This is a genomic window from Mesorhizobium sp. B2-3-13, from assembly GCF_006442195.1.
Lineage (GTDB): Bacteria > Pseudomonadota > Alphaproteobacteria > Rhizobiales > Rhizobiaceae > Mesorhizobium > Mesorhizobium salmacidum.
In genome coordinates, this window is sequence record NZ_VFVQ01000014.1 from 1 (window position 1) to 57,003 (window position 57,003).

At 63.0% G+C, this 57,003-nt stretch carries 52 protein-coding genes, 1 tRNA gene, 2 pseudogenes and 1 riboswitch (1 of these 56 only partly in view); of the genes and pseudogenes, 26 read left to right on the plus strand and 29 right to left on the minus strand.

Annotation, left to right across the window (positions count from 1 at the left end; translation table 11 throughout):
* Positions 1-150, plus strand: a pseudogene (locus tag FJ941_RS29460) (5-aminolevulinate synthase); the annotation flags it as partial.
* A 13-nt stretch (positions 151-163) separates the two neighbouring features.
* Here FJ941_RS29460 and FJ941_RS17605 read toward each other — a convergent pair.
* Positions 164-1,330 carry a pyridoxal phosphate-dependent aminotransferase gene (locus FJ941_RS17605; protein ID WP_140507515.1) on the minus strand — a complete coding sequence of 389 codons (1,167 nt, stop codon included), beginning with the start codon at positions 1,328-1,330 and terminating at the stop codon, positions 164-166.
* A gap of 109 nt (positions 1,331-1,439) precedes the next feature.
* Entirely contained in the window at positions 1,440-1,862 is a 423-nt protein-coding gene (gene mscL / locus FJ941_RS17610) for a large conductance mechanosensitive channel protein MscL (RefSeq protein ID WP_027145683.1), read from the minus strand.
* Between the two features lie 249 nt (positions 1,863-2,111).
* On the opposite strand from mscL, the gene FJ941_RS17615 reads away from it, so the two are divergent.
* Positions 2,112-5,621 carry a PAS domain-containing hybrid sensor histidine kinase/response regulator gene (locus tag FJ941_RS17615; protein ID WP_140507516.1) on the plus strand — a complete coding sequence of 1,170 codons (3,510 nt, stop codon included), beginning with the start codon at positions 2,112-2,114 and terminating at the stop codon, positions 5,619-5,621.
* Between the two features lie 16 nt (positions 5,622-5,637).
* On the opposite strand, the gene FJ941_RS17620 is transcribed toward FJ941_RS17615, so the two are convergent.
* The gene (locus FJ941_RS17620; RefSeq protein WP_140507734.1) at positions 5,638-6,273 is read right to left on the minus strand and encodes a TetR family transcriptional regulator; all 636 of its coding nucleotides are present in this window, start codon (positions 6,271-6,273) and stop codon (positions 5,638-5,640) included.
* A 94-nt stretch (positions 6,274-6,367) separates the two neighbouring features.
* Here FJ941_RS17620 and FJ941_RS17625 point away from each other — a divergent pair, with 94 nt between their 5' ends.
* A complete protein-coding gene (locus FJ941_RS17625; protein WP_140507518.1) occupies positions 6,368-7,021 on the plus strand; it encodes an O-methyltransferase in 654 nt (217 codons plus the stop codon).
* A 117-nt stretch (positions 7,022-7,138) separates the two neighbouring features.
* Positions 7,139-8,446 (plus strand): MFS transporter, encoded by a 1,308-nt coding sequence (locus FJ941_RS17630; RefSeq protein ID WP_246673866.1) that lies wholly within the window; start codon positions 7,139-7,141, stop codon positions 8,444-8,446.
* Between the two features lie 23 nt (positions 8,447-8,469).
* Here the strand turns inward: FJ941_RS17630 and FJ941_RS17635 are convergent, their stop codons facing one another.
* Both FJ941_RS17635 and FJ941_RS17640 read right to left on the minus strand, forming a co-directional pair.
* Positions 8,470-9,129, minus strand: a complete 660-nt coding sequence (locus tag FJ941_RS17635) for a response regulator transcription factor (RefSeq protein WP_140507520.1) — start codon at positions 9,127-9,129, stop codon at positions 8,470-8,472.
* Between the two features lie 123 nt (positions 9,130-9,252).
* The gene (locus FJ941_RS17640) at positions 9,253-9,687 is read right to left on the minus strand and encodes a hypothetical protein (RefSeq protein WP_140507521.1); all 435 of its coding nucleotides are present in this window, start codon (positions 9,685-9,687) and stop codon (positions 9,253-9,255) included.
* Positions 9,688-9,793: 106 nt separating this feature from the next.
* Here FJ941_RS17640 and FJ941_RS17645 point away from each other — a divergent pair, with 106 nt between their 5' ends.
* Both FJ941_RS17645 and FJ941_RS17650 read left to right on the plus strand, forming a co-directional pair.
* On the plus strand, positions 9,794-10,144 hold the full coding sequence (locus FJ941_RS17645) for a DUF952 domain-containing protein (RefSeq protein ID WP_140507523.1): 351 nt from the start codon (positions 9,794-9,796) through the stop codon (positions 10,142-10,144).
* Positions 10,141-11,220: a quinone-dependent dihydroorotate dehydrogenase gene (locus tag FJ941_RS17650; protein WP_140507525.1), complete on the plus strand. Its 1,080-nt coding sequence runs from the start codon at positions 10,141-10,143 to the stop codon at positions 11,218-11,220. Before FJ941_RS17645 ends, FJ941_RS17650 begins: the two co-directional genes overlap by 4 nt.
* Here FJ941_RS17650 and FJ941_RS17655 read toward each other — a convergent pair.
* Positions 11,213-12,553, minus strand: a complete 1,341-nt coding sequence (locus tag FJ941_RS17655) for an MATE family efflux transporter (protein WP_140507526.1) — start codon at positions 12,551-12,553, stop codon at positions 11,213-11,215. The two genes, FJ941_RS17650 and FJ941_RS17655, sit on opposite strands and share 8 nt — an antisense overlap.
* Before the next feature lie 130 nt (positions 12,554-12,683).
* Between FJ941_RS17655 and FJ941_RS17660 the strand changes: the two genes are divergently transcribed.
* Complete coding sequence (locus FJ941_RS17660) at positions 12,684-13,586, plus strand: histone deacetylase (protein ID WP_140507528.1); 903 nt, start codon at positions 12,684-12,686, stop codon at positions 13,584-13,586.
* Between the two features lie 3 nt (positions 13,587-13,589).
* On the opposite strand, the gene FJ941_RS17665 is transcribed toward FJ941_RS17660, so the two are convergent.
* The gene (locus tag FJ941_RS17665) at positions 13,590-13,853 is read right to left on the minus strand and encodes a DUF6460 domain-containing protein (RefSeq protein WP_027145674.1); all 264 of its coding nucleotides are present in this window, start codon (positions 13,851-13,853) and stop codon (positions 13,590-13,592) included.
* Positions 13,854-14,290: 437 nt separating this feature from the next.
* On the opposite strand from FJ941_RS17665, the gene FJ941_RS17670 reads away from it, so the two are divergent.
* The 8 genes from FJ941_RS17670 (at position 14,291) to FJ941_RS17705 (ending at position 22,604) form a co-directional block, all read left to right on the plus strand.
* On the plus strand, positions 14,291-14,908 hold the full coding sequence (locus FJ941_RS17670) for an outer membrane protein (protein WP_140507530.1): 618 nt from the start codon (positions 14,291-14,293) through the stop codon (positions 14,906-14,908).
* A gap of 190 nt (positions 14,909-15,098) precedes the next feature.
* Positions 15,099-15,485, plus strand: coding sequence for a hypothetical protein (locus tag FJ941_RS17675; RefSeq protein ID WP_140507532.1), 387 nt, complete (start codon positions 15,099-15,101; stop codon positions 15,483-15,485).
* A 46-nt stretch (positions 15,486-15,531) separates the two neighbouring features.
* On the plus strand, positions 15,532-16,206 hold the full coding sequence (locus tag FJ941_RS17680) for a response regulator transcription factor (protein ID WP_140507534.1): 675 nt from the start codon (positions 15,532-15,534) through the stop codon (positions 16,204-16,206).
* A complete protein-coding gene (locus FJ941_RS17685) occupies positions 16,203-17,633 on the plus strand; it encodes a HAMP domain-containing sensor histidine kinase (protein ID WP_140507535.1) in 1,431 nt (476 codons plus the stop codon). The genes FJ941_RS17680 and FJ941_RS17685 overlap by 4 nt, the downstream gene beginning before the upstream one ends.
* A gap of 120 nt (positions 17,634-17,753) precedes the next feature.
* The gene (locus FJ941_RS17690) at positions 17,754-18,782 is read left to right on the plus strand and encodes a glycosyltransferase family 2 protein (protein WP_140507537.1); all 1,029 of its coding nucleotides are present in this window, start codon (positions 17,754-17,756) and stop codon (positions 18,780-18,782) included.
* Positions 18,783-18,845: 63 nt separating this feature from the next.
* On the plus strand, positions 18,846-20,336 hold the full coding sequence (locus FJ941_RS17695; RefSeq protein ID WP_140507539.1) for a hypothetical protein: 1,491 nt from the start codon (positions 18,846-18,848) through the stop codon (positions 20,334-20,336).
* Between the two features lie 210 nt (positions 20,337-20,546).
* A complete protein-coding gene (locus tag FJ941_RS17700) occupies positions 20,547-22,478 on the plus strand; it encodes an acyltransferase family protein (protein WP_140507540.1) in 1,932 nt (643 codons plus the stop codon).
* Between the two features lie 52 nt (positions 22,479-22,530).
* A tRNA-Gly gene (locus FJ941_RS17705) sits at positions 22,531-22,604 on the plus strand.
* 64 nt (positions 22,605-22,668) lie between these two features.
* Here the strand turns inward: FJ941_RS17705 and FJ941_RS17710 are convergent.
* A complete protein-coding gene (locus tag FJ941_RS17710; RefSeq protein ID WP_140507542.1) occupies positions 22,669-23,430 on the minus strand; it encodes a Stf0 family sulfotransferase in 762 nt (253 codons plus the stop codon).
* Between the two features lie 380 nt (positions 23,431-23,810).
* Here FJ941_RS17710 and FJ941_RS29020 point away from each other — a divergent pair, with 380 nt between their 5' ends.
* Positions 23,811-24,077 carry a hypothetical protein gene (locus FJ941_RS29020; RefSeq protein ID WP_181169856.1) on the plus strand — a complete coding sequence of 89 codons (267 nt, stop codon included), beginning with the start codon at positions 23,811-23,813 and terminating at the stop codon, positions 24,075-24,077.
* Positions 24,078-24,163: 86 nt separating this feature from the next.
* Here the strand turns inward: FJ941_RS29020 and FJ941_RS17720 are convergent, their stop codons facing one another.
* The gene (locus tag FJ941_RS17720; protein WP_140507545.1) at positions 24,164-25,153 is read right to left on the minus strand and encodes a LysR family transcriptional regulator; all 990 of its coding nucleotides are present in this window, start codon (positions 25,151-25,153) and stop codon (positions 24,164-24,166) included.
* A 291-nt stretch (positions 25,154-25,444) separates the two neighbouring features.
* Between FJ941_RS17720 and chvE the strand changes: the two genes are divergently transcribed.
* The 4 genes from chvE to araD1 all read left to right on the plus strand — a co-directional run bounded on the left by chvE (position 25,445) and on the right by araD1 (position 30,631).
* Complete coding sequence (gene chvE / locus FJ941_RS17725) at positions 25,445-26,515, plus strand: multiple monosaccharide ABC transporter substrate-binding protein (RefSeq protein ID WP_140507547.1); 1,071 nt, start codon at positions 25,445-25,447, stop codon at positions 26,513-26,515.
* A gap of 99 nt (positions 26,516-26,614) precedes the next feature.
* Positions 26,615-28,147, plus strand: coding sequence for a multiple monosaccharide ABC transporter ATP-binding protein (gene mmsA / locus FJ941_RS17730; protein WP_027145662.1), 1,533 nt, complete (start codon positions 26,615-26,617; stop codon positions 28,145-28,147).
* Positions 28,144-29,436, plus strand: coding sequence for a multiple monosaccharide ABC transporter permease (mmsB, locus tag FJ941_RS17735; protein WP_027145661.1), 1,293 nt, complete (start codon positions 28,144-28,146; stop codon positions 29,434-29,436). The genes mmsA and mmsB overlap by 4 nt, the downstream gene beginning before the upstream one ends.
* A 202-nt stretch (positions 29,437-29,638) precedes the next feature.
* Entirely contained in the window at positions 29,639-30,631 is a 993-nt protein-coding gene (gene araD1 / locus FJ941_RS17740; protein ID WP_140507549.1) for an AraD1 family protein, read from the plus strand.
* A gap of 111 nt (positions 30,632-30,742) precedes the next feature.
* Here araD1 and FJ941_RS17745 read toward each other — a convergent pair whose 3' ends face one another.
* Positions 30,743-31,834 carry a 2'-deoxycytidine 5'-triphosphate deaminase gene (locus FJ941_RS17745; RefSeq protein WP_140507736.1) on the minus strand — a complete coding sequence of 364 codons (1,092 nt, stop codon included), beginning with the start codon at positions 31,832-31,834 and terminating at the stop codon, positions 30,743-30,745.
* A 140-nt stretch (positions 31,835-31,974) separates the two neighbouring features.
* Positions 31,975-32,052: riboswitch (SAM riboswitch) on the plus strand.
* A 56-nt stretch (positions 32,053-32,108) separates the two neighbouring features.
* Here FJ941_RS17745 and FJ941_RS17750 point away from each other — a divergent pair.
* Entirely contained in the window at positions 32,109-33,299 is a 1,191-nt protein-coding gene (locus FJ941_RS17750; RefSeq protein WP_140507551.1) for an O-succinylhomoserine sulfhydrylase, read from the plus strand.
* A 27-nt stretch (positions 33,300-33,326) separates the two neighbouring features.
* Here the strand turns inward: FJ941_RS17750 and FJ941_RS17755 are convergent, their stop codons facing one another.
* Positions 33,327-34,478, minus strand: a complete 1,152-nt coding sequence (locus tag FJ941_RS17755) for a ceramide glucosyltransferase (RefSeq protein ID WP_140507553.1) — start codon at positions 34,476-34,478, stop codon at positions 33,327-33,329.
* 219 nt (positions 34,479-34,697) lie between these two features.
* On the opposite strand from FJ941_RS17755, the gene apaG reads away from it, so the two are divergent.
* Positions 34,698-35,090, plus strand: coding sequence for a Co2+/Mg2+ efflux protein ApaG (gene apaG / locus FJ941_RS17760; protein ID WP_027146773.1), 393 nt, complete (start codon positions 34,698-34,700; stop codon positions 35,088-35,090).
* A gap of 74 nt (positions 35,091-35,164) precedes the next feature.
* Here apaG and FJ941_RS17765 read toward each other — a convergent pair whose 3' ends face one another.
* The 3 genes from FJ941_RS17765 to FJ941_RS17775 form a co-directional block, all read right to left on the minus strand.
* Positions 35,165-36,196, minus strand: coding sequence for an Hsp33 family molecular chaperone (locus FJ941_RS17765; RefSeq protein WP_140507555.1), 1,032 nt, complete (start codon positions 36,194-36,196; stop codon positions 35,165-35,167).
* Positions 36,197-36,344: 148 nt separating this feature from the next.
* A complete protein-coding gene (gene argF, locus FJ941_RS17770; RefSeq protein WP_140507557.1) occupies positions 36,345-37,256 on the minus strand; it encodes an ornithine carbamoyltransferase in 912 nt (303 codons plus the stop codon).
* Between the two features lie 16 nt (positions 37,257-37,272).
* Positions 37,273-38,472: an aspartate aminotransferase family protein gene (locus FJ941_RS17775; RefSeq protein ID WP_140507558.1), complete on the minus strand. Its 1,200-nt coding sequence runs from the start codon at positions 38,470-38,472 to the stop codon at positions 37,273-37,275.
* Positions 38,473-38,829: 357 nt separating this feature from the next.
* On the opposite strand from FJ941_RS17775, the gene FJ941_RS17780 reads away from it, so the two are divergent.
* Complete coding sequence (locus FJ941_RS17780; protein ID WP_140507560.1) at positions 38,830-39,348, plus strand: GcrA family cell cycle regulator; 519 nt, start codon at positions 38,830-38,832, stop codon at positions 39,346-39,348.
* A 95-nt stretch (positions 39,349-39,443) separates the two neighbouring features.
* On the opposite strand, the gene FJ941_RS17785 is transcribed toward FJ941_RS17780, so the two are convergent.
* The 3 genes from FJ941_RS17785 to FJ941_RS17795 all read right to left on the minus strand — a co-directional run bounded on the left by FJ941_RS17785 (position 39,444) and on the right by FJ941_RS17795 (position 42,656).
* Entirely contained in the window at positions 39,444-40,451 is a 1,008-nt protein-coding gene (locus FJ941_RS17785; protein ID WP_140507562.1) for a magnesium and cobalt transport protein CorA, read from the minus strand.
* A 97-nt stretch (positions 40,452-40,548) separates the two neighbouring features.
* Positions 40,549-41,274 (minus strand): phosphate signaling complex protein PhoU, encoded by a 726-nt coding sequence (phoU, locus tag FJ941_RS17790; protein WP_140507564.1) that lies wholly within the window; start codon positions 41,272-41,274, stop codon positions 40,549-40,551.
* 116 nt (positions 41,275-41,390) lie between these two features.
* Positions 41,391-42,656, minus strand: a complete 1,266-nt coding sequence (locus tag FJ941_RS17795) for an ATP-binding protein (protein WP_140507565.1) — start codon at positions 42,654-42,656, stop codon at positions 41,391-41,393.
* A gap of 156 nt (positions 42,657-42,812) precedes the next feature.
* On the opposite strand from FJ941_RS17795, the gene ppk2 reads away from it, so the two are divergent.
* Positions 42,813-43,721: a polyphosphate kinase 2 gene (gene ppk2 / locus FJ941_RS17800; protein WP_140507567.1), complete on the plus strand. Its 909-nt coding sequence runs from the start codon at positions 42,813-42,815 to the stop codon at positions 43,719-43,721.
* A gap of 168 nt (positions 43,722-43,889) precedes the next feature.
* On the opposite strand, the gene FJ941_RS17805 is transcribed toward ppk2, so the two are convergent.
* From FJ941_RS17805 to FJ941_RS17815, 3 genes are all read right to left on the minus strand, one after another.
* Complete coding sequence (locus FJ941_RS17805) at positions 43,890-44,639, minus strand: enoyl-CoA hydratase-related protein (protein WP_140507568.1); 750 nt, start codon at positions 44,637-44,639, stop codon at positions 43,890-43,892.
* Positions 44,636-45,274 (minus strand): acyl-homoserine-lactone synthase, encoded by a 639-nt coding sequence (locus FJ941_RS17810; RefSeq protein WP_140507570.1) that lies wholly within the window; start codon positions 45,272-45,274, stop codon positions 44,636-44,638. Before FJ941_RS17810 ends, FJ941_RS17805 begins: the two co-directional genes overlap by 4 nt.
* 98 nt (positions 45,275-45,372) lie before the next feature.
* Complete coding sequence (locus tag FJ941_RS17815; RefSeq protein ID WP_140507572.1) at positions 45,373-46,104, minus strand: LuxR family transcriptional regulator; 732 nt, start codon at positions 46,102-46,104, stop codon at positions 45,373-45,375.
* A 285-nt stretch (positions 46,105-46,389) separates the two neighbouring features.
* Between FJ941_RS17815 and FJ941_RS17820 the strand changes: the two genes are divergently transcribed.
* On the plus strand, positions 46,390-47,214 hold the full coding sequence (locus FJ941_RS17820; protein ID WP_246673872.1) for a transporter substrate-binding domain-containing protein: 825 nt from the start codon (positions 46,390-46,392) through the stop codon (positions 47,212-47,214).
* Between the two features lie 78 nt (positions 47,215-47,292).
* On the opposite strand, the gene FJ941_RS17825 is transcribed toward FJ941_RS17820, so the two are convergent.
* Positions 47,293-47,706 (minus strand): tellurite resistance TerB family protein, encoded by a 414-nt coding sequence (locus FJ941_RS17825; protein WP_140507575.1) that lies wholly within the window; start codon positions 47,704-47,706, stop codon positions 47,293-47,295.
* Between the two features lie 158 nt (positions 47,707-47,864).
* On the opposite strand from FJ941_RS17825, the gene FJ941_RS17830 reads away from it, so the two are divergent.
* Positions 47,865-49,511 carry a lysine--tRNA ligase gene (locus FJ941_RS17830; RefSeq protein WP_140507577.1) on the plus strand — a complete coding sequence of 549 codons (1,647 nt, stop codon included), beginning with the start codon at positions 47,865-47,867 and terminating at the stop codon, positions 49,509-49,511.
* On the opposite strand, the gene FJ941_RS17835 is transcribed toward FJ941_RS17830, so the two are convergent.
* From FJ941_RS17835 to FJ941_RS17870, 8 genes and pseudogenes are all read right to left on the minus strand, one after another.
* Positions 49,477-50,328, minus strand: a complete 852-nt coding sequence (locus FJ941_RS17835; protein WP_348640750.1) for a thermonuclease family protein — start codon at positions 50,326-50,328, stop codon at positions 49,477-49,479. The genes FJ941_RS17830 and FJ941_RS17835 overlap by 35 nt on opposite strands.
* Positions 50,329-50,337: 9 nt before the next feature.
* Positions 50,338-50,973 (minus strand): helix-turn-helix transcriptional regulator, encoded by a 636-nt coding sequence (locus FJ941_RS17840; protein WP_140507580.1) that lies wholly within the window; start codon positions 50,971-50,973, stop codon positions 50,338-50,340.
* A gap of 138 nt (positions 50,974-51,111) precedes the next feature.
* Complete coding sequence (locus tag FJ941_RS17845) at positions 51,112-51,417, minus strand: hypothetical protein (RefSeq protein ID WP_140507581.1); 306 nt, start codon at positions 51,415-51,417, stop codon at positions 51,112-51,114.
* A 99-nt stretch (positions 51,418-51,516) separates the two neighbouring features.
* Positions 51,517-52,060 (minus strand): annotated as a pseudogene (locus FJ941_RS17850) (thioesterase family protein).
* Positions 52,061-52,069: 9 nt separating this feature from the next.
* Entirely contained in the window at positions 52,070-54,289 is a 2,220-nt protein-coding gene (locus FJ941_RS17855; RefSeq protein ID WP_140507583.1) for a 3-hydroxyacyl-CoA dehydrogenase NAD-binding domain-containing protein, read from the minus strand.
* A gap of 13 nt (positions 54,290-54,302) precedes the next feature.
* Positions 54,303-55,511, minus strand: coding sequence for an acetyl-CoA C-acetyltransferase (locus FJ941_RS17860; RefSeq protein WP_140507584.1), 1,209 nt, complete (start codon positions 55,509-55,511; stop codon positions 54,303-54,305).
* A gap of 34 nt (positions 55,512-55,545) precedes the next feature.
* Positions 55,546-56,718 (minus strand): acyl-CoA dehydrogenase family protein, encoded by a 1,173-nt coding sequence (locus FJ941_RS17865; RefSeq protein WP_140507586.1) that lies wholly within the window; start codon positions 56,716-56,718, stop codon positions 55,546-55,548.
* Positions 56,719-56,764: 46 nt separating this feature from the next.
* On the minus strand, positions 56,765-57,003 hold the 3' portion of the coding sequence (locus tag FJ941_RS17870; protein WP_140507587.1) for an acyl-CoA dehydrogenase. Its footprint extends 1,573 nt past the window's final position; 239 of the gene's 1,812 nt are visible here — the last part of the coding sequence; the start codon falls outside the window, past its right edge; it ends in the stop codon at positions 56,765-56,767.

The window sequence follows — 57,003 nt, forward strand, 5'->3', positions numbered from 1 at the left end:
TTCCATTCCGACGCGCTGATCGCCGAACTGCAGGACGCGCTGGTCGAGACATGGGACGCGCTCGGCATTCCTTACGGGTCTGCGGGACGGCCAGCCGTCGCGAAAAGTGACCGCATTATTCCGCTTCTGGTGCCGAAGTCAGGCGGCTAAGGCCGCCACCTGTTCAAACAGTGTTCATCCAGCTAGCCAGCCGGTTTGCCGCTTCCTCGAGCTGATCGAGGCGGCGGTGGAAGCACAGCCGCAGGAACGCTTCGCCACCGGGGCCGAAGGCGGTGCCGGGCGCCAGGCCGACATTGGCCCTGTCGACGATTTCGAAAGCGGCTGCCCGCGAATCCGTGATGCCATCGACGGTGAAGAACAGGTAGAAGGCGCCCTGCGGCACGGTGAAGCGCGCCTTGCCGGTTTCGCCGAGAATGCCGCAGACCAGGTCGCGGGCTTTCCTCGCCCGCTCCACCTGTTCGGCGACGAAGGCATCGCCCTCGTCGAGCGCCGCGACCGCGCCGCGCTGCATGAACTGGGCGACACCCGAGTTCGAATACTGGATCAGGTTTTCGAACACCTGCTGCAGGCTTGGATGGGTCTTGATCCAGCCGACGCGCCAGCCGGTCATGGCCCAGTTCTTGGAAAAACTGTTGACGAACAGGATGCGGTCTTCCGCCTCCGCGATGTCGAGGAAGGATGGCGCGCGGCCATGACCATAGTGGAACAGCGAATAGATCTCGTCGGCGATGATCCACAGACCCCTGGCGCGGGCGAGATCGAGGATCGCCCGCAGGGTCTCATGGTCGGCGGTCCAGCCGGTCGGATTGGACGGCGTGTTGATGAACAGCGCCTTCGTGCGCGGCGTGACCGCCGCCGCGATCTTCTCGACGTCGCAGGACCAGCCATTTCCGGAATGGTCGAGCGTGACCGGCACCGGCACGGCACCCGCGATCGCGGCGGCGGCGTCGAAATTCGGCCAGGCGGGCGACAGGTAGATCACTTCGTCGCCAGCTCCCGCAAGCGCATCGAGCGCCAGCTGGATGGCATGCATGCCTGAGCCGGTGACGATGAATTGCTCCTCGGGGAAGGTCTTGGCGAAATGCCTGGAATAGTAGCGGGCCAGCGCTTGCCTGAGATCGGGGATGCCCCTCTGCCAGGTGTAGAACGTCTCGCCGCCGGCCAGCGCCTTCGACGCGGCATCGGTAATGAAGGCAGGCGTCGGCAGGTCGCCCTCGCCGGCCCAGAGCGGGATCAGGCCTTCGCGCAATCTGCCGTAGTTGACGACGGCGACGATACCACTTTCAGGTGCGGCCAGGGCCTCGGGGCGCAGGGTCTGGATCAGGGTCATTGGGCAGGTCCGTTGTCTCGGGCGTTCGTAAGCGCTGCTTACCAGATACGAAAACAGAAAACCCCGGCCGCGAACGACCGGGGTTTTGGTCCAGAAGAACTCTATCCGTCTACCGCCTGGCCAGCAGATCGCGGATTTCGGTCAAAAGCTGTACATCGGCCGGCGGAGGAGCTGCCGCTGCGGCGGGCTTTTCCTTTTCCAGGCGCCTGCGCATGTTGTTCACGGCCTTGACCATGAGGAAGATGATGAAGGCGAGGATGAGGAAGTTCAGCACCACGGTGATGAAGCTGCCATAGGCAAAAACGGCGCCTTGCTTTTTGGCGTCCGCCAATGAGGTGGCGTTGACGGCCGAGGAAAGCCCAAAGAAGTAATTGTTGAAGTCCAACCCGCCGAAGATGGCTCCGACGATCGGCATGATGATGTCGTTGACCAGCGAATCGACAATCTTGCCGAAGGCAGCGCCGATGATGACGCCGACGGCCAAGTCCATCACGTTGCCCTTGGAAATGAATTCCTGGAATTCTTTCAGCATTCGACCCTCCTTGTCATGGCGGGTCGCGCAGCCGTCCCATCCCCGCGGCACCGACCCGACGACACCATAACAAAAACCTTGGGTTGCACCATCGGCTAAAAAAGAAAACAACCGCTTTCTCCTTACCTTGGGGCAGCCGCCGGAAATCATCGCCCGCATGCGCCGAAAGCCGCGATGGACTTGGCGCCCAAGCTGTGATTGCGTCTGACCCGGCCAGGTGAAAATCGGCACAGGGAGGATCTTGCCGGCGTGCAGGGCTTGTTCATCGTCATCATCGCGATCGCCTATGTGACGCTGCTGTTCGCCATCGCCAGCCTGGGCGACCGCCGCTCGGCCTTGTCAGGCCCCGGTCGGGCGCGGCCCTTCATCTATGCGCTCAGCCTTGCCATTTACTGCACGTCCTGGACCTTCTTCGGCTCTGTCGGCCTTTCCTCCGAACGCGGCCTCGAATTCCTCGGCATCTATACCGGCCCGGTGCTGGTGTTCGTGTTCGGCTTTCCCTTGCTCAACCGCATCGTGCGGCTGGCCAAGACCGAGAAGATCACCTCGGTCGCCGACTTTCTCGGCGCGCGTTACGGCAAGAGTTTCACCGTGGCCGCGATCGCCACGCTGATCGCCACGATCGGCGCCGTGCCCTATATCGCGCTGCAATTGAAGGCGATCTCCGGCTCGGTCAGCCTGATGGTCGAGCACTATACGGGCTCGCCGCCCTCGTTCGATCCCTTCGTCAGCGACATCTCGCTGGTCGTCGCCATGCTGCTTGCCCTGTTCGCGGTCCTGTTCGGCACACGCCATGCCGACGCCACCGAACACCAGGACGGGCTGGTGCTGGCGGTGGCGGTCGAGACCGTGGTCAAGCTTGCCGCCTTCCTGGCCATCGGCCTGATGGTCATCTTCCTGATCTTCGGCGGCCCCGGCGACATGTTCGACCGGCTGGCCGAGAATGGCCAGGTACGGCAGGCAATGGGCTATTCGACGTCGCTCGCCACCTGGCTGGTGCTGACATGTCTGAGCGGTTTCGCCATCATCCTCCTGCCGCGGCAGTTCTACGTCACCATCGTCGAGAACCGCAGCGAGGCCGAACTGCGCACCGCGACATGGGTGTTCCCGCTCTACCTGGTGGCGATCAACCTGTTCGTGCTGCCGATCGCCTTTGCCGGCCTGACGCTGGTCGGCACAAGGACGAGCAGCGACCTCTATGTGCTGTCGCTGCCGCTGTTCAGCGGCCATGATTTCCTGGCCATGGCCGCCTTCATCGGCGGCCTGTCGGCGGCAACCGCCATGGTCATCGTCGAGAGCGTGGCGCTGTCGATCATGATCTCCAACGACCTGATCATCCCGCTGTTCGTGCGCCGGCTGTTGCGCACGACCACCTCCGAGAACGAGGATTGGTCGACGCTTATCCTCAATGTGCGGCGTGGAGCGATCTTCATCCTTCTGTTCATCGCCTTTCTCTACTATCGCGAGAGCACCAACAGCGCCCGGCTGTCGTCGATCGGCCTGATGTCCTTCGCGGCGATCGGGCAATTCGCGCCGGCCCTGATCGGCGGATTGATCTGGCGCGGCGCCAACGGCCGGGGCGCGGCACTCGGCATGGTCGCCGGCATCCTGGTCTGGGGCTACACGCTGCTGGTGCCGTCGCTCGTCGCGCAAGATGCCGGCATCATCGTGCATGGACTGTTCGGCTTCGAGGCGTTGCGGCCGCAGGCACTGTTCGGCACCGTCGCCGAACCGCTGAACCACGGCGTGCTGTGGAGCCTGTCGGTCAACGCGCTGTTCTTCGTCTTCGGGTCGCTGTCGCGCGCGTCGGTGCCACTGGAGCGCATCCAGGCATCGATCTTCGTGCCGCGCGAAGCCGGCCCGATGCCGAGCCTGCGCCGCTTCCGCACCGCCATCACCGTCAACGACCTCAAGGATACGATCGCACGTTATCTCGGTGTCGAACGCACCGAGCGGTCCTTTCAATCCTTCGAGAAGAGCAACGGCACCTCGCTGCACGGCAACGAGCAGGCCAGCATGGACGTCATCCGCTTTTCCGAGCAGCTGTTGGCAAGCGCCGTCGGCTCTTCCTCGGCGCGTCTGATCCTGTCGCTGCTGTTTCGCCGCCACGACCGAGAATCCCGCGACGCCTTCCGCCTGCTCGACGACGCCACGGAAGCGCTGCAGCACAACCGCGACCTGCTGCAGATCGCGCTCGACCAGATGGAACAAGGCATCACCGTTTTCGACCGCGATTTCCGGCTGATCTGCTGGAACCGCCAGTACCGGGCGCTGTTCGACCTGCCCGACGAGATGGGCCAGGTCGGCGTTTCGCTCGACCAGATCCTTCGCCATCTGACCGAGCGCGGCGACATTCCCGCCGACCAGCGCGTGACGATGCTCAACCGGCTGACCAGCTTCGTCAGCCCGTGGCAGATGGAGTTGAAGACCAGCGGCCGCATCGTGGAACTGCGCTCCAACCCGATGCCCGACGGCGGCATCGTCGCCACCTATGCCGACATCTCGGGGCGCGTCGAGCAGGACCTGGCGTTGAAGCGCGCCAATGAATCGCTGGAGCAGCGCGTCAAGACCCGCACCGTCGAACTGACCAGGGTCAACGAGGAATTGACCCGGGTCAACGAGGAACTGGCACAGGCACAGATGCTCGCCGAGGAGGCCAATCTCGGCAAGACACGCTTCCTTGCCGCCGCCGGTCACGACATCCTGCAACCTTTGAATGCCGCCCGGCTCTATTGTTCTTCGCTGATCGAGAAGGCCGGCAAGGGTCCAGCAGGCAAGGCGGCCATCAACATCGAATCCTCGCTGGAATCGGTCGAGACCATTCTCGGCGCCGTGCTTGACATCTCGCGCCTCGATGCCGGCGCCATGAAACCTGACGACACCGCCTTCAACCTGGATGGCCTGCTGCGCCAGATCGGTAATGATTTTCGGCCACTGGCCGCGGAGAAAAAGCTTGGCCTGACGATCATGCCGTCGTCGCTGACGGTGATGACGGACCGTAACCTGTTGCGCCGCCTGATCCAGAATCTTGTCTCCAACGCCATCAAATACACCCGCCAGGGCCGCATCCTTGTCGGTGTGCGGCGCCGTGGCGATCTGGCCGAGATCCAGGTGATCGATACCGGTATCGGCATCGCAGGTGACAAACTCAACACTGTTTTCCACGAGTTCACCCGGCTGGACGAAGGCGCACGCGAAGCCGAAGGTCTTGGTCTCGGCCTCTCAATCGTCGACCGCATCGCCAGGGTGTTGCGGCTCGAGATCCGCATCTTCTCCAACCCTGGCAAGGGCACGCGCTTTTCCGTCATCCTGCCGGTGGCGGCCGCGCAGGAGCCGCGACGCGAGGTCGAGACCAGGGCGCCGGCCCGCGCGGCGGCTTCGCTGTCCGGGCTGTATGTGCTGTGCATCGACAATGACATCCGTATCCTCGAAGGCATGCGGCTGCTGCTCGAAGGCTGGGGCTGCAACGTCGCCACGGTGACCGGCTCGGGGGATCTCGACAGGGTCGCGGTCCAACGTCCGGACATCGTGCTTGCCGACTACCATCTCGACCGCGAAACCGGTCTCGACATTATCATCCGGCTGCGGGCGACGCATGGTGACGACCTGCCGGCCGTGCTGGTCACGGCCGACCGCTCCAACGAGGTGCGAGCAGCCGCGGCAGGCCTCGATATCCCGATGATCAACAAGCCGTTGAAGCCGGCGGTCCTGCGTTCGATGATGGCCAGGTTCAGGCCGATGGTACGGGCGGCGGAGTGACGTCTAAGCGCCTGGATCAGGCCTGGTGCCCCAGGCATTTGAGATAGGCGCAGACCATGTCGGCGAGGGCGTCGGAATAGGCTTCGATTTCCGCCGACGTTCGCGGCTTTTCCGAAAACTCCGCCCCCACCGAGCTCAGCGTCGTTCGGATCAGGTCGCCGGCCATGACGCATACGGCATCGGGCGCATCGGGCAGCGTCTCGCGGATGAACGACTGGACCGCGCGATTGGCCACGGCCCTCGATTCGTCGGCCTCAGGCGCGTCCCGGTAGAGCGGAGCGGCATCGTTCAGGGCCCCGCGCACCGCTGCCTCCTCGCATTCCGAACGGATGAAGGCGTGCACCAGGGTGCGCGTCCGCTCAAGCGGCGGACTTTCGGCGTTCTCCAGGATGCCGCACAAGAGCTCCGTCGTCTGCCGCCATTCATCGCTCTGTAGCCGGAACAGCAGAGCCGTCTTGTTGGGGAAGTACTGGTAGAGCGAGCCGACGCTGACGCCGGCCTTTTCGGCCACGCGCGTGGTGGTGAAACGCCGTGCGCCTTCACTCGCCAGAACCTGAACAGCAGCCTCTAAAATCGCCGCGACGAGTTCCGTGGCGCGCGCCTGCTTAGGCTGTTTTCGGGTGGAAACTGAAGGGGTTGGGCGTTGGATCATGGCGGCACCCGGGAATGCGAATTGGAAACCTGAAGGATTATTCGTATTTTCGAGACAACACAACGACGCATGCATTTCCGACTGGAGAACTGCCATGACCACGCTCACCGGAACCCCGCTGGCTCCCCTGCTCGCGCGCCTGTTCGAAGCCAATGCCGCGACAAGCCCGGCCATGGCGCGATATTCGCATGAAGAACGGGCCCGCCTGCTCAACAGCAAGACCGAATATCGCGAGTTCTATGGCAGCATAAAGGATCTCTGGCTCGCGGTTTCGCCGGAAACCGGCACATTGCTCTACATGCTGGCGCGCAGCACGGGCGCGCGCATCATCGTCGAATTCGGCACCTCGTTCGGCATCTCGACGCTCTACCTCGCCGCCGCGCTGCGGGACAATGGCGGCGGCCGTCTGATCACGACCGAGTTCGAGAGTTCCAAGGTGATGCGGGCCAAGGCCAATCTCAGGGAAGGCGGCCTCATCGACCTGGTCGAAATCCGCGAGGGTGACGCGCTGGAGACGCTGAGCGCCGACTTGCCCGAGACGATCGACCTGCTGCTGCTCGACGGCGCCAAGGCGCTCTATCCGGAGATTCTCGGTTTGGTCGAGAGCCGGTTGAGGCCCGGCGCTTTGGTCATTGCCGACAACGCCGATTTCGCCCCGGACTATCTCGAGCGCATGCGCTCGCCGGCGGAAGGCTACATGTCGACGCCGTTCGGCGACAAGGTGGAGTTGTCGATGCGGCTCGGCTGAACACTCCGGCATAGACGACGATCAGATCAGCTGCTGCTCCTCGAGCGGCCGTAGGCGTTAACGTCAGACAACGCGCAATCCGGCCCTTCAGGCCTCCGACGCGTAGGTGACATCATCATGACCACAATTCCCTCCTGGCGCAGGCTGCCGCGCCCGGCGACGCTTGGACTTTTTCTGTTCTTCTGCGCCGGTTTCGCCGATGGCGCGCTGGTGCCTTTCTTTCCACTCTGGGCAAGCAGCGAAGCCGGCATCCCTGTCGGCGCGATCGGCCTGCTGTTCGGCTGCTATGCCGGCGGCGAGCTGCTGGCGGCGCCGCTCATCGGCGGCATCGCCGACCGCATCGGCCGGCGGCCGGTGCTGATTGCCTCGTCGCTCGGCGTCGGGGCCGGCTTTCTGGCCCTGTTCTTCGTACACGGCGTCGTCGCCACCGCGCTCGTGCTGCTTTTGACCGGCATCTGCGAATCGGTGCTTCACCCGACAATACTGACCGCGATCGCCGATGTGACAGAGCCATCCGCGCATCCGCGCTGGTTCAGCATGGCACGGGTGAGTTCGAGCGCGGGACAGATACTCGGGCCGGCCTGTGGTGCCTTGCTTGCGCTTATGTCACTGCGCTGCGTGTTTCTCGCCGGCGGCACGATGCTTATGCTGGGCGGAATCGTGATGCTGCTGGCCCTGGAAGAGACGATCAGCGCCGGCCGCGCCGGCCGCGCCACCGGCGACGGCGATGAAGAGTACGAAGAGGAAGAAGGCTTGTCCGCGCTGCTGCCGGCGTTCCGCGACGGCCGGTTGGCGAAGCTCCTGCTCTGGGTCGTCCTGTTCGAGGTCGCCGGCAACTGGATCGAGGCGGTTATCCCGCTCTATGCGCATGACGCCGGCACGCTGACACCATCCGGCGTCGGCGCGCTGTTCGCCTACGCGGCCGCCCTGACGGTCGGCCTGCAGATGCTGGTAAGCCGTATGGTCGAGGCACGGTCCGCCTTGTGGCTGACGGTCGGTGCCGGCCTGGCAACGATACTCGCCTTCGCCCTGTTGGCCGCCTCGCCTGCAATGTTGGCGCTGATCGGCGCGGTCAGCCTGTGCTCGATCGCCCAGATGCTGGTCGGCCCGCTGGTACCGACCGCCGTCAATGCGCTGGCGCCTCAGGCACGACGGGCTTCCTACATGGCGGCGTCGTCGGTGGCGGTCGACCTCAAGGATTCGCTCGGCCCGTCCATCGGCACGGCGCTCTACGCACTGGCGCCGCGCCTGCCCTGGATCGCCGGCATTCCGCTGGTGGCAATCGCCTCGCTCGGTCTTGGCGCCGCGATCGGCCGCGCACGGCGGCCTTCAAACGAATCCAAATCGAACCCGAGCGCCAGGCCGGAAGCGGTCAATCCACCGGAGTTGCCGGTACCATGGTCGCCAAGTCCGGCAACCGAATAGTCGCGACCCGCTGCAGCCGGCACTCAGCCCGCCGACTGCAGCGGGTCGCTGCCGATCTTGGACAGCAGGATCACCGCCTGGGTGCGGCTGTCGACGCCGAGTTTTTGCAATATGGCGGAGACATGCGCCTTGATCGTCGCCTCGGAAACGCCGAGCTCATAAGCGATCTGCTTGTTGAGCAGGCCTTCAGCCAGCATGCCGAGCACGCGGGTCTGCTGCGGGGTCAACGCCTGCAGCCGTTTGATCAGGTCCGATATTTCGGGATCGCGTTCGACACCGAGATCGACGCCGACGGGTGCCGCGATATCGCCGGCAAGCACCGACTGCACGGCGCCGCGGATTTCCTCCATGCTGGCCGACTTGGAGATGAAACCGGAGGCGCCGAGATCGAGAGCGCGCCGGATGGTCGCTGGATCATCATGCGCCGACACCACGACCAGCGGCACCGCCGGATGGATGCCGCGCAGGGAGATCAGGCCGGAGAGGCCGCTGGCGCCAGGCATCGACAGGTCCAGCAGCACGAGATCGACATCTTCATTGGCAACGACCAGCGCCTTGGCGCTTTCGAAATCGCCCGCCTCATGAATGGCGGTGACATTGCCGATGCCGGCAAGCGCCTCGCGCAGGGCGCCGCGAAACAGCGGGTGGTCGTCGGCGATGACGAAAGTATAGCCTGACGGCAAGATGTCCCTCCCCGAATCCCCGATTTACTGCTTTTTGCGGGATCAGTCGGACGATTATGAGGGGCCGCGCGCTGTTTTCAAGCGGCAAAGCCAGCGCGCCGCGTATTCCCTCGTCACTAGCGCTCAGGTCTTCTGCGAGTTGAGCTGGGCGCCGCCGCCGCTGTCCTTGTCCATATCCTTGACGATGCCCATGAAGCTCTTCAGGAAGCGCTCCATATAGCTCATCGTCGTGTTGAAATCCTCCTCGCTCGGCAGTTTCGATTCGAGGCGGGCGGAGAGCGAATTCTCCAGCTTGGTGACACGCTCGTCCATCGCCTTCATCGAGGTCTGCAGGCGATCGACCTCATCCTGGTAAGCGGCGCGTTCATCGGCCGCCATCTTGCAGACGAGCTGGCCCGAATGCTCCTCGCAGATCGACATCGCGCCGGTCTGCGTATCCATGCGGACATAGCCGTTATCAGACTTTTCCAGCCGGTAGCGGTCGGCTTCTTCCGAATAAGCTGAGGCCGCGACCAGTGAGACGAGCGCGGCGGGGATCAAGATGTGCTGCAGACGCATGTTGTCCTCCATGGCCAAGCCTGAAATATCGCATGTTTGCGCCGGAAATGGGGAAGACCCTTGGCGTGGCCTTCCCCGCGCGACTGGTTCGGACTATAGCGCAACCATGTCACAGATTATCTACAAGATAACTCCGCAAGCGCTTTGGCGCGAGGCCGAAGCCAATGGCCGCTTCACCGGAGCGCCAATCGACGTCGCCGACGGCTTCATCCATTTTTCGACGGCAGCGCAGGTTGCGGAAACCGCGGCAAAGCATTTTTCCGGCCAGACCGACCTTCTGCTGGTCGCCATCGACGGGATCGGCCTGGGCGATGCGCTGAAATACGAAGTCTCGCGCGGCGGCGCGCTGTTTCCGCATCTCTACGGCGTGCTCGACCTGAAAGCCGTGCTGTGGATCAAGCCGCTGCCGCTCGGTGCCGACGGTACTCACCAATTCCCACCCCTGGAGGGCCAATGAGCGTGCTCGACCGGATCGGCCAGAAGCTGCTGTTCAGCTTTGATCCGGAAACCGCGCACGGCCTGTCGATCGCGGCGCTGCGCTGCGGCCTGCCGGTTGGCGCGCGGACGGTACGCGATACAAAGCTGAAGGTCAGCCTTTGCGGTCTCGATTTCCCGAACCCACTTGGCATGGCGGCTGGCTACGACAAGAACGCCGAAGTACCCGATGCGCTGCTTGGCCTCGGTTTCGGCTTCGCCGAGGTCGGTACCATCACGCCCCTGCCGCAATCCGGCAACCCGAAGCCACGCATCTTCCGGCTGATATCGGATGAAGCCGTCATCAACCGGCTGGGCTTCAACAATGAAGGCCACGCGACGGCCGAAAAACGCCTTGCCGCGCGCAAGGAGCGCGGCGGCATCGTCGGCGTCAACATCGGCGCGAACAAGGACAGCGCCGACCGCGCCGGCGACTATGAACGCGGCGTCGCCCGCTTCGCGCCCCACGCCAGCTATCTCACCGTCAACATTTCCTCACCCAACACGCCTGGCCTGCGCACCATGCAGGCGCGCGAACAGCTCGGCGAGCTCCTGTGGCGCGTCATGGCCGCGCGTGCCGCGGCAATCGCGCAGCCGCCGATCTTTCTCAAGATCGCCCCAGACCTGGTCGAGGCCGAGTTGGAGGATATCGCCGCCGAAGTCATGGAAAAGTGGATCGACGGCGTCATCGTCTCCAACACCACCATTTCCCGCCCGGCGCTGCGTAGCGGCGACGCTGCGCGGGAGACAGGCGGGCTTTCGGGAAAACCACTGTTCGAGCGCTCGACCATCGTGCTGGCCAAGATGCGCAAGCTGCTCGGGCCCGAAATGGCCATCATCGGTGTCGGCGGTGTCGATTCAGCGGAGACGGCGCTGGAAAAGGTCCGCGCCGGCGCGGATCTGGTGCAGCTCTACACCGCCATGATCTATGCCGGGCCGGCGCTGCCGGGCCGGATCGTCGCGGGGATGGCCCGCTTTGCCGAGACAGAGAAACTCGGCTCGATGCGCGAGCTGCGCGACAGCCATCTCGACCGATGGGCGTCGAAGCCGCTCAGCTGAATGCGGTTTGCATCCGCAGCCGCAAGATCGTCAGCAGGCTCAATCCCCGCACCAGCAAGAAGACGTGCAAGGCCGCCCACAGGCCGTGATTGCCGAAGGCGGGCGCCAGCGTGATCAGCGCGGCGGCAAAGACGAGGAATGACAGGAGCATCATGTTGCGCATGTCGCGCGACCATGTCGCGCCGATGAAGACCCCGTCCATCTGGAAGGCAAGGACGCCGCTCAGCGCGGTGAACGCCGCCCAGGGCAGGTAGGTATCGGCTACGGCGCGGACATCCTGCGACGTCGTCACGACGGCGACCAGGTTGGTGCCGGCCACGAGCAGCACCAGCGTCGCGGCACCGGCCAGACCAAGGCCCCAGAGCAGGGTCAGCCGCACCGCCTGCCTGAAGGGCTGCTCGGCACGCGCGCCGACGGCGCGGCCGGCGAGTTGCTCGGCAGCGGTGGCGAAACCGTCGAGGAAATAGCCGGCGACGAGGAAGAAATTCATCAGCACCGCATTGGCGGCGAGCGTCACCGTTCCGAACTGCGCGCCTTGGCGGGTGAACAGCGCGAAGGCGGCGAGCAGCGAGAACGAACGGATCATGATGTCGCGGTTGAGCGACAGCATGCGCAGGAAGGCGCTCATGTCGAGCAGGCGGTGGCGAGGCAAGGGCGGGCTGGATCGGAACCGGCGCACCACGATCGCGAGACCAAGCAGCATGGCGAGGAATTCGCCTGTGACGGTTGCCCAGGCAACGCCGGAAACGCCCCAGCCAAGTTCAAGGCCGAGCAGGAAGCAGAGCGCGATGTTGATGCCATTGAGCACCAGTTGCAGGACAAGCCCGAGCCCGCCCTCGCCGCGCCCCAGCACGTAACCGAGGACGGCGTAGTTGATCAGCGAGAACGGAGCGGCGAGCAGCCTGATCCTGATATAAACGGCCATCGCCTCGCTGACGCGTGGTCCGGCATCCATGAACCACTGGCCGCCGACGGCGATGAGCGGCGAAAGCGCCGCCAGCACGACGCCGGCAACGACCGCGATCAGCACGGCGCGCCAGAACACCGCCTGTTCCTCGAGGGCGTCTCCACGCCCGAAAGCCTGGGCGACCAGGCCGGTCGTGCCCGAACGCAGAAAATTGAAGGTGGTGAAAACGACGTCGAAAGCCAGTGCGCCGGCCGCCAGGCCGCCAAGCAAGGCGGCATCGCCGAACTGGCCGACAACGGCCGTATCGACCAGGCCGAGCAGCGGCGTCGTCAGATAGGCGAGCGTCATCGGCACGGCGATGGCAAGCACCGAGCGGTTGGTGACGGAAAAGGCTCTGGCGTCGGTTAGGATTGCACCCTTGTCCAAGGATCCTGCCTTGCTGATTGCGGCTTGATCGGAGAGCCGATGTGCCGCATTTTCCGTCCACCGCGCAATCATTCTTCCTGCGACGGCCAACCGAAATCCCGGTCTGGCGCGAAGCCGGCGGACCACTCTCATGCCCCTGCAGATCGTCCATCACCCCGACTACGACGCCGGCTTCGCGACCAACCATCGCTTTCCGATGAGCAAGTATCCGCTGCTGATGGAGGCCTTGCGCGCACGCGGCCTGGCCGGACCCGGCGCGCTCAACACAGCCGAACCCGCGCCGGCGCCGTGGCTGAAGCTTGCCCATGCGGCCACCTATGTCGACCAGGTCGTCTCCTGCTCCGTGCCGGAAAAAATCGAACGCGAGATCGGCTTTCCGGTCGGCCCCCGCGTCTCGCTGCGCGCGCAGCTTGCCACCGGCGGCACGGTGCTGGCAGCCCGGCTTGCCTTGCGTCACGGCATTGCCTGCAACACCGCCGGCGGCAGCCATCATGCGCGACGCGCGCAAGGCGCCGGCTTCTGCACCTTCAACGACGTCGCCGTCGCCTCACTGGTTCTGCTGGAAGAGGGTGCGGTGCAGAAGGTCCTGGTCGTCGATCTCGACGTGCATCAGGGCGACGGCACGGCGGATATTCTAGGCGATGAGCCACGCGTGTTCACCTTCTCCATGCATGGCGAGCGCAACTACCCCACACGCAAGATCGCCTCGGACCTCGACGTCGCACTGCCCGACGGCACGGGCGACGCCGCTTATGTCGAAAGGCTTGATACCATCCTGCCGGAGCTCTCCACCCGCGCCCATTGGGACATCGTCTTCTACAATGCAGGCGTCGACGTCCATGCCGGGGACCGGCTCGGCAGGCTGGCGCTTTCCGACAATGGGCTGCGCGCCCGCGACGAGATGGTCATCGGCCATTTTCGGGCGCTCGGCATTCCTGTCTGCGGTGTCATCGGCGGCGGCTACTCCACCGATGTGCCGGCACTTGCCGCGCGCCACGCCATCCTGTTCGAGGCCGCTTCGGGCTTCGCCTGAACGTCACTTCCGGTAGTTGGCGATCCTGAGCAGGATGAAGGCCGGCACGACGATCGCGGCGCCAAGCAGGATATAGCCGAGGAAGCGGTCGATGGCGTGGAAGCCGAGATTCCAGAGATCGATGAAGAATTTCCGGATGCCGTAGAACACATCCATGGGCGACCAGCCGAAGGCGTTCATGACCAGGCCGACGAGAAAGGATACCACCAGCAGCTTCAGGACAACCCTGAGCGGCGAGTCGCCGAGAAAGCGCGTCAGTGCGGACAAAGCCGTCTCCCGATTGAGATGCCCGGACTCATGGGCACGGCCCAGAGATACGTGCTTGGCGGCCATCCATCAAGCCAGCACGGTCTGTACGGGGAAACTGATAAGCCGCAGCCAGATATCGAGCGCCATCGAAAGCCCGCAAGTCTTAAATATCGGTAAACAATTTCACTTTAATTTATTGAAAATAAAGCACAAAATCGTCATTTTCAAATTTTGCGCAATGTGCGTGCAATTTTCACTTGCGAGATACCAGGCGTCTTTCAGGTGACGGACCGCGCGGCGCTCTGCCCCCTACCACAGCCGGCGAAAGCCGGTCCCCAGAACCGCGCAGCCATCCCTGAAAGACACCGATCGGAGCCTACCGCCTCAACGGCCAGGGTCCTCAGCAATTAACCAGCGTATCGGGTGTCGGATGCGCGTTGTGTTGGAGTAATGCAGTGTCCCCTCAAGCAAAGATCATCCTGACGGCGAGTGCCCTCGCCATGTGCCTTCTCGGGCCGGCGATGGCCGCCGACCTCTCGCCTGCTTACAACGATCCCCCCGCCTTCCAGTGGAGCGGCGCCTATGTCGGCGTCCATGGCGGCACGGCGTTCACGGGTATGCCGAACCCGTTCGCCGGTCGAAACGGCTTCAGCGGCGGCGTCCAGGCCGGCTACAACCAGCAGATGGGCCCGGCGGTCCTCGGCGCCGAGATCGAAGGTTCCTATCTGGGCGGCGCCGAACACGATGTCCGGGGCGGCAAGATCAAGGAAAAATGGCGCGGCGCGGCCAAGGCGAAGGCCGGCGTGAGCTTCGACCAGACGTTGCTGTTCGGAACCGGTGGCGTCGCCATGACCAGGTTCGACAAGGGCGACGGCGTGAGGAGCAGCGACGGATGGAAGGTCGGCTACCTCGTCGGCGCCGGCATCGAGCAGGGCTTCGCCGGCGGCCTGTCGGCCAAGGTCGAGTACGACTATGTCCGCACCCCCGGCGTTGAAACGACATCGGCCCTTGGGAGGTCCAAGGAGACGATCGGCAGTCATGAGCTGAAAGCTGGCCTCAACTACCGGTTCTAGATACCAGAACAGCAAGTGGCCGACCTTAATGGCGCGATGGCCGCAACGGCATCGCGCGATCTTGTTGTTGATGCGTCGATGCCGGACACGGACGTCCGCTCGAGGCAAGGAACATTCCATGCTTTCGCAATGTCGATGTAATCTTCGCAACCTAGGTCCCCTGCGTGAATTGTCACCATGGGAATCAGCAATGTCCACGCATCACCCCAGCCGACCGTCGTCCAAGCTATTGTTCATTGCGATCGCAGTCGCGTTGGCGGGCTGCGCCTCCGACATCATGAAGAACTATGTCGGACAACCGGTCGAATCGGTCGTTCTGGATTACGGTCCGCCAACGGCGATCGTCGACCTCGGCCAGGGAGAGCGCGCCTACCAGTGGCGCAAGATATCTACGTCAGCGGTTTCCGGGACATCGAGTGGCGAGGTCCGCCAAACAAAACACGGAACTGTCTATGAAGAGACCGAAACGCCCGGCTATATCGAGCGTCAGGAATGCTTCTACACTTTTTATGCCCGAGCTTCCGGCGGCCGCTGGTTCATCACCAATTTCCGCCGGCCAAAGCTGGAATGCGAATGAACCGCCGCGCCGCAAATCCTGCGGCGGCGCGTGAAGGAGAACGCCAATGCGCGTCCTGCTGATCGAGGACGAACCGGAAATGGCCTCCGTGCTGAAGGCCGCCCTGGAGCGCCTGGACATCATCGTCGACCACGCCGCGACCCTAGCCGACGCGGAGGCGGTGGCCCGTCTGGGCCATCACGACGCCGTGGTGCTGGATCGCCGGCTGCCAGATGGCGACGGTCTTAGCCTGATCCCTCGCCTGCGCGCCTTGCATCTGGATGTGCCGGTGATCGCGCTGACGGCGATGAGCGGGTTGGAGGACCGGGTTGCCGGGCTCGATGCCGGCGCCGACGATTACATGGTCAAGCCTTTCGCCACGGTGGAACTCGTCGCGCGGCTCCACGCCCTGCACCGCCGCTCGTTCACTTCGCGCGCCAACCAGACGATGGTCGGTCGCCTCACCTATGATTTCCGCCATCGCGAGGCGCTGATCGAGGATCAGGCGCTCGATTTGCCGCGGCGTGAAAGGCTGGTGCTTGAAACACTCATCCGCCGGCCGGGCCGGACCATCATGCGCAGCGCTCTCGAGGAGGCCGTCTACGCCCTGGACGACGAGATCGGCTCGAATGCGCTCGACGCGCATGTCTCGCGGCTGCGCCGCAAACTCGACGATGTCGCCGCCGGCATCGAGATACGAGCGATCCGCAATCTTGGCTATCTCCTGCGGGCAGCCTCGTGAAGAAGGTGCGCGCGCGCTCGCTGCAATGGATCCTGGTCCGCCGGCTGATCCTGCTGCAGGCGGCGACGCTGCTCCTCTTCATCGTGCTGTGCGCGGCAGCCCTTTGGATCGCCAATCCGAGGCTGCTTATCGACAACGAGGCTGCCGTCGCGGCCGTCAAGGACGCCGTCGACCGTGACAAGGACGGCAGGCTGATTGTCCGTGAAACGGAAGACCTCGCCGCGTTTCGCCAGAGCTTCCCCAATGTCTGGTACATCGTGCGCGACGACAGCGGGCAGAGCGTCCGTTCCGGCACGATACCGGATGTCTACACCAAAGAGATCGGTGGCCTGCTCGGCCAAGCAGACCACGCCACGATCGGATTCTCCGACAAGGACATGCGGCCGGAAGCCTATATCGAGAACGCTTCGACCAAAGCCGGCGCGGTACAGATCATTGCCGCGACGCAGTCGTCGCGCCAGGAGACCGACGGGCTCGAGATCAACATTTCGGCCACGGTGGAGGTCGCCCGCTATCCGGACGGCAGCAGGAATTGGGAGCGCGCTCTGCCGGCGCTTGCGCTCGTCATCGCGATCCTGCTGCTGCCCATCATCCTCGTCATGGGCGCCACCACGCTGGTGACGACGCCGGCCGTGGTCCGCCGCTCCTTTGCCGGCCTTGTCGAAACCGTCCGCCAGGCTGCCCGCATCGATATCGGCACCCGCGCGATGCAGTTGCCGGTCAAACACGTGCCGCAGGAAATCGCGCCGCTGGTGCATGCTTTCAACGAGGCTTTGGCCCGCCTCGCGCAGGGATACGACCGACACGACCGTTTCCTCACCGACGCGGCGCACGAATTGCGCACGCCGATCGCCATCCTGCGCACACGCGCCGAGTTGCTGCGGCAGGAGCCGCAAAGCACGCGGCTGCTGCATGATATCGAGCGCCTGTCGCACCTCGCACAACAACTGCTCGACCACCAATTGCTCGACCGCCCATCCGACCAGCGCGAGATCGTCGATCTCGACGATCTCGTCAGCCGGGTGGCGGCCGACTTCGCGCCGCTCGCCATCGAGGCCGGCTACGACCTTGCCTTCGAGCCTTCGCCCGACAAGACACGCGTCGAAGTCAACGTGCTGCAGATCGAGCGGGCGCTCGCCAACCTCGTCCGCAACGCCATCGAGCATGGGGGCGGCGGCGGTACCATCACGATTGCGATCGATAGGACGGGTGGCATCGAAGTGCGCGACGAAGGTCCGGGCATTCCCGTGGAAGAGCGCGAGAATGTCTTCGAGCCCTTCTATCGCCTGCAGCCGCAGTCGCGCGGGGCGGGGTTGGGGCTGAACCTCGCCCGACAGATCGCGCTGCTGCACGAGGGAACGATCCGGATCCTGGCGGGCTCATGGCGCGGTGCCCGCATCCGCATGGAACTGCCGGTTCGGTCGTGACCGAGGCCGTTGACGCAAAACGCGTGGCGGCGGCCAGCCAGTAGCCGCGCCGATCCCTGACTTATCTGTTTTCTAACCAATTGCCGCTATAGCCATTTCCAAAGCGGGAGCCAGGCTTTGGTGGGAACGGGAAAAATCGGCGCGCACCGCGCACCCATATTGTCGGTCGTCGTGCCTTGCTACAATGAACGCGACGGCGTGGCGGAGCTTCATCGACGCGTCAGCGCGGTATGCCACGAGCAAGGCCTCCCCTACGAGGTCGTGTTCGTCATCGACGGGGCGACCGACGGCACCCGCGAGGCCATTTTCGAACTGGCCGAGAGGGACGACCATGTGGTGGCCATCGATCTTGCACGCAATTACGGCCACCAGATCGCCTTGAGCGCGGGGCTGGAATTCTGCCGCGGCCAGCGCATTCTCATTCTCGACGCCGATCTCCAGGATCCGCCCGAACTGCTGGGTGCGATGATGGCGAAGATGGATGAAGGCTTCGACGTCGTCTACGGCCAAAGGGTGAAACGGGAGGGCGAGAGCTGGTTCAAGCTGGCTTCCGCTTCGATGTTCTACCGTCTGCTCGGCAGGATGGTCGATGTCGAGATCGCGTCGGATTCCGGAGATTTCCGGTTGATGAGCCGCCGTGCGCTCGACCATCTGGTTGCAATGCCCGAACGCTACAGGTTCATTCGCGGCATGGTGAGCTGGATCGGGCTGAGGCAGGTCGCCTTCCCTTATGAACGGCAACGGCGCTTTGCCGGCACCACCCACTACCCGCTGAAGAAAATGGTTCTTCTGGCGGTCGACGCGATGACCAGCTTTTCGATCGTGCCTTTGCGCTTTGCCTCGCTGCTGGGAATGATGTTCGGGCTGCTCGGTCTGGTCGTGCTTGGCTATACGCTGTTGGAATGGTCTGTCGGCAATGTTCTGCCCGGCTGGACGAGCCTTGCCGCGATCATGCTTATCCTGGGCAGCGTCCAGCTTCTGGTGCTGGGCATCTTCGGCGAATATCTCGGCCGTATGTACATGGAAACGAAGCGGCGGCCGCTCTATTTCGTCAACGAGATCGTCTCACGAAGCAAGACAGCGGCTGAAGGCCAGGATTTGCCTGTCCACCGCCTCCAGGAGATGGCGAAAAGGGCCGCGCGTGGCTGAGGCGAAGGTCGACCGGATGCAACGGAACGGCATGGGCAGGATGTGCTCGCCCGGAGCCTTGACGTGAACCAGGCCGCCGCTATCGCGACCGCCACGCCGTCGCTCGGGGACGCGCAACGCATCAGGCTGATATTCTGCCTTTTCTGCGCTTGCGCCGTGGCCTATCTGCTCACGGCCTTTGCCGGCGCGATCCTGCAGGATCCCGACAATTGGTGGCAAGTGAAGGTCGGGCTGGATTTCCTGGAAAACCGGACATTTCCAACCGTCGACCCCTATTCCCACACTTTTACCGGCCAGCCCTGGATCGCCAAGGAATGGCTGGGGCAAGTCTTGCTGGCCCTTGCCTACCGCGCGGGTGGCTGGAATGGCGTCGTCACACTGATCATCGCCACGATCGGCCTGACGGTCTTCCTGATGGGATGGTTCCTCAGCGCATGGCTGAAGCCGATATTGGCGATAGCGCTTGCCCTCGCCGCGGCCCTCCTGATCGGCCCGATCTATACCGCGCGCCCCCATGTCTTCACCTTGCCGATCATCGTCGTCTGGACGGCAATGCTGTTTCGTGCCGCGCGAGAAGAGAGAGCCCCACCGCCGTGGCTGCTCGTGATAGTCGTATTGTGGGCGAACCTGCATGCCACGTTTACCCTGAGCTTCATCATCGCGGCCTTTGCCGGGCTCGATCTGCTGGCGCGCGCGGGTCTGTCTAAACCCTCCCTCCTGGTAAAATGGGTCGTTTTCGGCCTGCTCTGTCCGTTGGTCAGCCTGCTGCATCCCTATGGCGTGAAAGCCATTCTGGCCACGCTCACCGTGGCCTATGGCAATGAGGCTGTTCCACTCATCCTGGAATGGAACCCGTTCAATGCCCAGGAGCAACTCTTCCAGGAAGCGGCGATGTTGTTGGCGATTTTCGGGCTGTTGGTGTCAAGGCCGCGGATCGGCTGGGCCAAGGCGTTGTTCATCGTCTTCACCTTGCATGTCTATCTCGCCCATCTGCGATTTGTATATCTGCCCTTCCTGCTGATTCCGTTGGTCATCGCGGTCGAGATCGCACAGCAATATCCTTCGCTCTCGACCACGGCCTGGCTGGCGGAGAAGCGCGACGGGCTGGAAAAACTCTTCGCCAGCCGGTTCTATGCTATCTGCGGCGCGATGGCTGTCTTGCTGGTCGGTGCGGTCTCGATCCTCGGCAGTGCCTACCAGGTCGCGCCGAGCCCGGCGACATCAGCCAGCCGCGCCCTTGCTTTCGCGCGGGATCACCACCTGTCCGGCAATGTGCTGAATTCCTACAATTTCGGCGGCACGCTGATTTTCCACGACATCAAGACTTATATCGACGGCAGGACGGACCAGTTGTTCCTTGGCGGATTCACGAAAACGGATGATGCAACGGGGCACAGCGACGGAAAGCCGCAGCTCGAGGCCCAGTTGAAGAAATACGCCATCGGCTGGGCATTGCTCACGGCCGATGACACCCGAATCCCCTTCTTCAATGAACTGGGCTGGAAGCGGGCCTACGCGGACGATTATGCCGTAATCTACCTGCCCAGCAACTGAATCACCGATCCCACAAAACCGGCGTGGCCAGCGTTCGAAGGCCTGCTATTCGCCTTGACACGGATGTTGCACTGCAGCAAAGTTGTGCTGCATAGCACAGTCCGTGAGGCCTACGAGCCAAGGTTTTTCGCACAATGGGGATTGCCTTATGACGGGCATGTCAGGCGGCGCCGCACGGCCACCGCGGGTCACCGCGTACGGACCGGTCGAATGAATTACAGGCGCGACATCGACGGTCTGCGGGCCGTTGCAGTGCTGCCCGTGGTGCTTTTCCATTTCGGCGTATCCGCCATTCCCGGGGGCTTCACCGGCGTCGATATTTTCTTTGTGATATCGGGCTACCTGATCAGCGGCAGCCTGCTGGATGATCTCGAGCGCGGCCAGTTCTCGATCGGACGCTTCTACTGGCGTCGTGCACGGCGCATCCTGCCGGCACTGACCTTCGTCATCCTGCTTGCTAGCATTGCGGCCTGGTTCATCCTGTTGCCGTCGGATCTGCACGAATTCAGCCTCAGCGTGATTGCGGCCTCGACCTTCTGGTCGAACATCTATTTCTGGAAGACGACGAACTATTTTTCGATCGACGCCGAACTGCGGCCGCTGCTGCACACATGGTCGCTTTCGGTCGAGGAGCAGTATTACATCTTCGCGCCGATCCTTGTGTATCTGATCTACCGGTATGCCTCGAAGCGCTGGTTGACGATACTTCTGCCGATCGCCATCGGCAGTTTTGCCCTGGCGGTCATGGCGACCACGATGGCGCCGACCGCCGGCTTCTACCTCTTGCCGACACGCGCCTGGGAGCTGGCGCTGGGTGCCATGCTGATGCTGAAAAAGCCGCCGCCACTTGCCAACCGGACGGCAACGGAACTGGTCGGCCTTGCAGGCTTTGCCCTGCTCGCATTCGGTTTCCTGACGATTTCGGAAAGCGATCCGTTTCCCGGCTACAATGCCCTGTTTCCCTGCATCGGAACGGCCCTGCTCATCTACGCGGGCCAGAATCACGCGGCCCGGCCCGTGCCTGTCGCCACGCGTGTGCTTCAATTCGCTCCGATGGTCTGGGTCGGCCTCATCTCCTATTCGCTCTATCTTGTTCACTGGCCGATCAATTCCTTCGTCCATTACCTCTCGCTGAAAGCCATCTCGGTGCCCACGATCGTCGCGATGACGCTGGCCAGCTTCGCCCTCGCGACCTTCTCGTGGAAATATGTCGAGCAGCCTTTCCGGCAGAAGCGAACCTTCACCGCCCCGCTGCCGATCTTTGCCTTTTCGGCGACGGCGATCGCCCTGCTGTGCGTCGGCGGTCTGGCCGGTGTGCTCGGCAAGGGCTTTCCGCAGCGGTTCCCCGATTTCTCGACGCAACGGATCGTGGTGGACGACTGGCGCAATGGCGTCTGCTTCAACGAGGGTACGAGCCGGATCGAGAATTGGAACCTTGCCGACTGCACGCGCACGCATGGCTTTCCCACCAATGTGCTGCTGTGGGGCGATTCCTTCGCGGCTCACTATGTTTCGGGCCTGGAGGCCAACGCGCAGAAAATCCAGGCCAACGTCATCCAATATACCTATGCCGGCTGTCCACCCAACCTCAGTTATTTTTCCTACGCCAGGCCAACCTGCACCCGCTTCAACGAACGGGCGCTGTCGATCATCCGCGATGCCAAGATCCAGGCGGTGATCCTGAGCGGCCGATGGACGGACTACCAGGCCAGGGGCTTCGACGGACTGCAGACGACGATCGACCGGCTGCGCGACATGGGTGTCAAGGTCTATGTCATCGGCCAGTCTCCGGAGTTCATCGCCGACGTCCAGAAGGTCGCTTTCTTTGCTAAACACGAAGGCGCCGCGAACACATCCTGGCCGATGGCCATGGATCCCGACATCAACAAACAGGTGCAGCTCTTCGCCAAGGGCGCGACCTTCATCGATCCACTTACCTATCTGTGCGACGCCATCGGCTGTTCCTATGAGGATGCCACCAGCAAGCAGTTTCTCTATTTCGACTATGGGCATTTCTCTTCCGCCGGCGCGACGCTGGCCATCTCGAAATACTGGCCGAGCTTCGCCGCCGGCGGCGATGTCGCAAAGGCCAGGGAGCCGGCGCCGACCGTCACCGGTGAGCTGGCGAAGCCCGCATTGTGAGACCGGTTTGCGATTGCCCCAAGCCATGCCGTCATGATAACGAGGCTGCAGCGCGGGTATGATGTAATGGTAGCCTGTCAGCTTCCCAAGCTGAACGCGCGGGTTCGATTCCCGCTACCCGCTCCACCCTGAAGCCAAGAGTCCGTTGGCCTAGGCGGAACCCGTCCATTTGGCAGCACTGTCGGTGAGCCTAGGCTTGGCCGATTCGCATCTGCTTCTTGAGGAGGAACCGGGCGAGGTTGTTGATATTCCGCGGCGCCACCTTCCTGGGCAGATGCGCCAGCAGGTCTTCCGATTTGACGTCGTTGCGGAACCGCTCCGCCCAATCTTCGGTGAGGTCGTCCCGCTGCAGGCGCAAATTCGTCTCGAACTCTCCGTCCGGCATTTCCACCGACAACTGCCGGGCCACCGACGCAACGTAAGGACGAGGATCGTCCAACAGATCCTCATAGAAAAAGCGATCGTAATGCAGATCGGCCAACCGCAGGTAAGCCTCCCAGAAGGCATAGCTCTGCTCGATCAGGAAATAGGCCTGGCAGATACCGGCGAAGTCGTATTGCGGAACCAGATCCGCGCCGCCCATCGTGCTTCTCCAATGGCCCGACGCCTTTGCCCGGCAATAGGAAATCGCTTGGCGAAGACGGTCCCGTCGCTCCAGCAGGACCAGACCCATGTCATGGCGCCGGCCGCATTCCGCCAGGAAGTCGGCTCCGTATTTGGCCTGCGACCAGTGAAGGTGCCGTGGAAACAGCTTCACGGCGAACGTGCCGTTCGCAGTCCCGCCGCGATGGATCACGGCGGACAGCAGATCATCGAAGGATTTCGGCTTGCACCCCAGATTGGTCGTGTCGAGCCACTCGGCCGACTTGCCGAACAATCCCGTGCTGTTTGTGAGGCTGCCAAGCCATTCGGAGCCGCTGCGGGCTTCGGTCAGTATCGCGACGCCCTTCATGCGTGCCGATGATCCGCGGCCCGCGTCATGTCGATTGCAGAATGCCATTCTTCTTGATGGTCCCCCGCCATGGTCAAAGCTCCGCTTAAACAGCGCCTCAACGGACAAAGGCCTATATGGTTCCGTCGATTCGACCTTAGGCTAAGGCAGAATGCAGGCCCAAACACGTTACAGTTGGGTAATCAAAGCCGCGCCTTGGGCTCGAAGAGCCCTGAAGATACGCGCAAAGGCCGGCCACGCTGTGGTGGCCGCCCTTTGACGTCAGCCAGAAGCGATTACAGCCAGACGCCGAGCCAGACGCGCTCGCGCCAGCAGCGGACGCGGCGGCGTCCGTGGCGCCAGTAGCTGCGGCAAACCCGTCTCCAGCCGCGGCGGCGTCCATGGCGCCGACGCCAGTAGCCATCGGGACCGTGATGTCTCCAGCGATGCCAACGGCGGTGGGAGACCTGCTCCAGTTCGACCTCGTCATCCCCTTCGAAGACAGCCGGATCCGGCTTGTCCAACTCATCGAGAATTCCATTGCCCTGGGGAACACCGGCAAGCGCGCGGCCGGGTCGGGCCACGCTTGCAAACGCAACCGCCCCCGCAACGCCAAGCATTCCAGCAAGAAACAACCGACGTTCCATAAAAACCTCCCGAGCTGTTAACTACCGACACCTCGTTCCCTCGCCCGAAACAGGCTCCAGCGCGCATGCCGATCGGTTTTGAACGCGCGGAGGTGGTTCTCGTTCCATCACCCCACTTCACGCAGGATGAAATCATGCAGCATCTTGGCCGCCGGTGACAGTACGCGATTCCTGACCGTGATCAGGCTGTAGGGCCTGACCTCGATGTCGAACTCGGTCTGGACGACGTCGATGGCGCCGGCAAGTCCGTCCGGGTTCTGGATGAACTTCGCCACCTGCACCGAGACCGGCGCTATGGCATCGGATTGAGCGACCATGACCAGCGTGAGCAGCAGCGAGCTGGTATTCAAGATCCGGTCCGGCAGCGCGATGTTGCGGTTCAGGAAATTGCTCTCCATCGCCTGGCGCAAGGGCGAACCGCCTGACTGGAAGACCCAGTCATAGGCAGCGGTGTCTTCCAGCCGCACTACATTACCCCTCGCGAGCGGGTGGCCGCGGCGCACGATCAGGCAGGCTTTCTCGACGCCGATCACGCGGGATTCGAACAGCCGCGGATTGAGGTCGTCGGGAATGCGGGCGATGATGAAGTCGTGGCGCGAGGCGATCAGCTCGCGGGCGAGCACATTGGAGGTTTCGACCTGCATGGTGATCTCGATGCGCGGGTAGATGCGGCGGATCTCGCGAATCGCCGGCACGGCCAATTCGATCGCCGGCGCCGTCACGGCGCCGAGGAACACCGAACCGCCCTTGCCGGCCTTGAGCTCGGCAATCTCGCGGTCGGCTTCGCGCATCTCGAGCAGGATCGAGCGGGCGCGCCTGGCGAGCGCCTGGCCATAGGGGGTGAGGGTCACGCCGCGCGGCAGCCGTTCGCACAGCTTCACGTCGAGCACCGCCTCCATCTCGGCGATCATGCGCGAGGCGGCCGGCTGGGAGATGTTCATGACCTGGGCCGCGGCGCTCACCCGTCCGTGATCGTCGAGGGCGGCGATCATGCGCATGTGGCGCAAGCTCAAGCCACTGCGCAGGAGTGTCTCCCCATTGCCCGGGAGCTTCTCGTAACTTACGGGAATCGCATCGGGATCGCGCAATGCCGCCATGATCTTCCAGCCCTTCCGCCGGTTCCTTTCCGCATGCTAGATCATACCGGTTTCGGTATAGCAACCACCAAAGATCGCATTTGACAGTTATGGCAAAGCGACCCACCCTCCGCGCGTTCCGGGGTGCAAGGGCGGTAACGACCAAAATCGTATCGATTGAAACTGCATCGCGGAGCCGATTGGGAGGATACCGGAGATCGATAAAGCCGACAGCGGCGCGTTTGCGCTCCTGTCTGGCTGCGCGGCCCGCGAAGCCCCGAGGTGTCGCGTCCATCAACCAGGGAGAGTAAGTTGAAGATCATCAAAACGCTGGCCGCCGTCGCGGCCCTTGGCATCGCTGCCATGAGCTATCAGGCGCACGCGGCCGACAAGGGTCTTGTCGGCGTGCTGATGCCGACCAAGACCTCGCAGCGCTGGATCAATGACGGCGACGCCGTCAAATCCCAGCTCGAGGCTCTCGGCTACACTGTCGACCTGCAGTACGCGCAGGACGACATCCCCAACCAGCTCAGCCAGCTGGAAAATGAAATCACCAAGGGCCCGAAGGCGTTGATCATCGCCTCGATCGACGGCACCACCCTGTCGGATGCGCTGCAGAAGGCCAACGACGCGGGCGTCGTCGTCGTCGCCTATGACCGCCTGATCAAGAAGACCGCCAATGTCGACTATTACACCACTTTCGACAATTTCGGCGTCGGCGTGATCCAGGCGAATTCGCTGGTCAAGGGGCTCAAGGAGCGTTTCCCGAACACCAAGCCGTGGAACGTCGAACTGTTCGGCGGCTCGCCCGACGACAACAACGCCTTCTTCTTCTACAACGGCGCAATCTCCGTCCTGCAGCCGCTGATCGACGACGGCTCGATCAAGATCAAGTCCGGCCAGACCGGCATGGACAAGGTCGGCACGCTGCGCTGGCTCGCGGCAACCGCCCAGGCACGTATGGACAACCTCCTGTCGGCCAACTACTCGGACGGCAGCCGCGTCGATGGCGTCCTGTCGCCCTATGACGGCCTGTCGCGCGGCATCACCGCCTCGCTGCGCGCTGTCGGGTACGGCACGGACGCACAGCCCTGGCCGATCGTGACCGGCCAGGACGCCGAGACCGCGTCGGTCAAGCTGATCATCTCGGGCGAGCAGTACTCGACCGTGTTCAAGGACACCCGCGAACTGGCCAAGGCCACGGTGCAGCTGGTCGACAAGGTGCTCTCGGGCGGCAAGCCGGAAGGCCTCGATGAAAAGACCTACAACAACGACGTCAAGGTCGTTCCCTCGATCCTGTTGACGCCGCATGAAGTCGACAAGTCGAACTACCAGGCGCTGGTCGTCGACTCCGGCTACATCAAGGCCGAAGACCTGAAGTAATTTCGGTTATAAAGTCAGGGGTCCTGCGCAACGCAGGGCCCCTTTTCGTTAAAAGCGACCCCGGTATGAGTTCTACCGGCCTCCTAGGAGCTTGTCCTGATGACCTCGACGATTTTGGAGATGCGCGACATCACCAAGACGTTCCCCGGCGTGAAGGCGCTCTCGAACGTCAACCTCAGCGTAGAGGAAGGCGAGATCCACGCCGTGGTCGGCGAAAATGGCGCCGGCAAGTCGACCCTGATGAAGGTGCTGTCGGGCGTCTATCCCTCCGGGACCTATGATGGCCAGATCATTTTTCAGGGCCAGGAATGCCATTTCAAAGGCATCCATGACAGCGAACACAAGGGCATTGTCATCATCCACCAGGAACTTGCGCTGGTGCCGATGCTGTCGATCGCCGAGAACATTTTCCTCGGCAACGAGCACGCCAGCTACGGCGTCATCGACTGGGACGCCAACGAGGCACGCACGTCCGGGCTTTTGAAGAAAGTCGGGCTCAAGGAAGACCCCAAGACGCTGATCACCCATATCGGCGTCGGCAAGCAGCAGCTGGTCGAGATCGCCAAGGCACTCAGCAAGGAAGTGAAGCTCCTGATCCTCGATGAGCCGACGGCATCGCTCAGCGAGAAGGACAGCCAGGCGCTGCTCGATCTTTTACTTGAGTTCAAGCGGCAGGGCATGACCTCAATCCTGATCTCCCATAAGCTCAATGAGGTGAACCGCGTCGCCGACAAGGTGACGGTCATCCGCGACGGGCGCACGATCGAGACATTGCCGAGGAAGGACATCAGCGAGGACCGGATCATCACCTCCATGGTCGGCCGGTCCCTCGACGATCGCTACCCGCCGCGCGAGCCTCATATCGGCGACGTCATTTTCGAGGTCAAGGACTGGTCCGTCTACCACCCGATCCATGCCGAACGGCAAGTGATCAAGAGCATCGACCTCAAGGTGCGCAAGGGCGAAGTTGTCGGCATCGCCGGGCTGATGGGCGCCGGCCGCACCGAATTCGCCATGAGCCTGTTCGGTCGCTCCTATGGCCGGCGCATCAGCGGCGAGGTGCTGCTCAACGGCAAGCCCGTGGACCTTTCGACAGTGGGCAAGGCGGTGCAGAACGGCATCGCCTACGTCACCGAAGACCGCAAAACCTATGGGCTGAACCTCATTGACCACATCAAGCACAATGTGACGTTGGCCAACCTCGCCGGCGTTTCCAATGGCGGCGTCATCGACGATATGCGCGAAATGAGCGTCGCCAACGATTATCGCAAAAAGACCAATATCCGCGCATCCAGCGTCTATCAGCTGACCGGCAATCTCTCGGGCGGCAACCAGCAGAAGGTGGTGCTATCGAAATGGCTGTTCGCCGACCCGGAAGTTCTGATCCTCGACGAGCCGACGCGCGGCATTGACGTCGGTGCCAAGTACGAAATCTATACAATCATCGCTCGCCTCGCCGCCGAGGGCAAGGCGATCATCGTCATCTCATCGGAAATGCCGGAACTGCTCGGCATCTCGGACAGAATATATGTCATGAACGAAGGGCGCATCGTCGGCGAGATGGCGGCAAGCGACGCCAGCCAGGAAAAAATCATGCGCGCCATTGTTCGCGGAGAAGGAAAAGCATCATGAGCACAGACAGCGCTCCCGCGCCGCAAAGCGGCACCGCCGAGGACGTCAAGCAGGGTCCTCGCATCGCCGTTTCGGCGCTGACGACGAACCTGCGCGAATACGGCCTGATCATCGCGCTGATCGTCATCATGCTGTTCTTCCAGTACACGACGTCGGGAACGCTGTTCAAACCGGTCAACCTCAGCAACCTGGTGCAGCAGAACTCGTTCATCATCGTGATGGCGCTCGGCATGCTGCTGGTCATCGTCGCCGGCTACATCGATCTCAGCGTAGGATCGGTCGCCGGCTTCATCGGCGCACTTGCCGCCATGATGATGGTCATTTGGCCGCTTGGCATGTTCAGCAACCCGCTCGTGGTCTCGATCGTCTGCCTGATCGTCGGTGGGTTGATCGGTGGGGCGCAAGGCTACTGGATCGCCTATCACCGCATACCAAGTTTCATCGTGACGCTCGCCGGCATGCTGATCTTCCGCGGCATTTGCCAGGCGCTGCTTGGCGGTGGCTCCTCGGTCGGTCCGCTTCCCGACAGTTTCAAGGCATTGAGTTCCGGCTTCATCCCGGACGTAATCGGCCCGCTGACGCTGATCCCACCGACGGTGAATGCGGCCGGCAAGACTATTTTGGGTAGCGGGCTCACGCTGCACATGACGACGATCGTGCTGGGCGTGATCGCGGTGCTCGCCTACGCCTATTTCGGCTTCAGGGCGCGGCGCAAGCGCGAACGCCACGGTTATGAGGCCGAGCCTTTCACGCTGTTCGTCATCAAGATCCTGGTAGGCAGCGCGCTGGCGCTGTTCCTGGTCTTCCAGTTCGCGACCTATCGGGGCCTGCCGATCGTGCTGCTGGTGATGGGCGTGCTGATTTCATTGTTCGTCTTCGTCACCAAGCGCATGACCATTGGCCGCCGCATCTACGCCATGGGTGGCAACGCCAAGGCGGCGCAACTGTCGGGCATCAACACCGAGCGCCTGACGCTCCTGGTGTTCGTCAATATGGGCGTGCTGTCGGCGCTCGGCGGCCTGATCATCGCGGCGCGTCTCGGCCAGGCCGTGCCGGCAGCGGGCCTCGGCAGCGAGCTCGACGTCATCGCGGCCGTCTTCATCGGCGGCGCCTCGGCGATGGGCGGCGTCGGCCAGGTCATCGGCGCTGTGGTCGGCGGCTTCATCATGGGCGTGATGAACAACGGCATGTCGATCATGGGCGTCAATGTCGACTGGCAGCAGGTGGTCAAGGGACTGGTCCTGCTCGGGGCCGTCATCTTCGACGTCTACAACAAGAACAAGGCTTAAGGGCTGGGGCGAGGACTAGGAGGCATACGGGTTCTAGATCGCGAAGCTGCCGGCGGCCCGTCGGCACCAAGAAGTCCGGGGAAGGACCAGGTTCGCGAACGCAATCCGGACGAAACGTTTCAACCGTGGCGCGTTCCCGCGCCGCGCCGGTCAGGGTTTGCCCATTGGCAGCCGGATACAGATAAATGAGAGAGGACTGATCATGCTGATCTCGCAGATTCTCGACGACGCCGAGACGATCCGTGTCGTTGCCCGCAGCGGCGGGAAGACCCGGATCATCAACGGCGCGCGCAGCGTCTATTCGCTGGCGATGGAGGCCGCCCGCACCGGCGTCGGCCTGACGGCCCTGATCGAACGCAAGGGACTGGGCGAGACGGTCGATCTCGACGCCGCCTACAAGAGGGGCCGCCTCCTGTCGCCGATCAATCACCCCGACCCGGCGCATCTGCATCTGACCGGCACGGGATTAACGCATCTCGGTTCGGCCGCGACGCGCGATTCCATGCACAAGAAGCTCAGCACCGACGGCGAGGAGCAACTTACCGATTCCATGAAGATGTTCCGCATGGGACTGGAAGGCGGCAAGCCCGCGAAAGGCCAGGTCGGCGTGCAGCCGGAATGGTTCTACAAGGGCAACGGTACCATGGCGGTCGCGCCTGGTGCCGCGCTCATGTCACCGGCCTTTGCCAAGGATGCCGGCGAAGAACCAGAGATCGCCGGGATCTATGTCATCGGCGATGACGGCGCGCCATTCCGTGTCGGCTTCACGCTGTCGAACGAATTCTCGGACCATGTGACCGAACGCGTGAACTATCTGTTCCTCGCCCACTCCAAGCTGCGCAATGCCTCGTTCGGGCCCGAAATTCTGATCGGCGACCTGCCTTCGGACATCCGCGGCACGTCACGCATCGTGCGCGACGGCAGGACAATGTGGGAGAAGCCGTTCCTGTCGGGCGAAGCGAACATGTCGCACACCATCGCCAATCTCGAGCACCACCATTTCAAATATTCGGCGTTCCGCCAGCCGGGCGATGTGCATGTGCATATGTTCGGAACGGCCACGCTGTCCTTCGCCGACGGCGTCACGACCGAAGCCGGCGACGTGTTCGAGATCGAGGCCGGGGATTTCGGCCTGCCGCTGCGCAACCCGCTGGAAATCGAAAAGCCGGTGAAGGTGGCGGTGAAGGCGCTGTAACTGGCGCCAACTCTGCCTTCTCCCCTGGTGGGGCTCGAAGGGCGGGCGAGGCCCCATTTCGACCTCAAAAATCTTGCCCGTGGGCAAGCATCGGCCGGTGGTAATGGGAGTTCAGCGCGGGCGGAAATGTTTGGACAGCTTCAGGCCTTGTGCCTGATAGTTCGAGCCGAGATCGGTCCCGTAAAGCGCCTGCGGGCGCTTTAGCATGTGTTCGTAGACCAGCCGGCCGACAATCTGGCCATGATCGAGGATGAACGGCACTTCGTGGCTACGCACTTCGAGCACCGCGCGGCTGCCGGTGCCGCCGGCCGCCGAATGGCCGAACCCCGGATCGAAAAATCCGGCATAGTGGACACGGAACTCGCCGACCAGCGGATCGAAGGGCGTCATCTCGGCGGCGTAGAGCGGCGGCACATGCACCGCCTCCTGGCTGACGAGGATGTAGAACTCGTCGGGATCGAGCACCAGTTCGCCGGCGCCGCTCTTGTGGATCGGCTCCCAGAAGTCGAGGACATCCTGGGCGGCACGCTTGTCGACATCGATGAGGCCAGTGTGGTGCTTGCCGCGATAGCCTACCAGCCCATCCTTGTCGCCGTTGAGATCAATCGACAGCGCGATGCCGCCTCCGGAAATGTTTGGCGGCTCGGTGGCGACCAGCATCTCGGCGCTGTGCAATTCATGCAGTTCGGCTTCTGAAAGCAGCGCGTTGCCGGTGCGAAAGCGGATTTGAGACAGGCGCGAACCGGTGCGCGCAACGATCGGGAAGGTGCGCGGGCTGACTTCGAGATAGAGCGGACCGTTGTAGCCGGCGGCGATCTTGTCGAACTCGTGGCCACGGTCGGTCATGACGCGGGTGAAGATGTCGAGGCGACCGGTCGAGCTCTTTGGATTGGCCGAGGCCGAAATGTCGGCCGGCAGGGCCAGGCTTTCGAGCAGCGGCACGATATAGACGCAGCCGGTTTCGAGAACCGCGCCTTCGGCCAGATTAATCTCGTGCAACTGCAGCCGATCGAGCTTTTCCGAGACCTTGTGGTTGGGACCGGGCAGGAACGAGGCCCGCACCCGCCAGGCCTTTTCGCCCAATCTGAGATCAAGACTAGCCGGCTGGATCTGGTCGGCATCAAGCGCACGCGGCGACTTCAGCGCGCCGGACTGGAACAGCGCCGAAATGTCCTGATCGGGAAGAATGCCTGTCTGCCGCAAAGTCTGGCTCCGCCCCAAGACTGGTCTCCTTTGTTGCAGGTTCTTGCCGCAAAACCGCTGGGCACTTTGCGGAACCTGCCTTGGTACAAACCTCTTAATGAAGCCGGCAATTGACGCAAGCGTGGCGCGGGTCTAAAGGGTCGTTATCCCGTGGTGATTTGGCCGGTCGGCTTGCAGCCACGTTAAACAAGTCGCTAAAGGACCGTCGGGCCGCAAGGCCGTATGGACCGGTTGCGACTTTCGCGGCCGGTTTTTTTGTGTCTGGAACAAAGCGATGAGCACCAAGAAGCGCAACTGGAAACCTCAGACGGCACTCGTGCATGGCGGAACCCTGCGTTCCGGCTTCGGCGAAACCTCCGAGGCGATGTATCTGACCCAGGGCTATGTCTACAAGACCGCCCAGGCGGCGGAAGCCCGCTTCAAGGGCGAAGAGCCTGGCTTCATCTATTCGCGTTACGCCAACCCGACCGTCGACATGTTCGAAAAGCGCATGTGCGCGCTGGAAGGCGCCGAGGACGCGCGCGCCACGGCATCGGGCATGGCGGCGGTGACGGCGGCGCTGCTGTGCAGCGTCAAGGCCGGCGACCATATAGTGGCGGCGCGCGCGCTGTTCGGCTCCTGCCGCTGGGTGGTCGAGACGCTGGCGCCGCGCTATGGCATCGAGGCGACTTTGGTCGACGGCACCGACATTGCCAATTGGGAAAAGGCGGTCAGGCCGAACACCAAGCTGTTCTTCCTGGAAAGCCCGACCAATCCGACGCTGGAAGTCGTCGACATCGCGGCCGTTGCCTCGCTTGCCAACTCGATCGGCGCGCGGCTTGTCGTCGACAACGTCTTCGCTACGCCGCTGCAGCAGAAGCCGTTGCAGCTTGGCGCGCACATCGTCGTCTACTCGGCCACCAAGCACATTGACGGCCAGGGCCGCTGTCTGGGCGGTGTCATACTGTCGGACAAGAAGTGGATCGACGAAAACCTGCACGACTATTTCCGCCACACCGGCCCCAGCTTGTCGCCGTTTAATGCCTGGACCTTGCTGAAGGGCCTCGAGACGCTGCCGCTGCGCGTGCGCCAGCAGACGGAAAGCGCCGGCAGGATCGCCGACTTCCTGGCCGAGCAGCCGCAGATCGCTCGCGTCATCTATCCCGGCCGCGCCGACCACCCGCAGGCTGATATCGTCAAGAAGCAGATGTCGGGCGGCTCGACGCTGATTTGCCTCGACGTCAAGGGTGGCAAGCCGGCGGCCTTCGCCCTGCAGAACGCCCTCGACATCGTGCTGATCTCGAACAATCTCGGCGATGCCAAGAGCCTGATCACCCATCCCGCGACGACGACGCACAAGAATTTGAGCGACGAGGCCCGCGCCGAACTCGGCATCGGGCCTGGCACGCTCAGGCTGTCTGTCGGCCTGGAGGACGCCGACGACCTGCTGGAAGACATCGCGCAGGCTTTGCAGGCCGCTAGATAAGCTGCTTAGGAGCGTCGTCCGCGGCGATCAGGCGCGCGACGGCGTCTCCTCCAATTCGGCCGCCTTGGTGCGGATGGTCATGGCATTGCCGCGCCAGTCGACGGCGCCGCCGAGCCAGCCGCGCGCCCAGATGGACGGGAGCATCACGTCGCGCGCGATCATCGCCGCGACCATGCGCGGCGACAGATGCCAGCCCTTGGACAAGGCCAGCGCGCATTCCGGAAGGTAGAAGGCCGCCAACATGGCAATCACGGTTGCCCAGAGGCTGACGCCCGCGCTCGCCGCCGCAACCAGCGCCAGCGCGAGAGGCACCGCTGCGCCGGTCAGGAGTTCCGGCGCGAAGAACAGCGGAAAGGTGACGCGGCGCAGGCGCGCCCAACGGGCCTGGCGCGACCAGATCTCGCCAACGGTGCGCTGGCCGAGCGGCTGCTCGAAGGGCGCCGCTACGAGATTGACGCGCAGCCCGAGGCCGTTGACCAGCTTGGTGGCGGCGGCGTCCTCGGCGATCTCGGCGGCCAGCGCGCGAATGCCGCCATTGGCGTTCAGCATCGGCTTGTTCCATAGCATGCTCTTGCCCTGGGCAAAGCCGAGGCCGAGCGCCTCGCCGGCATACTGCCAGCGGGCCTGCAATGTGTTGAGGAAGGCGCATTCGACATCGGCCCAGAAACCCTCGGGTCGCGAACCGATCGGCGTCGAGCAGACAAGACCGGTGTCGGGCCGCCATGCCGCCATCATGTGCTGGACATAGTCCCTCGGCATCAAGACGTTGGAATCGGCAAGGATGACCCAGTTGTGGCGCGCCGCTTCCCAGCCCTTGACGCAATTGTTGAGCTTTGGATTGGCGCTGACACGGTCATCGCCAATCAGCAGCCGGGCCGGCACCTTGGAAAACCGGGCAATCGCCCTGTTTATCAGTTTGACCACCGGGTCGTCCGCATGGGCGACGCAGAAGATCAGCTCATAATGTGGCCAGTCGAGCGCGAAGGCGCGTTCCAGCGTTTCATGCGTGAATGCCTCGACGCCACGCGACGGGACGACGATCGATACCGGTTGCGACTTGCCGGCGGGCGGAGCGATCGTGCCGCGCCGTTTCAGCCGTGAGGCGGCGAGCGAAATGCTGGCGGCGTTTGAGAGGATGAGAGCGGTCGAAAGCGAGGCGGCTATGAAGGTGAGTTCCATCGAGATCTGGTCACTCCGGAAAGGCGGCCCGCATCATGGCCGTTTTCAACAGTTCGACAGAGCGCCGAGTCGCCCGGTTCGTGCACACCACCATTGTCGTGTGTCACTTAAATGACATTCTTTGTCGGCACCTGCGGTTCAAGGCCGGGCGCGACAAGACGCGCACGTTGACCTGCTCACCGGGAGCGTCGAAAATCGTCGGATTGTTTGGAGCCGCTCATGTACCGCGCCGTGACGCGCAACATCGAAGTGCAGGTCAGGCCGTTCTATCTCGAGGACCGTTCGGATCCCTCGGAGAACCGCTATGTCTGGGGCTATCAGATAACGATCGACAACCAGTCGGACGAGTTCGTGCAGTTGTTGTCGCGCTACTGGCACATCACCGATGGTGCTGGCCGGGTCGAGGAAGTGCGCGGGCCGGGCGTTGTCGGCGACCAGCCGGAGCTCAATCCCGGCGACAGCTATCAATATACGTCCGGCTGCCCGCTCTCGACACCGTCCGGGATCATGGTCGGACGCTACACGATGCGCAACAAGCGCGGCGAGACGTTCGACATCGCAATCCCCGCCTTCTCGCTCGATCTGCCGGGGACAAGGCGCACGGTGAACTGAGCACCGGCGGTCGCGCTGCCCCTCATCCGCCTGCCGGCACCTTCTCCCCGTGAACGGGGAGAAGGAAAGATAGCTCACTGAGCCGCAAATTCCGCCGGATCGAAGTCGTACCGCGTCGAGCAGAACTCGCAGGCGACGTGGATGCCGCCATCCTCGGTGCTGTCCTTGATCTCCTGCGCGGAGAAGCCTTCGAGGATGCCGCGGATCTTGTCCCGGGAGCATGAGCACTGATCGGCGACGGGAACGCCGCCGAAGACGCGCACGCCATGCTCGTGGAACAAGCGATAGAGCAGCCGCTCGGCGCCGATGGTCGGGTCGATCAATTCGGTCGGCTCGATGGTGCCGAGCAAGGCCAGCAACTCCTGCCAGGAATTGTCTGTCGGATTATGGATCTCCTCGCGCGGATCGCCATCCCCACCCGGCAGGTCCGGAATGCGCATGCGCTCGGGCGATTGCGGCAGGAACTGCGCCAGGATGCCGCCGGCGCGCCACTGCTCGCGCGCACCGCCGACACCGGGCGTCAGCAGCTTGGCGACCGAGAGCCTTAGGTCGGTCGGGATCTGTTCCGACTGGCGGAAATAGGTGCGCGCCGCCTCTTCCAGCGTCTCGCCGTCGAGCTGGACGATACCCTGATAGCGCTGCGTATGGGCGCCCTGGTCGATGGTCAGTGCCAGCACACCGCTGCCAAGCAGCGTTTGCTGCGAGGTCTCGCCGGCCGCGATCAGTGCCTCCAGCCGGTCGGCGTCGAAACGCGCATAGGCGCGCAGCGCCGAGGGCGTGGAAAAGTCCGCGACCAGCATGTCGACAGGCCCATCGGTACGGGTCTGCAGGATGAACTTGCCTTCGAACTTGAGCGAGGTGCCGAGCAGCACCGTCAGCACACAGGCTTCCGCCAGCAGGCGGGCGACCGGCTCGGGATAGTCGTGGCGGCCAAGGATAGCGTCGAGCATCGGCCCGAGCTGGACCGTGCGGCCACGCACGTCGAGCGGACCGACTTCGAAGGGAACGACGTGATCGTCGCCGGCGTAGCCGAACTCGCCGAGTTTGGGGTGATGTTCAGTCACTTGATGGCTTTCCAACATGACAAAGCTCCAGGGCGCGGCCATGGGGCCCTGGTGGGCACATGCGTCCAAACGCGCTTGATTTGCGTGATGCGGCGCAGATAAGCATCGCGCCTCCGCAGATCAAGCGCCTGGGCATTTCAGGGCGCCCAGGCATTTCGGGCGCCCAAGACACTTCAAGCACCAAGAGACTTCAAGCACCGAGGCACCAGGCGAGTACGGCCTTCTGGGCGTGGAGCCGGTTCTCGGCCTCGTCGAACACCACCGAATGCGGCCCGTCAATGACCTCGTCGGTCACCTCCTCGCCGCGGTGGGCCGGCAGGCAATGCATGAACAGGGCATCGGGCTTTGCCCTGGCCATCAGCGCTGCGTTGACCTGATAGGGCGAGAAGACATTGTGGCCGCGAGCACGGTGTTCCTGGCCCATCGACACCCAGCAGTCGGTGACGATGCAGTCGGCCTGGTCGACGGCTTCCTCGGGCGAGCGGGTGAAATGCAGCTTGCCGCCATGCGCCTTGGACCAGTCGATATGCTTCTGCGCCGGTTCGCTGCCTTCGGGCACGGCGACGTTGAGGTTGAAGCGGAACCGTGCCGAGGCCTCGAGCAGCGAGTGCAGCACATTGTTGCCGTCGCCGGTCCAGGCGATCGTCTTGCCAGCCACCGGCCCGCGATGCTCCTCGAAAGTCATGATGTCGGCCATCAGCTGGCAGGGATGGGTGTCGTCGGTCAGGCCGTTGATCACCGGAACGGTCGCGTTCTCGGTCAGCTCCAGCAGCCGCTCATGCGAGGTGGTGCGGATCATGATCGCATCGACGTAGCGCGACAGCACCTTGGCGGTATCGGCGATGGTCTCGGAGCGGCCTAGCTGCATCTCGGTGCCGGTCAACATGATAGTCTCGCCGCCAAGCTGGCGCATGCCGACGTCGAAAGAAACGCGCGTGCGCGTCGATGGTTTGTCGAAGATCATCGCGAGCACCTTGCCTTCGAGCGGCTTGGTCCGTTCACCGGCCTTGAGACGCGCCTTTCGCGTCACCGCGTCATCCAGCATGAAGCGCAAATCGCCTTCGGAAACGGTGGAAAGATCAGTGAAATGGCGGACTGACATCAGGAATGGTTCCGGATTACTTCGCGGCGGCGGAGGCCATGGCCTCCGACAGGCCCTTGGCGCCAGCGCGGATGCGGTTGAGCGCTTCGTGAATCTCGGCATCGATGACGGTGAGCGGTGGCAGCAGTCGGATGACGTTGTCGCCGGCCGGAACGGCCAGCAAATGCTGGTCGCGCAGCGCCATGTTCACCTTGCCGTTGGGCATCGCGCATTTGAGGCCGAGCATCAGCCCGGTGCCCCTGATATCCTCGACTATTTCGGGGAATTCGTCAGCTATTGACGCAAGCCCCTGCTTCATCAGCAGCGCCTTGCGCTGGACATCCTCGAGAAAGCCATCTTCCAGCACCACGTCGAGCACGGCGTTGCCGACCGCCATTGCCAGCGGATTGCCGCCGAATGTGGTGCCGTGCACGCCGGCGGTCATGCCGACGGCTGCCTCGTCGGTGGCAAGGCAGGCGCCCATCGGGAAACCGCCGCCAATGCCCTTGGCGATGGCCATGATGTCGGGCGTCACACCCGACCACTCATGCGCGAACAGCTTGCCGGTACGGCCGATGCCGCACTGGACCTCGTCATAGATCAACAACAGGCCGTGCTGTTCGCAGAGCTGCCGCAGCCGCTTCAGCGACTGTGTCGGCACCGGACGGATACCGCCCTCGCCTTGCACCGGCTCGATCAGGATCGCGGCGGTCTCCGGCGTGATCGCCTTTTCAGCGGCGTCGATGTCGTCGAAACCGACCTGGTCGAAGCCTTCGACCTTGGGTCCGAAGCCTTCGAGGTATTTGTACTGGCCGCCAGCCGCGATGGTCGCCAGCGTGCGGCCATGGAAGGCGCCTTCGAAGGTGATGACGCGGAAGCGCTCGGGATGGCCCTTGACGAAATGGTAGCGCCGCGCCGTCTTGATCGCGCATTCCAGCGCCTCGGCGCCGGAATTGGTGAAGAACACCTTGTCGGCGAAGGTGGCATCAGCCAGCCGCTCGCCAAGCCTGCTCTGCCCCGGGATTTCATAGAGATTGGAGACGTGCCAGAGTTTCGCCGCCTGTTCGGTGAGGGCCGCGACCAGATGCGGATGGCCGTGGCCAAGCGAATTGACCGCGATACCGCCGGCGAAATCGAGATATCGCTCGCCCTTGTCGGTAACCAGCCAGGTGCCTTCCCCATGGTCGAAGGCCAGGGGTGCGCGAGCAAAGGTCTCGTAAAGCGCCGAACCGCTCATTATATGCGTCTCCGGTACCGGAAAATCAAAAAAGCCGCCAAAGCGGCGGCCTTCTGCGGCTTATCGTGTTTTTCGGCCATGAAGTCAACGAAAACGTCGCGTAGTGGCGCGCGGCAAGCCCCCCTGACGCAACGCCGGCTCATGAGCGACCGGGCAAGTTGGGGAAAACCGAAAAAACCGATTCGTGTTGCACTTGGGACTCTTGTCACCGAGTCAGCGCATAGAGTAGTTGTAGTCGAGAAATAACTAGATTTCGTGCGGCGGACCTAATCACCAGATATATGTGGTGTCTGCCCCAGCAGTTGTGCTGGGTCGGGAATGGATTCTGATTGCCGCACGCTTATGAGGAGCGCGGTCATGAACTGGACTGACGAGCGGGTAGAACTCTTGAGAAAACTGTGGTCGGAGGGTCTGAGCGCAAGCCAGATTGCTGCGCAGCTTGGAGGGGTCAGCCGCAACGCGGTCATCGGCAAGGTGCACCGGCTGAAACTGTCGGGCCGCGGTCGCGCGACGGCGTCGCCGGCACGCCAGAAGAAGGCGACGCAGGGATCGACCGTCCAGAAGTCGGTGGCGCGCGCCGCGAGCACGGCACGCCATGTCACGACTTCGATCGGCGCGACGGCCCTTCAGACGCAATTCGATGCCGAACCCGTGGCGCGGCACTACATCCGCCCGGTCGAGAACGTCGTGGTGCCGATCTCACGGCATCTGCAGCTCGTCGAACTGACAGAGCGCACCTGCAAATGGCCGAACGGCGATCCGCTTTCGGAGGACTTCAATTTCTGCGGCAACGAAGCCGCTGAAACCGGTCCCTACTGCAAATACCATGCCCGCGTGGCGTTCCAGCCAGCGGCGGAGCGGCGGCGGAATCGCTGAGCGAATAGCGAATAGCGAATAGACAGTGTTGAGCTTCCGCGAGGGGCAATGCGGTTTTTCCCCTAATCGCTACTCCCTATTCGCTATTCGCTCTTTTACAGCCACCCATTCTTCCTGAACCGCCAATACAGGAAGCAGCAGATTAGCGCGATCGTGGCCAGCACCATCGGGTAGCCATATTCCATCTTCAGCTCCGGCATATCGGTAAAGTTCATGCCGTAGATGCCCGCGAATGCGGTTGGCACCGCCAGGATGGCCGCCCAGGAGGCGAGTTTCTTGGAGATCGCCGTTTCCTGGCTTTGACCGACCAGAAGACTGGCCTCGAAGGCGAAGGCCAGCACCTCGCGCAGGCTGTCGATCTTCTCCTGGACGGTACGGATGTGATCCGTCACGTCGCGGAACAGCGGGTGCATGGCCGAATGGATCTGTGGCAGGTCGGCGCTGGTCAGCCGGCGGCAGACTTCCACCAGGGGCAATGCCGCGTTGCGCAGACGCAGGAGGTCGCGGCGCAGCATGTAGAGGCGTTCGATGTCGGGGCCGGTCATCGGCTTCAGCAGGACCTTGTCCTCGATCGCCTCGACCTCGTCCTCGATCTGCTCGAGCACGGGCATGTAGTTGTCGACGATGAAGTCGAGAATGGCATAGAGGACGAAATCCTCGCCCTTGGCCAGCGAATGCGGGCAGCTTTCCCAGTGCTGGCGTACGGCGGCATAAGATGTGGAAGGACCGTGCCTGACGCTGACGATGTAGCCTGAGCCGACAAACAGATGTGTCTCGCCGAAGGTGACGCGCCCTTCGATCAATTGCGCCGTGCGAGCGACGATGAACAATGCATCGCCATATTGCTCGACCTTTGGCCGCTGGTGCGGGTGCTCGGCATCTTCGATCGCCAGCTCATGCAGATGAAACTGCGCCTTGACGCGCAACAGAAGTTCGCGGTCGGGTTCGAGCAGCCCGATCCAGACGACATGTCCCGATTTCTTGGCCCAATCGCCGGCTTCCTCGATGGGAATATCGGCGATACGGTGCCCGGCGGTGTAGACACCACAGGCAATGATGCCCGATGTCAGCGGCGAGGGCTTGAATTCCCGGACATATTCCATCGCGGCCTCCCGAAAGCGTTGCCTTCCCTAGGGAACCGGCAAGCTTATCTCGGGATAGTTTAGCGCAATATGATCAAGCGTTCGAGAGGAGGTGCGTTCACTTCACCGGCAGCGCCGCGGGGAGGCCGATCTTGTCCGTCTTGTCGCTCTTCGGCCGCTCGGCCGGCATCTGGTCGCCGGTGACGATGTAGTAGATGGTCTCGGCGATGTTGGTGGCGTGATCGCCGATACGCTCGATGTTCTTGGCGCAGAACAGCAGATGCGTACAGGGCGTGATGTTGCGCGGATCTTCCATCATGTAGGTCAGCAATTCGCGAAACAGCGACGTGTACATGGCATCGATCTGGTCGTCACGGTCGCGCACGAAGCCGATCTTGTCGACCGAACGCGACGCATAGACGTCGAGGACTTCCTTCAGCTGGGTCAGCGCCAGGTTGGCCAACGCCTCCAGGCCGCGGAAAAGGCTGGTCGGCTGACGGCCGTCGGTGACGGCGACCACCCGTTTGGCAACGTTCTTTCCGAGGTCGCCGACCCGCTCGAGGTCGGCCGAGATGCGGATGGCGCCGACGATCTCGCGCAGGTCCGTCGCCATCGGCTGGCGCTTGGCGATGATGATGATCGCCTTGTCGTCGATCTCACGCTGCCCCTCATCCAGCACGATGTCGTCGCGAATGACCTTCTGGGCCAATCCCGGATCGGCATTGACCAAGGCGGCGACCGCCTGCTCGACCATGCGCTCGGCATGGCCGCCCATCGCTGCGATGCGCTTGGCGAGATATTTCAGTTCCTCGTCAAAGGCGCTCATTGTGTGAACGGACTGCATGGACGAAATGCCTTCCCACGGGGTGTCTTGATCTTGAGTCGTTTCCTCGAATCCCCGCTGATACGCTAACCGGATGACAGAAAAAAGAAACGGTCCAGTGGGAAACTAGGGCAGTATCAGTGCGCCGGCAAATGGACCGAGAAGGCGGCGCCCTTGCCGACCTCGGACTTGATCGTCAGCCTGGCATTGTGACGCGTCAGGATGTGCTTGACGATCGACAAGCCAAGTCCCGTGCCTTTCTGGGTCCGGCTGGTCTCGACATCGATGCGATAGAAGCGCTCGGTGATGCGCGGGATATGCTCCTCGGGAATGCCGGGGCCAAAATCCCTGATCGTCACGTCGATGCCTGGTTCGGAACCATCATCGCCGCGCGCGATCGACACCACGACGCGGCCGCCCGACCGGCCGTATTTGCAGGCATTTTCCAAAAGGTTCTCGAAGACCTGGAACAACTCGTCGCGATCACCCGGCACATCGAGCGACCCCTCGGCGAAATCGCGTTCGATGGCGACATTGTTTTCTCGGGCGAGCGGTCCGAGCGAATCGATGACGCTGTCGACGGTCTGGCGCAGATCGACTTCGGTTCCCGGCTTCAGATAGGGCTTCATCTCCAGCCGCGACAGCGACAGGAGATCATCGATCAGTCGCGCCATGCGGCCGGTCTGGTTCTGCATGATCTGGAGGAACTGCTCGCGCGCCGCCGGATCGTTGCGGGCCGGTCCGCGTAGCGTTTCGATGAAGCCAGCGATCGAGGCCAGCGGGGTGCGCAACTCGTGACTGGCATTGGCGATGAAGTCGGCGCGCATGCGGTCTATGCGCCGTGCCTCGCTCTGGTCCTTGAAGACCAGCACATAGAGGTCGGTGCCATGCCCGACCGAGGACGCGCTGACCCGGTAGGCCCGTTCGACGGGAAGTTTCTCGGTATAGTCGACAACATCCGAGGCGACGGTGCCCGACAGAACGCTGTCCAGCAGCGCCTGCATTTCCGGCGCCCGGAATTTCAGCGGCAGCGATATGCCGGGCGCGATGCCTCCAAAGGCGGCAAAAGCGGCGGCGTTGGCGTGGACGATGGTGGCGGCCTGGTCGAAGATGATGAGCGGATCGGCGACGGCGGCCGCGAGATATTCGCCGGACAGGCGCTGCAAGCCCATCGCTTCGATTGCCCCGGCGCTCTCGGCGGAATGGCGCGCAGCTGTAACCGGCAATAGTGCAGCCGCCAGCAGCAGGAGCAGTGCCGGTACCAGCACGTAGGCGGAAATACCCGCGAAGCCATAGGCGATCATGACCGCCACGACACCGGCCGCGAGCAGCCAGCGGCTGGTCCACAGCCGGGCGGCGATCGCTTGCCCCATGCCTTTCTGCTCTGCGCCCAGGTCAGTCATTCGCGCGCCCAGCCTCCACCGGTCACACGGCGGCGAAAACTTCCGCTGGACCGCAAATCAAAAGTGCTACAGCGTCCTTTGCGCGCCCAAATGGACGCGCGGCGCTGTAGTGGCTCCCAATAGCATGAGTCCAGACACTTAAAAGGGTTCGTCTGCATGAATAAGGCCAAGGAAAATTCCGCCTCGCCAACTTCAGGTCCGCTGAAAATCCGGATCGGCGGCAAGGAACGGGAGTTCGATATCGAGAATCCCGAGCTTCCGGACTGGGTCGAGGAGAACAAGCTGACCGCGGGCGGGTATCCCTACGACAAGAAGATGAAAGCCGAGGAGTACGACGATACGCTCGAGCAGTTGCAGATCGAGCTGGTCAAAGCGCAAGCATGGCTGCAGGCGACCGGCAAGCGGGCGATGGCGCTGTTTGAGGGGCGTGACGCAGCCGGCAAGGGAGGCACGATCTTCGTGCTGCGCCAGTACCTCAACCCGCGCACGGCGCGCAACGTCGCGCTGACCAAGCCAACCCCGACGGAGCTGGGGCAATGGTATTATCAGCGCTATGCCGACCATTTCCCGACGTCGGGCGAATTCGTCACCTTCGACCGCTCATGGTACAACCGCGCCGGCGTCGAGCCGGTGATGGGTTTTTGCACCCCAGAACAGCACCAGAAGTTTCTCGACGAGACGCCGCATTTCGAACGAATGATCGTCAATGACGGCATCCATTTCTTCAAATTCTGGCTGAACATCGGCCAGGAGACGCAGCTCGAGCGCTTTCACGATCGCCGCTACAGCCCCCTCAAGAGCTGGAAGTTCTCGCCGATCGACATTGCCGGCATCTCCAAGTGGGACGACTACACCAAGGCGCGCGACAGTATGTTCGAGCGCACCCACAAGGAGTTCGCGCCATGGATCATCGTGCGGGCCAACGACAAGCGCCGCGCGCGGCTGGCAGTGATGCGTCGCATCCTCCTGTCGCTGCCCTATGAGGGACGCGATCTCGATATCATCGGCAAGGAAGACAGGAAGATCATCGGCGAAGGGCCGTCATTCCTGGGTAAGCAGGACTGACGCTTTTTTGGCGCCGCGCAGCCAAAGGCGGCGCGGCGCAATTGATGAGGGCCCTTGATCCGGCTCTACAGCATGTCGCGGCGAATGGGATTCGCCCGACCTGCTGTAAGCTTCTGATTTTATGCATGTCGTTATCCCGGAACCGAGGACACTTCCGGGCGACATGCATTAGGCCGCCAGGCGTGCGATCCGCTGCAACCGTCGCAGCGTGGCGTCGTCCTGCAGCGCCTGCTGGAACAGCGATATCTCCTCATCGATGCGCTCGCAAAGCGCGGTGGTGTTGCCCTTGAGCAGGCCGCGCGTCTGCAACAACGCCGCAACCGGCTTCTTGGCGAGCTGCCTGGCCCGGCTGAGCGTCGCCTCCTCGACGCTGCCTTCCGGGACGATCTCGGCGACTAGGCCGAGCGCCCTGGCATCTTCGGCACGAAGCGTGTCGCCGAGGCAGAAGAAGCGGAAGGCACCGGCATAGCCGAGCTTCTGCGGCGCCAGGATGCTGGTCGCCGCGTCGGGCACCAGGCCGAAATCGACGAACGGCACCCGGAACGTGCTTTTTTCTGACGCGATCACCATGTCGCAATGGAACAGGATGGTGCAGCCGACGCCGACGGCATCGCCGTCGACACAGGCCAGGATGGGCTTTGGAAACGTTGCCAGCATGCGGAACATGTCGGTGACGGCGGCGATCAGCTTCTGATGCTTGGTGGCGTCCAGGAATTCGGAAAAGTCGCCGCCAAGACAGAAGCAGCCCGCCAGGCCGCGCAGCACGACGACCCGCACCTCTTCGTTCTCGGCGGCTTCCTGAAACGTCCTGGCAAGGCTCTCATAGGCCCTCCTGTCGAGCACCGGCCGGCCGTCATTCGACGACACGGTGACGATCAGCGCATGGTTGCGCAGTTCGGGTTGTGGGTGCGCGTTCATGACGCCCTCCTTTGGCCGAGCATGTCGGGATATCCCCTGGCCAGGACGGGTGCATGGTGATTGCGGCGCGAACGCACCACGTCCAGCGTGTGCTCGTTGAAGGTGAGCAGCGTCGCCACGACCTGCTGGTTGCCATAGGTGCGCTGATAGCCCAGCGGCGTCGCCAGGAAGTGCAGTTGCAATGCGCGCAGCACCCACATCGGCTCGAACTCGATGATGACCTTGTCGACGCCGCGCTTGAGACCCCACTCGACGAAACCGGCTATCAATTCCGTGCCGACCGTCGAGACGCCGCGCCGGCCATCGCGAAAACCCGGAGCCACCGCATAGCGGGTCAACTCCCAGATGTTGGGGCCCGCCGGCGGCGTTCCTTCGGAGAGATCGGTCAACACCTCGGTCAGCAGATGCGGCCGTGTGGTCGGCAACATCCTCTGATAGCCCGCGACTTCATCGCCCCTGATGACGATCTGATGCACCGCCTCGTCATGATCGAACTGGTCGACCTCAAAACCGTCGGGGCGCCGCAGATCCTCCCATCCCATTTCCTCGACGAATATCCGGTAGCGCAGCCGATGGACGGCCTCCCAGAGGTCGGGGCGTTCCATCAATTCCTTGGTCGAAAGACAAAAAAGCATTCCGTAGTCTCCTGTGTTTCAGGGGAAGATACGGCCGTGCTTCGATGCGAAAATTGCGTGATCACGTAGGCAAGAAGTTCTAGGCCTGCACGGCCGACCTAGCTAATGTATCCGCGCCTTATCGCCTCGGCGACTGCCTGCACCCGGTTGACGGCACCGAGTTTGCTTTTGGCGTTAAGAAGATGTTTCTCCGACGTGTGTTCGGAAATGCCGAGGATTTGCGAAATCTCCCATTCGGACTTGCCGACCGCGGCCCATTGCAGGCACTCGCGTTCGCGCGGCGTCAGTTCGATGTGATCGATGGTCGTGGCCGCCATGGTGTGAAGCTGCATGGCGCGGCCAATGGCATAGGTCGAGACCAGCGAGACCAGGCCGAATTCGGCCGCCGACAGTTCCACGGCCTCGCCACCCAGCGACACCATGACGATTTCGCCATCGAGCGTGATCAGCGGGAAGGCCAGCCCGTCGCGCAGCTTGAAGGCGCCGGCGTCGCCCATTACTTCGCCACTGCTCTTATCGATGCGAACGCCCTGGGCGGCTTCCCGCCACTGGAACGGCGACTGCAGCTGTTTCATGTGACTGACGACGGGATCGTGATCGACATAGTTGCGCGTCACATAGCGCTCGAGCCATTCGACCGGCCAGTCGCAAAGCAGCACATGCTGCTTTTGCTGCCCCGTCGGCGTGCCCGGCCGCGGAACGGTTCCGGCCATCAGCGCGGTCAGGCCGAACTCCGATGTTACGCCTAACAGTTTCTCGCATACCGCGGCCGCCGTTGCGGCGTGCTGCAGCTGGTCTATGTATTCCAGCGTCCGATCGAACTGACTCATCGCAACATCAACCCCATGTTGCCTTATGCATTGAAGCCCATGGTCCACGCCATGCCGGCGCTTCGCCACCGACCAGGAATTGCAAAGCGCCCCCTTCCGGTTGTGGTTCTCGACCCTGGTACCCCCACCAGGGCAGCCACCGCTGTTTGCAAACCCACCAAATCATATCCCGAAATCGAAGCGTTGAAATCAAAAAGCATTGTGCCTGTACCATTTTCATACCAAAACCGGCACGAGCACGGTGCGGGGAGTTCTATCGTGGCGTTCCAATGGAGGTTCCAGGTCCTGGCAGCGGCGCTCATTGCGGCACTGGTTTTGGTTCCCGGAGCGCGCGCGGCGGAGCCGCAGGTACCGGTGCTCTGGGACGCCAAGGAGCGGCTGCCCAAGCCAGACCTTTCGGCACTGCCGCGGCTGCGGTTCCTGACGACCACGGATTTTCCGCCCTTCAATTTCCTCGATGGTTCGGGAAAGCTGTCCGGTTTCCACATCGACCTGGCGCGGGCCATCTGCGCGGAACTCGATATCGTCGACAGGTGCCAGATCCAGGCCTTGCCCTGGGCGGAGCTTCAAGGCGCGCTCGAGAAAGGCGAGGGCGAGGCGATCATCGCCGGCATTGCCGCAACGCCGCAGTCACGACAGACATACGCCTTCTCGCGCGCCTACCTGCAATTCCCGGCGCGCTTCATTATGCCGAAGAACAAGGCGCTGGCGGAACCGATCTTCGACAAGTTGCACGGCAAGCGCGTCGGCGTGATATCAGGCTCGGCGCATGAACGCATGCTGCGTGACTATTTCGGCACGGTCCAGGTCGTCCCCTTCGACAGACCGGAAGCCCTCTACGGCGACCTCAAGGCCGGCAAGATCGACGCTGCCTTCGGCGATGGCATGCGATTCGCCTTCTGGCTGGGCGGCTCCGATGCCGCCGGCTGCTGCCGCTTTGCCGGCGGCCCCTACCTGGCGCCCGAATATCTGGGCACCGGCATGGCCATTGCCACGCGAGCGGACAATCCGGCGCTGGCCGCGGCGCTCGATTACGCGTTGCAGGAGATTTCGATGAAAGGCACCTTCGCCGAATTCTACCTGCGCTATTTCCCGGTCAGTTTCTTCTGATCCGGTCCGGTCAGTTTCTTCTAAGCACAGCCGATGTTCAGGTGACTTGAACCCTAACAGTCCTTGTTCAGACCGATATCAGGTGAGCGTGCGAAGCCTTGCCTTCGCCGCACGGCCGATCGCAGCGACGGTCAACGTGTCGAGATCGAGCTGACGACGGATCAGCTGCAGCACGCGCACCTCTTCCAGCCGCATCTCCAGATCGACGGCGGCGACCTCGAAGGCGGCTGCGTAGGCAGTGTCGCGCAACCGCTCCGGCAGCGCCTCCGCAACCTGGGTCAGGACACCTTCCAGTCCATCCTTCTCTTGCAGCATCTTCTGGCAGGCTTGGGCCACGGCAACCAGCCGATCCTGCCTGAAATCCTCGAACACCGGCCACGAGCGGACGACATCGCCGATCCTGGCCAGTTCGACGTCGGTCATGTCCCGGTCGGAGGCCGAAGTGATGACCATAAGATAGATCAGGGCTTCGTGAGGGGTGGGCGACGGCATTCTTTACTCCTTGAACGGGTTCCGAAGGTAGGAAGGTGAGCCCGAGGCCGCAAGGAAAAAGCGCCCCACGCGTTGACGCTCCGGCCACGCGCGCCTAGAGACCGGTTGAAAATCGACACTTGCAGCCAGAGCGGCGAATAATTTTGGAAAACAGGACCATGGCGGGATCAAACATCATCGATCTCAATCCCGAACTGCTGACGGCCGCGGTCGAGAGCAAGGCATGGCCGTTCGAGGAAGCCAAAAAGATCATCGAACGCTACAAGGGCGCCGACTTTCCAGAATCGATCCTGTTCGAAACCGGCTATGGGCCGTCGGGCCTGCCGCATATCGGCACGTTCGGCGAAGTGGCGCGCACATCGATGGTGCGTCATGCGTTCCGCGTGCTGACGCAGGACAAGGTCGCGACCAAGCTGCTGTGTTTTTCGGACGACATGGACGGCATGCGCAAGATACCCGACAGCGTGCCGGATCGCGCAGCGCTCGAGCCGTATCTGCACAAGCCGCTGTCGTCGGTGCCCAATCCGTTTGACGGCGACTATGCGAGCTTCGCCGACCACAACAATGCGATGCTCTGCCGCTTCCTCGACACGTTCGGCTTCGACTACGAATTCGCCAGCGCGACGCAGTACTACAAGGCCGGCCGTTTCGATGCGATGCTGTTGCGCGCCGCCGAACGCTACGACCAGATCATGGCGGTCATGCTGCCGACGCTTGGGCCGGAGCGGCAGGCGACCTACAGCCCCTTCCTGCCCATCTCGCCGAAGAGCGGGCGCGTGCTCTACGTTCCCATGAAGCATGTGGACGCCAAGGCCGGCACCATCACCTTCGACGATGAAGGCACCGAAACCACGCTGCCGGTCACCGGCGGCAGGGTGAAGCTGCAGTGGAAGCCGGATTTCGGCATGCGCTGGGCGGCCCTCGGCGTCGACTTCGAGATGTTCGGCAAGGATCACCAGACCAATGCGGTGGTCTATGACCGCATCTGCAACATCCTGGGCGGGCGGGCGCCGGAGCATTTCGTCTACGAGCTGTTCCTCGACGAGAACGGCCAGAAGATCTCCAAGTCGAAGGGCAATGGCCTGACGATCGACGAATGGCTGACCTATGCGCCGACCGAGAGCCTGGGGCTCTACATGTACCAGCGGCCGCGGCAGGCCAAGAAGCTCTATTTCGACGTCATCCCGCGGGCCGTGGACGAATATTACACCTTCCTCGCCGCATACTCGCGTCAGGACTGGAAGGAGCGGCTGGGCAACCCGGTCTGGCATATGCATGACGGCAATCCGCCCGCCATCGACATGCCGGTGCCCTTCTCGTTGCTGCTCAACCTGGTCAGCGCCTCCAATGCGCAGAACAAGGATGTGCTGTGGGGCTTCATCTCGCGCCACGTGCAGGGCGTGACGCCTGCCACCCATCCCGAGCTCGACCGGCTGACGGGCTATGCGATCCGCTATTTCGACGATTTCGTGAAGCCGACGAAGACCTTTCGACCGGCCGACGAGGTCGAGCGCGAAGCGCTGCTGGCTCTCGAAAAGGCTCTTGGCGACTTGCCGGCGGGCGCCAGCGGCGAGGCGATCCAGAACGCTTCGCTCAACGTGGCGCGCAAGATCGAACGCTACCAGGATCATTCCAAGCAGAGCCCGGAAGGCGGCCCCGGCGTTTCAGGCGCCTTCTTCCAGATGATCTATCAGGTGCTGATCGGCCAGGAACGCGGCCCACGCTTCGGATCCTTCGCCGCCCTCTATGGCGTCACCGAGACCCGCTCGCTCATTCAGAAGGCGTTGGCTGGTCAACTGGCTTGAGGACGCCGTGGTCCTCATCCAGGATCGAACCCGGCGCCTGAGGCGCCGGGGCGGGTGCGCCCGGCGCCGCTGAGATGCCGGCAAGGTTCGGCGCCGATCCGAAAATGCCTTTCTTCGCGCTTTGTGCTTTGTCACCCGCTTCCACATAGGGCCCGCCCTTGGCGGCGCGCGCCCAGCCGTTTTCGACCAGCCATTGACCGACATCCTGCTTGCCGATCCGGCACTCCGCCGCGATCCGGTCGCGACCACCTTCCGGCGGCACCGTGCAGACCACGGCGCGACCGCGCAGGAAGGCCCGGAACGCCGTGCGGGCACGGACACCGCACGGCCAGGATTTGCCATCGGTGGTGCAGGTCTCGTCCTGCCCGACGACATCGATGCCGGAAACGGCGACCGAATAGCCTTTCGCCTCGATCAGGCCGGCGGCCGGGGCGACCGGCTGGAACAGCTTTGTGCCGTTCCAGTCGTCGGGCATCTTCGGCTCGGGCGGCACGGCGAGCGCCAGCTTGCTCAACGGCTCGCGCGGCTCGACCCGCTCGAGCTCTCCGGCGGGCAGTTCCGGCGGCGCGACGACCTGCGGATCGATCGCCCGCGAATGCGCCGCCGATTTTGGCGGCTGCGGAGCAGGTATGGCTGAGGTGGCAGGTTCTTCTGGTACCGTCCCGGTGTCAGCCCGCGGGATCGTATCGGCGCCGGGATCGATCTGATCCACCGCAACAGTGCTTGCGCTGCCTTTCAGCGTGCGTCCGCCGGCAACGACCAGCGCCGCCATTACCGGAACCATCAGAACCGCCAGGACAAGATGAGGAAGTCGCACCCGCTGCACCTATTGGCTTGCCCAGACGATCCGCGCCACCCATTCGACCTCGCGCATGGGGATGTCGCGATCCGGATGCTCCGGATTGAGCGAGACCAGCTCGATCGACTTGACGGTCTGGCGTTCGAGCACCTTGGCCATCACCTCGCCTGATGTGGTCTTGACGACGACGCGATCGCCCTTGCGGGTGGCGGCGCCCGGCTCGACGATGAGCACGTCACCGTTGCGGTAGAGCGGCAGCATGGAATCCCCTTGCACCTGCAGCGCATAGGAACTCTCGGTCGATTGCGCAGGCAATTCGACGAGATCCCAGCCCTGCCCGGCGGGAAAGCCGGCATCGTCGAAGAAGCCGCCGGCGCCTGCCTGGGCAAAGCCGAGCAACGGCACGGCGCGCCGGCTGGCGGGCGATGCGCCCCGGCCTTCGATCAGTCCCGTGAATTCGTCCAGCGAAGCGCCCGTGGCCTCGATGATCTTGGCCAGCGATTCGGTCGAAGGCCAGCGCGGCCGGCCGTCGGACGAGAGGCGTTTCGATTTGTTGAAGGCGGTCGAATCAAGTCCCGCGCGCCTTGCCAGACCCGAAGCCGAAAGCGAATAGCGCTCGGCAAGAGCATCGATGGCAGCCCAGACGCGGTCGTGCGAGAGCATGACGTGCTCTCCTTCGAAACAGGAAAAAATGCCTCTTCCTGTCTAACGCGCAACCGCTGCGTTGTCCACCAGCGCGGCCGGTGGATCACGAACAAAGCTGTGTGCCGCAACGACGGCACAGTGTCATGGCCGAAGCCGCTATCCGGCCAATGCCGCCATCGCCCTCGGCAAACCCTTCTTGAGCTCGTCGACGTTCATCACCGGGATCAAATCGACGGTGGCATTGAAGGCGAAGAAGAACCGCTCGGCGACATAGGGCATATCCGAACTGTCCTTTACCTCTAGGAAAAGGTAGGCCGTCCGCCAACCACCGTCAGCGGTAAAATAAGCAGCCTCCGGCTTGAGATCGGACAGGGTGTGCTCGATGAACTTGCCCATGCTCCCGTCCTTGATCGCCTTGTTGCCTTCCTCGGCCGGGATGGAAACTCTCAGCATCATACGCATGATGATTAATCCTCCGCCAACTCCATGTTAGCGATACCTAATGTACCATCCGCGCCTGGCTTGGGAAAGTCGATCGAACCCTGCCCGCCGACGGATTGATCAGCCGGACGATTTGGCCAGGCCGCGCAGTCCCTGGTGCGACGTCATGAAGATGCGTTCTGCCTCGGTCGGTGGCCGCGGGTTCACCGCACGGCCAAGTGCGGCGACTACCGCGTCAATGTCGAGGAAGCGGCGCCTGGCGGTCATAGACGCCGGCCGTCGTCAGGATCAGGGCGGCCGTCTCGCCATCGTCGAGGACGAAGCAGTGCTTGCCGATGACCTGGGTGCCTTCCCAGGTCTCGATCGAGGACACCACTTCGAAGCGGCGCCACAGCTGTATCTCGCGGGCGTAGACGGCCTGCAACCCGCCCATCATCGGCGCCCAGCCATTCTTCCTCGCCAGCGTGATGAGGCCGGCACGGACAAACAGATCGATGCGGCCAAGGTCGGCCAACATCATGTAGCGCGCATTGTTGAGATGGATGTTGAAGTCGATGTCGGTCGGCAGGCAGCGAAAGGCCAGCCGGCCTTCGCCGCCCATGAGATAGGGACCACGCCTGCGCGCCGTGGCCAGCATGCGCGCCATGCGCGCCCAGACGTACATGACGCTAAGTCAGGCTGCCTGCTTCACATCGCCCTTCGCATGGGGATCGAAGCGTTCGTAGAAAGTCTTACCTTTCTCGGCCATGTCGATGAGCAGCTTGGGCGCCTTGAACTCGGCGCCATACTTCTTCTGCAGGCCCTTGGCGATCTTGAGGAATTGCTTGGTGCCGATCCCGTCAATGTAGGACAGCGCGCCACCGGTATAGGGTGCGAAGCCGAAGGCAAGGATCGAGCCGACATCGGCCTCGCGCGGGTCGGTGACGATACCCTCTTCCATCACGCGTGCCGCTTCGAGCGCGATGGTGACCAGCAGGCGCTGCTGCAGCTCCTCATAGTCGACCTTCTCGGCCGCGAGCTGCGGATAGAGGTCCTTCAACCCCGGCCACAGCTTCTTCTTCGCGGGCTTGGCCGGATAGTCGTAAAAACCCTTGCCGTTCTTGCGGCCGAAGCGGCCGTGGTCGTCGACCATGGTGTTGATCAGCGCCATCTGCCTGGGGTCGACGGCCTTGTCGCCGAGATCCCTGATGGTCTGCTTCATGATCTTCTGGGCGAGGTCGATGGCCGTTTCATCGGTCAGCGCCAAGGGACCGACCGGCATGCCGGCGGCCTTCGCTGCATTCTCGATCATCGGCGCGGGCACGCCTTCGATCAGCATCTTGTAGGCTTCCGACATGTAGCGCAGCACGCAGCGGTTGACATAGAAGCCGCGCGTGTCGTTGACGACGATCGGCGTCTTCTTGATGGCGCGCACGAAGTCGATCGCGGTCGCCAGCGCCTTGTCGCCGGTCTTCTTGCCGAGGATGATCTCGACCAGCATCATCTTGTCGACCGGTGAGAAGAAGTGGATGCCGATGAAATTCTTCGGCCGCGCCGAATTCTTGGCCAGGCCGGTGATCGGAATGGTCGAGGTGTTGGAGGCAAAGATCGCCGACGACTTCAGCACGGCCTCCGCCTGTTCGGTGGCGTTCTTCTTGACGGCGGAATCCTCGAACACGGCTTCCACCACGAGATCGCAGCCGGCGAGGTCTGCATAGTCTGCCGTCGGCGTGATCAGCGACAGGAGCTTGTCCTTCTCCTCGGGGCTGGCGCGACCCTTCTTGACCTGATCCGAGATCAGGCTGTCGGAATGCGCCTTGCCCTTTGCGGCCGCCTCCATATCCCGGTCGAGCAGCACCACCGGAATGCCGGCCTTGGCGGTGACATTGGCGATGCCCGCGCCCATGAAGCCGGCGCCGAGGATACCGATCTTCTTGAACCTGGTGTCCGGCACGCCGGCCGGGCGGCGCGCGCCCTTGTTCAGCTCCTGCAGCGACACGAACAGCGAGCGGATCATCGCCGCCGCCTCCTTGCTCTGCATGATCTCGGTGAAATAGCGCTGCTCGATCCTGAGCGCGGTGTCGAAGGGCACCAGCAGGCCTTCATAGACGCATTTCAGGATCGCGGCGGCGGCCGGGTAATTGCCATGGGTCTCGCGGCGCAGGATGGCGATGGCCGGCGGCCACAGATTGGCGCCGGCCGCCGAATAGATCGGCCCGCCGGGCAGCTTGAAACCCTTCTCGTCCCACGGCGCCACCGGCTTGAGGCCGTTCCTGATCATCGCCTTCGCGGTCTCGATCAGCTTCGCCGGTTCGGCGATCTCGTGGATCAGGCCCATCGCCTTCGCCTTCTGCGGCGACAGGGTCTGGCCGGAGGTCAGCATCTGCAACGCCTGTTGCTGGTCGGTCAGCCGCGGCACGCGCTGGGTGCCGCCGGCACCGGGGAAGATGCCGATCTTGACCTCGGGGAGCGCCATCTTGACCTTGTCGGAGTCGGCGGCGACGCGGCCATGGCAGGCGAGCGACATTTCGAAGGCGCCGCCCATGCATGTGCCGTTGATCGCCGAGACCCATGGCTTGCCGCAGGTTTCCAGCTTGCGGAACAGGCCGGTCATGATGCCGGCATTGTCGAACAGCGCCCTGGTCGCCTTCTCGACATCCCTGACCTTGTCAGTGGCGAAGCTGGTCAGCATCCTCTGCAGCAAGGTGATGTCGGCGCCACCGGAGAAAGTGTCCTTGCCGGAGGTGATCACCGCGCCTTTGATGGCGGCATCGCCGGCCACCTTGTCCACGATGGCGTTCAACTCGCGCATCACCTCTTCGGTGAAGACGTTCATCGAGCGGTCCGGGCTGTTCCAGGTGACCAGCGCGATGCCATCAGCGTCGATGTCGAGGGCGAAATTGGTGTAGCTCATCGTTCTCTCCCCGTCAGACGCGTTCGATGATGGTTGCGGTACCCATGCCGGCACCGATGCACAGTGTCACCAGCGCGGTGTTCAAGTCGCGGCGCTCGAGTTCGTCCAGCACCGTGCCGAAGATCATCGCGCCGGTGGCCCCGAGCGGATGGCCCATGGCGATGGCGCCGCCATTGACGTTAATCTTGTCGTGCGGGATCTCGAAAGCCTGCATGTAGCGCAGCACCACCGAGGCGAAGGCCTCGTTGAGCTCGAACAGGTCGATGTCCGACAGCTTCATCTTGGCACGCCTCAACAGTTTCTCGGTGACGTCGACCGGGCCGGTCAGCATCAGCACCGGCTCGGAGCCGATGTTGGCGAAGGTGCGGATGCGGGCGCGGGGCTTGAGGCCCATCGCCTTACCGGCCTTCTTCGAGCCAAGCAGCACGGCCGCCGCGCCATCGACAATGCCGGACGAGTTGCCGGCGTGATGGACGTGGTTGACCTCCTCGACCTCGGGATGCTTCTGCACCGCCACCGCGTCGAAGCCGCCCATTTCGCCGGGCATGACAAAGGACGGATTGAGCGAGGCGAGCGACTGCATGTCGGTCGACGGCCGCATATGCTCGTCATGGTCGAGAATGGTCAGTCCATTCTGGTCCTTGATCGGTATGACCGAGTTCTTGAAGCGGCCATCGGCCCAGGATCTTGCGGCGCGCTTCTGGCTCTCGACCGCGTAGGCGTCGACGTCGTCGCGCGAGAAGCCGTATTTGGTGGCTATCAGGTCGGCCGAAATGCCTTGCGGCACGAACCAGCCAGGCAGGCCGACCGAAGGATCCATGAACCAGGCACCGCCGGACATGCCCATGCCGACGCGCGACATCGATTCGACGCCGCCGGCGATGACGATTTCATCGGCGCCCTGCGCGATCTTGGCGGCGCCGAAATTGATGGCGTCCAATCCGGAGGCGCAGAAGCGCGAGATCTGCATGCCGGGTGCCTTGGTGTCGTAGCCGGCCTCGAAAGCGGCGGCACGGGGAATGACGGAGCCCGCCTCGCCGACCGGGTCGACGCAGCCGAAGATGATGTCGTCGACCGTGCCGGTGTCCAGCCCGTTGCGGTCGCGCAGTGCCTCGAGCGTCCTGGCGGCGAGCCGCACCGCCGGCACCTCGTGCAGCGATCCGTCCTTCTTGCCCTTGCCGCGCGGCGTGCGAACGGCGTCATAGACATAAGCTTCGGCCATTTTCATGCTCCTTGGGTTCGCTGAAGAGAGCTGCTCAGAGCGAGCGTCCGATCAGCAATTTCATGATCTCGTTGGTGCCGCCGTAGATGCGCTGGACGCGGGCGTCGCGGAACATGCGGGCGATCGGATATTCATTCATGTAGCCATAGCCGCCGTGCAATTGAAGGCATTCGTCGACGACTTTACCCTGCAGGTCGGAGAGCCAGTACTTGGCCATCGAGGCCGTTACCGGATCCAGCCCGCCATTGATGTGGCGGGTGACGCAGTCATTGTAGAAGACGCGGCCGATGGTGGCCTCTGTCTTCAATTCAGCCAGCTTGAACTGGGTGTTCTGGAAGTCGATGATCGCCTTGCCGAAGGCCCTGCGCTCCTTGACGTAGTCGATGGTCAGCGCCAGCGCCCGCTCGATCATGGCGATCGCCCCGGTGCCGATCTGCAGCCGCTCCTGCGGCAATTGCTGCATCAGCTGGACGAAGCCCTGTCCCTCTTCATGGCCGAGCAGGTTGGAGGTCGGCACACGCACGTCGTTGAAGAACAGCTCCGACGTGTCGTTGGCCTTCAGCCCGATCTTGTCGAGGTTGCGGCCGCGCTGGAAGCCTTCGACCTCATCGGTCTCAATAACGATCAGCGAGGTGCCCTTGGCGCCCTTCTCCGGATCGGTCTTGGTGACGACGATGATGAAGTTCGCCAGCTGGCCGTTGGTGATGAAGGTCTTGGAGCCATTGATCTTGTACTGGTTGCCATCCTTCTCGGCACGCGTCTTGACACCTTGCAGGTCGGAACCGGCGCCGGGCTCCGTCATGGCAATGGCGCCGATCAGTTCGCCGGTGGCGAGCCTGGGCAACCATTTCTTCTTCTGCTCTTCCGAACCGTAATGGAGGATGTAGGGCGCGACGATCGAATTGTGCAGGCCGATGCCGAAACCGTCGACGCCGACATGGCCGATCGCCTCGATGATGGCGCTCTCATGCGCGAAGGTGCCGCCGGAGCCGCCATATTCCTCCGGCATGGACGCGCAGAGCAGCCCGGCGGAACCAGCCTTCAGCCAGCTTTCGCGGTCGACCATCTCGTTCTTCTCGAACTCGTCGTAGCGCGGCGCGATCTCCTCCGACATGAAACGGGTAGCCATGTCGTAGAGCATGCCGACCTCGTCGGCCGCCCAGGCTGGCTTCGGCAAAGAGAGCACTTCGGCGGGATTTGTCGCCACGATTTCCTCCGCGTATCGACAGACAGACAGGCCAGCGAGGTTGAGTTTAGAACGCTTCCGCCGGCAGGGCCATCAGCGTATCGGCGCCACTAGAAATACGGGCGAGGTGGGCCGAGGTCTCCGGCATGATCCGTTCCATGAAGAAGCGCGCCGTCACGACCTTGTTGTCATAGAACGCCCCCTTGTTTTCAAGGAAAGAGTGGGAACCGTTGGCGCCTGTCTTGCCCTGTGCCGCCTTGGCCATCCGCACCCACATGTAACCCAGCGCCACGAGGCCGAAGAGAT

Bases quoted from the DNA above. Each gene is read 5' to 3' on its own strand.
- ppk2 (WP_140507567.1), top strand. From the start codon at position 42,813: ATGAATAAGGCCAAGGAAAATTCCGCCTCGCCAACTTCAGGTCCGCTG.
- FJ941_RS17720 (WP_140507545.1), bottom strand. From the start codon at position 25,153: ATGGCGGCATTGCGCGATCCCGATGCGATTCCCGTAAGTTACGAGAAG.
- FJ941_RS17860 (WP_140507584.1), bottom strand. From the start codon at position 55,511: ATGGCCGAAGCTTATGTCTATGACGCCGTTCGCACGCCGCGCGGCAAG.
- FJ941_RS17710 (WP_140507542.1), bottom strand. From the start codon at position 23,430: ATGAAGGGCGTCGCGATACTGACCGAAGCCCGCAGCGGCTCCGAATGG.
- FJ941_RS17780 (WP_140507560.1), top strand. From the start codon at position 38,830: ATGAACTGGACTGACGAGCGGGTAGAACTCTTGAGAAAACTGTGGTCG.
- argF (WP_140507557.1), bottom strand. From the start codon at position 37,256: ATGTCAGTCCGCCATTTCACTGATCTTTCCACCGTTTCCGAAGGCGAT.
- FJ941_RS17675 (WP_140507532.1), top strand. From the start codon at position 15,099: ATGTCCACGCATCACCCCAGCCGACCGTCGTCCAAGCTATTGTTCATT.
- FJ941_RS17640 (WP_140507521.1), bottom strand. From the start codon at position 9,687: ATGCGTCTGCAGCACATCTTGATCCCCGCCGCGCTCGTCTCACTGGTC.
- FJ941_RS17825 (WP_140507575.1), bottom strand. From the start codon at position 47,706: ATGCCGTCGCCCACCCCTCACGAAGCCCTGATCTATCTTATGGTCATC.
- apaG (WP_027146773.1), top strand. From the start codon at position 34,698: ATGTACCGCGCCGTGACGCGCAACATCGAAGTGCAGGTCAGGCCGTTC.
- FJ941_RS17650 (WP_140507525.1), top strand. From the start codon at position 10,141: ATGAGCGTGCTCGACCGGATCGGCCAGAAGCTGCTGTTCAGCTTTGAT.
- FJ941_RS17805 (WP_140507568.1), bottom strand. From the start codon at position 44,639: ATGAACGCGCACCCACAACCCGAACTGCGCAACCATGCGCTGATCGTC.
- FJ941_RS17775 (WP_140507558.1), bottom strand. From the start codon at position 38,472: ATGAGCGGTTCGGCGCTTTACGAGACCTTTGCTCGCGCACCCCTGGCC.
- FJ941_RS17795 (WP_140507565.1), bottom strand. From the start codon at position 42,656: ATGACTGACCTGGGCGCAGAGCAGAAAGGCATGGGGCAAGCGATCGCC.
- FJ941_RS17700 (WP_140507540.1), top strand. From the start codon at position 20,547: ATGAATTACAGGCGCGACATCGACGGTCTGCGGGCCGTTGCAGTGCTG.
- FJ941_RS17645 (WP_140507523.1), top strand. From the start codon at position 9,794: ATGTCACAGATTATCTACAAGATAACTCCGCAAGCGCTTTGGCGCGAG.
- FJ941_RS17680 (WP_140507534.1), top strand. From the start codon at position 15,532: ATGCGCGTCCTGCTGATCGAGGACGAACCGGAAATGGCCTCCGTGCTG.
- FJ941_RS17855 (WP_140507583.1), bottom strand. From the start codon at position 54,289: ATGAGCTACACCAATTTCGCCCTCGACATCGACGCTGATGGCATCGCG.
- FJ941_RS17605 (WP_140507515.1), bottom strand. From the start codon at position 1,330: ATGACCCTGATCCAGACCCTGCGCCCCGAGGCCCTGGCCGCACCTGAA.
- FJ941_RS17625 (WP_140507518.1), top strand. From the start codon at position 6,368: ATGACCACGCTCACCGGAACCCCGCTGGCTCCCCTGCTCGCGCGCCTG.
- FJ941_RS17840 (WP_140507580.1), bottom strand. From the start codon at position 50,973: ATGCTCTCGCACGACCGCGTCTGGGCTGCCATCGATGCTCTTGCCGAG.
- FJ941_RS17815 (WP_140507572.1), bottom strand. From the start codon at position 46,104: ATGAGTCAGTTCGATCGGACGCTGGAATACATAGACCAGCTGCAGCAC.
- FJ941_RS17845 (WP_140507581.1), bottom strand. From the start codon at position 51,417: ATGCGTATGATGCTGAGAGTTTCCATCCCGGCCGAGGAAGGCAACAAG.
- phoU (WP_140507564.1), bottom strand. From the start codon at position 41,274: ATGCAGTCCGTTCACACAATGAGCGCCTTTGACGAGGAACTGAAATAT.
- FJ941_RS17785 (WP_140507562.1), bottom strand. From the start codon at position 40,451: ATGGAATATGTCCGGGAATTCAAGCCCTCGCCGCTGACATCGGGCATC.
- araD1 (WP_140507549.1), top strand. From the start codon at position 29,639: ATGCTGATCTCGCAGATTCTCGACGACGCCGAGACGATCCGTGTCGTT.
- FJ941_RS29020 (WP_181169856.1), top strand. From the start codon at position 23,811: ATGGCGCCGACGCCAGTAGCCATCGGGACCGTGATGTCTCCAGCGATG.
- mscL (WP_027145683.1), bottom strand. From the start codon at position 1,862: ATGCTGAAAGAATTCCAGGAATTCATTTCCAAGGGCAACGTGATGGAC.
- FJ941_RS17810 (WP_140507570.1), bottom strand. From the start codon at position 45,274: ATGCTTTTTTGTCTTTCGACCAAGGAATTGATGGAACGCCCCGACCTC.
- FJ941_RS17755 (WP_140507553.1), bottom strand. From the start codon at position 34,478: ATGGAACTCACCTTCATAGCCGCCTCGCTTTCGACCGCTCTCATCCTC.
- mmsB (WP_027145661.1), top strand. From the start codon at position 28,144: ATGAGCACAGACAGCGCTCCCGCGCCGCAAAGCGGCACCGCCGAGGAC.
- FJ941_RS17750 (WP_140507551.1), top strand. From the start codon at position 32,109: ATGAGCACCAAGAAGCGCAACTGGAAACCTCAGACGGCACTCGTGCAT.
- FJ941_RS17620 (WP_140507734.1), bottom strand. From the start codon at position 6,273: ATGATCCAACGCCCAACCCCTTCAGTTTCCACCCGAAAACAGCCTAAG.
- FJ941_RS17660 (WP_140507528.1), top strand. From the start codon at position 12,684: ATGCCCCTGCAGATCGTCCATCACCCCGACTACGACGCCGGCTTCGCG.
- mmsA (WP_027145662.1), top strand. From the start codon at position 26,615: ATGACCTCGACGATTTTGGAGATGCGCGACATCACCAAGACGTTCCCC.
- FJ941_RS17830 (WP_140507577.1), top strand. From the start codon at position 47,865: ATGGCGGGATCAAACATCATCGATCTCAATCCCGAACTGCTGACGGCC.
- FJ941_RS17765 (WP_140507555.1), bottom strand. From the start codon at position 36,196: ATGGCCGCGCCCTGGAGCTTTGTCATGTTGGAAAGCCATCAAGTGACT.
- FJ941_RS17630 (WP_246673866.1), top strand. From the start codon at position 7,139: ATGACCACAATTCCCTCCTGGCGCAGGCTGCCGCGCCCGGCGACGCTT.